Genomic DNA, 54,451 nt, shown 5'->3' with positions numbered 1-54,451 from the left:
TCGTGGCTCGCTTCGGGCTCGCGCTTTCGGAGCATCCGGCGGACGCAGTGATCCGTCTCACGGCGGACTGTCCGCTGCTCGATCCAGCCCTGATCGGCCGGCTGGTCGCGGTGTGGCGGGCCGAACCGTCGCTGGACTACGTCTCGACCACACTCGTCCGCACGCTGCCACGAGGCTTTGACGCGGAGCTGGTGCGCGCGCCGGTGCTGGCCGAGCAGGTGGCGACCGCGACCGGAGCGGATCGCGAGCACGTGACGTCGGCGATTTACCGGCAGCCCGACCGGTACTCGTGCACCGGCGTCGTGGTCAGCCCGCCGGCCGACGACCTGCGGGTCACTTTGGACACAGCAGAGGACTGGGAGCTGATCTCGGCTCTCGTGGCCGAACTGGGCGACGCACCGGGCTCGTGGCGTTCGGTGGTGTCGCTGCTGCGGTCGCGGCCGGATCTGGTGGCGTTGAACGCGCACGTCGAGCAGAAGAAGGTCGGCCGGTGAAGCTGCTGCTCCGGGCGGACTCTTCGCCGACCATCGGGGCCGGGCACATCTCCCGCGTGGTCGCCTACGCCGAGCGCGCGGTCGCCCGAGGCTGGGACGTGCACTTCGCCGGCTCCACGACCAACGCGGAGTGGCTGGCCGCCCGATTCGACGAGCTGTCGGTGCCGCGTTTGCCGGTTTCTCCCTTGCCTGACTTGGTTCCCGGCTTCGACGCGGTACTTGTGGACCACTACGGCATCGGCGACATCCGGGCCGAGGTGAACTCCGCCGGCGCTCGTCTGGTGTCCATTGAGGACGATGTGTTCGGCCGTCGTCCGGCGGACGTGGTGGTGGACTCGGGCTTCGCGCCGGGCCCGCGTCCCGACGACGGATCGGGCTTGCTGCTGCGAGGTGTGGAGTACACGCCGCTTCGGGACGTCGTGCTGCGCGCGCGTGCTCGCCGGAGCACGTCGTCGCCGTTGCAGGTGACGGTGGTTCTGGGCGGCGGTGCCGAGTGGGCTTCGACGGTTTCGCTATTGCTCCAAGCGCTTGCCGACACGGGTTTGCCGTTCGCGGCAGACGCTTTGGTCCGTGGCACGCCGACGTTGCCGTCCACGGTGGATGGCCAGGTGATCCGGGTAGCCGCGCCGCATGCCGGATTGCTCGACCTGCTCGCCGGGACTGACGTCGCGATCAGCGCTTCCGGGGTGACGTTCCTGGAGCTGTGCTGCCTCGGCGTGCCGACCGCCGCGGTGCAGCTGGTGGATAACCAGGCGACCGGATACCGGGCGGCGTTGGAGCGGGGACTGGCGTGCGGCTTGGGACTAGCGGAGACGTTGGCCGAGCGGTTGCCGGAGGCGACGGAGACGTTGCGGCAGCTGCTGTCGGACGCGTCGCTGCGGTCGCGGCTTTCGGAGCGCGGACGGTCCGCTGTGGACGGTCGGGGAGTGGACCGGGTGCTGGACGTCCTAGCCGGGGTTTGATCGAGGACTGGGACAGTCCGCAATCCTGCCTAGCCTCCTTGGCATGACCGAGACCCCGTTCCGGATCCGCATCCCGCAGTCCGACCTCGACGACCTCAACCGCCGCCTCGCCGACACCCGCTGGCCGGACCCGTTCGAAGACCCGGTATGGGAGCTGGGCATTCCGGTGACCGAAGTCCAGGACCTCGTCGACTACTGGCGGCTCGCGTTCGACTGGCGGGCGCAGGAAGAACGCATCAACGGCTTCCCGCAGTTCACCACCACCATCGACGGCGCCAACGTCCACTTCCTGCACCTCAAGTCTCCCGAACCGGACGCCATCCCGCTGCTGCTCACGCACGGCTGGCCGGGCTCGATCGTCGAATTTCTCGACCTGATCGGCCCGCTCGCCGACCCCAGGGCATACGGCGGCGACCCGGCCGTCGCGTTCCACGTGGTCGTTCCGTCCGTGCCCGGGTTCGCCTTTTCCGGGCCGACACCCGACCGCGGCTGGGGCCCGGCGCGGACGGCGCGGGCTTGGGCGGAGTTGATGACCCGGCTCGGGTACGAGAGGTTCGGCACGCACGGCGGCGACTGGGGCGCGCTGATCTCGCGCGAACTCGGCGTCCAGTTCCCCGACCGGATCATCGGAGCGCACGTGACGATGCTGCCGTCCGCGGTGGTGCGCGACGAGGCCGACCTCGCCGGGCTCACCGGGCCTGAGCTGGCGAAGGGACAGCGGTCGCTGGCGAAGTCACGGGCCTTCCAGCGCACTGGCGTCGGCTACGCGATGATCCAGTCCACCAAACCGCAAACGCTTGCGTACGGCCTTACCGACTCCCCGGCCGGTCAGCTGGCCTGGATCGCCGAGAAGTTCCGTGCCTTTTCGAACACTGATCACGACCTCATCGACCGCGACGATCTGCTCGCCAACGTCTCCATCTACTGGTTCACCCGCACCGCCGCGTCGTCCGCGCGGATCTACGCCGACCAGGACGTCCAGTGGGGCGCGCCGTTGCCGTCGTCGACGGTGCCGACGGCGGTCGCGGTGTTCCCGGACGACATCGGCCTTCCGCTCAGGAAACTGGCCGAGCGTACCGACCGGATCGTGCGGTGGACGGAATTCCCGCGCGGCGGGCACTTTCCGGCGCTTGAGGAGCCCGATCTGCTGATCGGGGACCTGCGGGAGTTCTTCTGCGCGAAGAGCTAGTGGCGGTTCTGTTGCGCGAAGGAAGCCGTCCAGTGCTGTTGAGAGGAGAGGATGCGGCAATGGATGGCAAGGGCTTTTCGCGCCAGATGACTATCTCGAACCGGCTGGGAAGGAGTGGTCGGCGTGCAAGCTGCCAGCAGGCTGGCTGAATTCCTGAACTGGCCGGGAAACGTGGCCGGTGAGCTGTCCTGGGCCGAGGCAGAGGCGGCGATGGGGTTTTCTTTTCCGGAAGACTTCAAAGCCGTGGCCGCTACCTTTCCGACCGGCGCCTTCGGCGAGTGCATCTACTTCGTCTCGCCGATCCAGAGCGCCGACTCCCTGGGGATGTTCAAGGACCGGCTGGAGATTACGAATACTGGCTTCCTGGACGGCAGACAGGTGCTTCCGGACTACTATCCGCACAGGTTCCACCCGGAGTTTCCTGGGCTCATTCCGTGGGCGGTGGATGACGATCACTCGTATTTCTGGAATGCGGTCAGTTCGACTGAGTCAGACGGAAAGGTCTTCTTCTTAGAGAACACAGGGCCAGACTGGGGTGTCTATGAAGGAAGTATCGAAGACTTCCTCGTGGACATCCTCTCCGCGGCTTTTACACATCCGGGTCTTTACTCAGACCTCGGCGAAGCCGCACGAAGGTACGAACAGTACTGACTAGAGGAGTGCCTGGGAGCAGGCGCTGATGGCCCGCCACCGAAGACGCTCCGGTGGCGGGCCACAGCAGGCGCTAGAGGTACTGCCCAGTCCCGGTAATCCCGTGCCCGTGCCCCTCACCAGGCTGCCCGCCGGAACCAGACGACCCCGCGGGCAGCCCGCGGCGCATCTGCTCCAACTGCACCCGCGCGGCCATCTGCTGCGCGAACAGCGCGGTCTGGATGCCGTGGAACAGCCCCTCCAGCCAGCCGACCAGCTGGGCCTGCGCGATCCGCAGTTCGGCGTCCGACGGCGTCTGGTCGTCGGTGAACGGCCGCACGAGCCGCTCCAGCTCCTCCTGCAGTTCCGGTGCGAGGGCCTGCTCCAGCTCCCGCACCGACGTCTGGTGGATCTCCCGGACGCGGTTGCGGCTGGCGTCGTCCAGCGGCGCGGCGCGGACCTCCTCCAGCAGCTGCTTGATCATCGTTCCGATGCGCATCACCTTGGCCGGTTCCTCGACCAGGTCCCCGACGGACTCGTTCTCCTCGCCGTCGGGGGCGACCTGTGCGGTGCCGACCGGGACTCCGTCCGGTCCGACGACGACCACGTGCGGCGCGTCCGTTCCGTCCCCGGTCGCGCCCGTTCCCCCGAAGTTCGGCTCGCTCATGTGCTCCATCCCCGTCGCTGACTGGCGGTCCTGACCCGAGCCTAGCGGCCGTTCGGGCAGTTCTGCCCAACCCCGCGGCAACCGCGAAACCGCACGTCCGTACGGTGTCACCATGGCGTTCGACGTCGCTCGTATCCGTGGGCTGTTCCCCGCGCTTGGCGACGGCTGGATTCACTTCGACGGCGCCGCCGGAATGCTCGTGCCCGAACAGGTCGCTTCGGCCGTTTCGACGGCGATGCGGGCCCCGGTGTCCGGGCCGGGCGGAGCCTTTCCGGCCTCCCAGCGGGCGGAAAGCATCGTCACCGCGGCCCGCCGGGCCGTGGCTGATCTGGTCGGGGCGGACCCGGCCTCCGTCGTGCTCGGTCCGAGCGCGCCGGTGCTGCTGCGCAGGCTCGTCGACGCACTCGCCGAACGCTGGACGATCGGCGACGAGGTCGTCGTCTCCCGGCTCGACGAAGAGGCCAACATCGCGCCGTGGCGGCGTGCCGCGAAGCGCGTCGGCGCGGTCGTGCGCTGGAGCGAGATCGACATCGAGACCTGCGAACTGCCCGCGTGGCAGTACGAGAACCTCGTGTCCGCGCGGACGAAAGCGGTGTCGGTGACGCTGGCGTCCGGGTCCGTCGGGACCCGGCCGGACGTGCCGACGGTGATCGAGTTCGCCAAGCGCGTCGGGGCGCTCGTCGTGGTCGACGCGACCTACGCGGCCCCGTTCGTGCCGCTTGACCTGCAAGAACTCGGTGCCGACGTCATGGTCGTCTCTGCGCCCTCGTGGGGTGGACCGGCGGTCGGCGCGCTGGTGTTCCGCGACCCGGAGCTGCTGGAGCGCATCTCGTCGGTGTCGCTCGACCCGACCGCGACCGGTCCCGCGCGGCTTGAACTCGGCCCGCACGCCTACCCGCTTCTGGCCGGCGTCGTCGCTTCGATCGACTACCTCGCCGGCCTGGACGACGCCGCGACCGGCTCCCGCCGCGAACGCCTGGTGACGTCGCTCGGCTCGGCCAAGTCGTACCACGCGGGCCTGCTCGCGCAGCTGTCCACGGAACTGCGCTCGCTGCGGCACATCATGGTGATCGGCGACGCGATGCGCCGGATCCCCGCGCTCGCCTTCGCGGTGGCCGGCGCGAAAGCGTCCCAGGTCGCCGAGTACCTGGCGTCGCAAGGCTTGTGCGCGTTCGCCGACGACGGCACCAGCGGCGTGTTCGCGTCGCTGGGCGTCGGCGAGGTCGGCGGAGCGGTGCGGATCGGGCTGGCGCACTACTCCAACGTTTTCGAGATCAACCAGCTGGTGCGGGTGCTGGAAGAACTGCGCTGACCGTCAGGACTTCGCGGCGAGCAGGACCTTCCCGAAGATGCTGCCCTCTTCGAGCATCCGGTGCGCGGACGCGGCCTCGGCCATCGGCACCACATCGCCGACGATCGGCTGCACCGAACCCTGTTCCACCAGCGGCCACAGCCGGTTCCGGACATCCGCGACGATCGCCGCTTTCTGCTCGAGCGGACGGGACCGCAGCCCGGCCGCGTACACGCTCGCGCGTTTGCCGAGCAGCTTGCCGATGTTCAGCTCGCCCTTGATCCCGCCCTGCATGCCGATGATGACCAGGCGGCCGTCGGCGGCGAGTGCGTCGACGTTGCGGTCGAGGTACTTCGCGCCCATGTTGTCGAGGATGACGTCGGCGCCCTTCGTCTCGGCACGCAGCACCTCGACGAAATCCTGTTCCTTGTAGTTGATCGTGAGGTCGGCGCCGAGCTGGCTGCAGCGTTCGAGCCGCTCGGGCGAACCGGCGGTGACCGCGACGGTCGCGCCGAGCGCCTTGCCCACCTGGATCGCGTGCGTGCCGATGCCGCCCGCACCGCCGTGCACCAGCAGCACCTGGCCTTCGTCGAGACCGGCGTGCATCACGACGTTCGCCCACACCGTGCAGGCCACCTCGGGCAGCCCGGCCGCGGACATCGTCTCGATCTCGGCGGGCACCGGCAGCAGCTGCCCGGCCGGGACCGCGACGCGCTCGGCGTACCCGCCGCCGGCGAGCAGCGCGCACACCTCGTCGCCGACCTGCCAGCCCTCGACGCCCTCGCCGAGTTCGGCGATCGTGCCCGAGCATTCCAGCCCGAGGATGTCGCTCGCCCCGGGCGGCGGCGGGTAGTTGCCCTGGCGCTGCAGCAGGTCGGCGCGGTTGACCGCGCTGGCCGTGACGTCCAGCAGCACCTCGCCGGGACCGGGTTCCGGATCGGGGACCTCGGTCCATTCGAGCACGTCAGGGGCACCGGGTTCGCGGATCGTGATCGCGTGCATGCGCCCGACTGTATCCCGGGTCAGCCGAGATCGTTGGTGCTGAAGGTGTTGCAGCTCGCGGGCTGGCCGGTGCGGTAGCCGGTGGTGAACCACTTCTCGCGCTGCGCCGAGGTGCCGTGCGAGAAGCTCGACTGGTCGACGTGGCCGTTGCCGAGGTTCTTCTGGATGTAGTCGTCGCCGATCCGGGCCGCGGTGTCCAGCGCGCGCGAGATGTCGTCCTGTGTGACGTCCTGGACCAGCGGTTTCCCGGAGCTGGTCGGGGTGGTGCTGGCGTGGTTGGCCCAGACCCCGGCGTAGCAGTCGGCCTGCAGTTCCAGCCGGACCGAACCGGACGTCGGGCCGGAGCCGGTGCCGCGCTTGGACGTGCCGGTGAGGTTCTGCACGTGGTGGCCGTACTCGTGGGCCAGCACGTACGCCTCGGTGAACAGCCCGCCCTTCGCGCCGAAGCGGGTCTTCAGCTCGTTGAAGAACGACAGGTCGATGTACACGTGCGAGTCGGCCGGGCAGTAGAACGGCCCGGTGTCCGACGTCGCGTTGCCGCAGCCGGTGCGCACGCCGCCGGTGAAGAAGCGAGTGGTCGCGCTGCGGTAGGTCTGGCCGGAACGGGAGAACTCCTGGGTCCAGTAGTCCTGGACGGAGTTGACGACCGCGACGATCGCGCAGTCGTGGTCGCGGTTCGCGTCGGCTCCGGTGCGGCACTTCTTCGCGAGCGTGCCCGCGTCGAGCTGCTGCCCGGACTGGACGTCGCCGAGCCCGATCCCGCCCGCCGCGGGCGAGGTTCCGGTGCTGGGGACGCCGCCGAACTGGGAAAACAGGAAGTAGATGACCAGGCCGACGATGCCGAGCCCACCGCCGCCGATGGCCACACGGCCGCCGATCCCGCCGCCTCCGCCGCTGCCGCGCAGGTCCTGGACTTCGGAGGTATCCAGATCCGCGTTGTCGTCGAATCGCACGGGAAGAAAGGGTAGCCGCAAAGCCGGAGACGAGGCTGGGTGCGGCCCCTGCGCTGGGGGCCGCACCCAGGTACTACCGAGGTTTCGTTGACAGCGGTTGGCCACCGGCCGGGCTGGCGTCCGGCAGTGCCTTCACGGTGCCGAGGCCGCGAAGTGAAGCAGTGCCAGAACGACGCCGGGTGCGCGTAGCCGATGCCGAGCGCACGGGGTGCTCGTGCTGTTCGCAATCGCGACCGAACCGGAACGGGGCCGTGCCGGTCGCGGGGACACAGCGGGCGGTCAACCGCGGGTACTACCTGCCATGCCACCACCTGGCCCTTCCCGGGGGGAGACCGGACCGGCGTGCCTTCCGGCGCGCTCCGGGATCCTCGTCGTCCCTCCGCTGCCACCGAGGATGCGCTTCTTCGCGCCGAGTCTCAACCTTTTCGTAACCCTCCATTGGGGGAAGTTCGGCCGAAAATTTTCACGGCGGGTCGTACCGGGCCGTGCGAAACCGGCCTTCTACGCTTCCGGCATGAGCGATGACCAGGACGTGCGCTGGCTGGATCCGGCCGAACAGCACGCCTGGCGGGCGTACATCGTCGCGTCGCTCCGGCTGCGCCAGCGCCTGCACCGGGAGCTGACCGAAGCCCACGGCATCTCGCTGGCCGACTACGAGGTGCTGGTGTGCCTGAACCTGGCCCCGGACCGGTGCACCCGGATGACGGAGCTGGCGGCGCAACTCGGCTCGACGAAGAGCAGGCTTTCGCACCAGATCGGCAAGCTGGAGTCCGCCGGGCTGGTCGCGCGCCGCCCGGACCCGGAGGACAAGCGCGGCGTGCTCACCGCGCTGACCGACGCTGGCCAGCGCGTACTGGACGAAGCCGCGCCGACGCACGTGCGCGGCGCCCGCGAGCACCTGATCGACCTGCTGACGCCCGCCGAGCAGGCCGCGGTGGCCACGGCGTTCACCCGCGTCCTCGAACACCTGGACGACGTGGAAGGACGGCGCGATACCCTGACCCAGAAGGAAGCGTGGCAGAGCGGCCGAATGCAGACGCCTTGAAAGCGTCCGTAGGGAAACCTACCGGGGGTTCAAATCCCTCCGCTTCCGCTTGCCCGTCGTTGGGTGCCTGGCCCCGGATTCCGTGTTCGCGCGGGAGACCGGGGCCGTTTTCTTCGGCTCGCTTCGGCTACCGCGGTCCGGCGGTCGCGCGGGTACCCTTGGCCGTGCTGTGCGCCGGGTTCCCGTGGAGTCTTCCGTCATTCGCGACGTCGGCTACGACGCCGCGAAGTCCGTGCTGGAAATCGGGTTCCGCAACGGCAGCGTCTACCGCTACCACCTCGTGCCCGCGCGGGTGCACCGCGAGCTGATGGCCGCCGACAGCCTGGGGCGGTACCTCAACGGCGAGATCAAACCGCGGTTTCCCGGGGAAGCCGTGGAATGATTGTGGCGTCAGGCTTTCTTGGCCTCGCGCTGGGCGATCCGCGCCTGGACCTCCGGACGGCGCAGCGGCGGCACGGTCGCCGGCGGCTGGCGGCGCTGCGGGAGTTCCTCCAGCAGCCGCGCGGTGATTCCGGCGATTTCGGCGACCGCCGCCTCGAACGGTTCGCGCGTCGCGTCCGAAAGGGACTGCACCCCGGTCACTTTGCGCACGTACTGGCGTGCCGCGGCCTCGATCTCGTCCGTGGTGGCGGCGGGCTGCAGGCCGCGCAGCGTCGTGATGTTTCGGCACATGTCGTTCAGGGTACGTCTCTTCGGCTGACCGCATCACACTCTAGGGCCAACCTCGTTGACGGGGTCCGAGATCGCCCGGCAACCTTGATGAAGTGCCCCTCAGACCGCGTGCCCTTCGCTCCAGCCGTCCCATTACGGAAGTTCCCGCCGACACCCCGATTCCCGAGCAGGCCTGGCACCGCGTTCCCGCCGACGAACTGGTCACGCTCGTTTCCGTTGTCCTGATGGCACAAGGCTTTCCCGAAGACCGCGCGCGTCCGGCCGCGGAAGCGCTGTGCCACGGCGATCTCACCGGCGCGCCCGAAACCGGGGTCGCGGAATTGACGCGGGTGCATCTGCCCGCGATAGAAAACGGCTTCGTCAGCCCCGGTGCGCAACCGTTGCTGATCGCGGACCGCGGTGCCGCGGCGCTGGTCGATTACCGGCATGCGTCCGGGTTGTGGGCGGTCGGTGATGCGATGGACCGGGCGGTGCAGCGGGCCGGGAGGTTCGGCGTCGGGCTGCTGTCGGTGCGCGGGGTGGGGCCGTTCGGCCGCGTCGGACACCATGCGGCGCGGGCGTTGCCGCACGGGATGATCGGGGTGGTGATGGCCGCTGGCGGGTACGCCGATCAGCCGGTGCATCCACTGGGGATGGCGGCGCCGGCGGGGGCGTATCCGGAGTTCGTGCTCGACGTCGATCTCGCTGATACGGCGCGGAATCCGCAGTTCGCCGGGTTCGCGTTGATGGTGGATGTGCTGGCCGGGGTGTTGTCCGGGGTTGCTGATCATGAGCATGACACCGGGTTGCTGGTGCTGGCGATCGCGCCTACGACGTTGCGTAGTGCGGATGGGTTTTATCGGGCGGCTAGTGCGGTGTTCGGGAGCATGCTCGGGTGGGAGGGGGGTGCGCCGATCCGGTATCCCGGGTGGCGGGAGGCGCAGTATCTCGAGCAGTGCCGGGCGTTGGGGGTGCCGTTGCAGGCTGCGGTGCGGCGGCAGTTGGATTCGCTGGCGTTGAAGTTGGGGAGGAAGCCGTTGACGACGGTGGGGTGAGGGGGCTGGGGGCTCGTCGCCTGGCGGCGACATTGCGCCGGGGTGTTGGCGTGGGGCACCCCGAAGCCCGATTGTGCTGACGCTCGGTGGGTGCTTGTCAAGGCGGGAAAGATGCCTTGACAAGCACCCACCGAGCGCAGGGAGGCTTCGTATCGGGGTGCGGGGGTGGGGCTGGGTGCCTCGCTGGTTGGGTGCGTCGGTGGCGGTTTTGCTGGGGGTGGGGCTTGCGCCCCAATGTGGCATTGGGTGCGTCAGATGCAACCAATGCCACATTGGGTGCATCGGTGGGCGGGGTCGGTCCGTGAAGGGCCCCTTGAGGGAATGCCGGGTCGTGGCGAGAGGCGCGGGGGGCGTTGAAGTCCGTGAGGGGAACCCTGGGGGAATCAGCGTCTGTGAAGGTGGCCCTCACGGGCATTGCCCTGGCGAGGCGAGCCCTGCGGGGAGGGTCAGTTTTCCAGGGAGACGCGGGCTTCCTCGGCGCCGACCGCTACTACGTCGCCGTTGGCGAGCTGGCGGCCTCGGCGGGTTTCGATCTCGCCGTTGACCGTGACTTCTTCCGCGTCGATCAGGTCTTTCGCGTGTGAGCCGTTGTCCGCGAGGTCGGCCAGTTTCAAGAACTGGCCCAGCCGGATTGGTTCGCCGGTGATCGGGACGTCTCGCGTGCTCATGAGGCGCATCATGTCACGGGGTCGTGGTCGCTCGGTTGTACAGCTCGGTGATCTGGTCGTCGAAATAGCTCGAGTACGACACGTCGTCGGTGTAGCCGCCTGCCTCGTAGCCGCCGATCACGCCGACTACCGTGCCGGTCTTCGTGTCGGGGGCGGGGTCGGCTACCAGTGGGCTGCCGCTCGTGCCGGTCGCGAAGCCGGGGCAGTCGAGTCGTAGCTGGTGTTCGTCTTGCTGCTGGGTGCGGGTTTCGCAGGTGGCGACCTCGTCCACGCCGTCTGGGTAGCCGGCGACCGTCACCGGGCGTGCGAAGGGGCCGTTCGTGCCTAGTTGGTTGGCGCCGGTTACGGCTTCTAGGGGTTCGGGGGAACCCTCTTGGCGCGCGGTCGCGAAGCCGACATCTAGGTTGGGATCGGACGAATCTATCCAGGCCTGTGCGACCACCTCGTCTCCGACCTGCCAGTACCCGTAGGGGGCCACGCCGTCGTGGAAGCCGGGTGCGAACGTGACGTTGGAGATATAGCCGCCGCCTTCGCCGTCGTGGATGCAGTGTGCGGCGGTGAGCAGTTCGTCCCCTCGTGGGCTGTGTACGACGCTCGCGGTGCAGTAGTGCGAGCCGTCGACGAACAACGCGCCGATGGACGCTTGGATCGGCTTCGCCGGGGTCGACGACGCGACCTCCGACTCCGCTGCGTGCTCAGCGCACGCCACGATGGTCCCGCTCGCACTCATTAGTGCGAACAGCCCGATCACCGTGCGCCGCATGCCACCTCCTGGTCTGGTCCTCGTCACTAGTATCAGAGAAAGCGGTGAGACCAGGGTGGGGAGACGATGAAGGACTTCTCGAACAAAGTCGCAGTGGTCACCGGAGCGGGCTCGGGCATCGGCCGGGCGCTGGCGCTCGAACTCGCGTTGCACGGCGCGCTCCTTGAACTGTCCGATGTCGACGCCGAAGGTCTCGACGGGACTGTGCGCGAAGCCCGCGAACGCGGGGCCGAGGTGCGGGGGCATTCACTGGACGTGGCCGATCGGGCCGCGGTGCTCGCGCATGCGGAGGACGTCGTGCGGGAGCACGGCCGGGTCAATCTCGTCGTGAACAACGCTGGGGTGGCGCTGGGCGCGACCGTCGAGGACATGACGTTCGAGGACTTCGACTGGCTGCTCGCCATCAACCTCGGCGGCGTCGTGAACGGCACGAAGGCATTCTTGCCGCATCTCATCGACTCCGGCGACGGCTACGTCGTGAATATCTCCAGCGTGTTCGGATTCGTCGGAGTGCCTACGCAGAGTGCATACAACGCGGCGAAGTTCGCCGTTCGCGGATTCACAGAGTCACTGCGCGAAGAAATGCTCGCGGCCCGGCGTCCGGTCGGCGTCAGCTGTGTGCACCCGGGCGGGATCAAGACCAACATCGCTCGCAACGCCCGCGGCGGAGCAGGCGGCGACCAAGACAAGGCGGCGGCCGGATTCGACAAAATCGCCCGCACCACACCGAAGAAAGCGGCCGAGACGATCTTGCGCGGCGTGCGCAGGCGGTCCGCTCGGATCCTCATTGGACCGGACGCCTACGTGATCGACGCGATCCCGCGCCTGCTCGGTTCGGCGTACCAGCGTCCGCTCGCGATTTTGGCGCGCCAGGGGCTCAAACGCGTCGACCGGAACGGATAGCGCGCGGCGACTGTCCGCATTCTTGATCACTCGATGGAGTTGCATTTTCGCCGAACCGGTCGGAAATGCCGCAGAATGCTGCCAGTCCACTCGTGTGTCCGCACCCCGGAGGTAGCCCTCGATGCTGCGCCTTGCCGAGCGCCGATTGCCCGCGCCCGCTGACCGCGCCTCCGGGGAACTGGTCGATCGCACCGGCATCATCGCCGCGAGCCTGCCGCGCGGGCCGCGTCCGCAGGACGACGCGGTGGTGCCGGAGACGAGCTGCGAATCGACCCAGCAGATCCCGGTGATCGCCGGATGCGCGCCCGCCGAGGAACGCCCGCGCGCGGTCGCGTCGCGGCGGCGAGCCCGGGTGTGGGTCGGCACCGGGGTGGCGGTGGTCCTGGTCGGACTCGGCTGGCTCGCCGGCGGCTACTTCACGGGTGCTCTGGGCCCGTCCTCGGACGACGCCGTCGCGCAGGCCGAACAGCGCACCCCGATCGCGGAACAGCAGATCCCGGTCCCGTCGACGATCACGCCGCCGTCGACGCAGACCGCGCCGCCGGTCACGGTGTATGTCCCGGTGCCTTCGCGGGAAACGCCGGTGCGGCGGCACGCGCCGGTTCACCCGACGACGCCGCGCGCGACGGCTGCGCCCAAGACGTCGGAACAGGCCGATCCGCGGGCGGACCTCGAGACGCCTACGCCGAGCAAGACTCCGCCGCGGGCGGGGATTGACGAGTTCCTGAACTGGAAGCCGTGGTTCGACGTGGCGCAGCGGATGGCTGGCGGGCACTAAGCGGGCTCGTGAGTGGCTATGCCGGTTCTAACCGGCCTAAACACGCACGAGGGTGTCAGCCGATCCAGCCGTATTCGTGTTCTGGCCGTCCGGTCGCGCCGTAGCGGAGCCGCATTTCCACCGCGCCCGACTCGGCCAGTGCGGTCAGGTAACGCTGCGCCGTCGCGCGAGCCATGCCGAGTTCGCGGGCCACTTCGGCGGCTGACAGTGGCGTCGGCGAACCGCGCAGCCGCTCGGACACCAGCCGTGCCGTCGCGCTTGATTGGCCTTTGGGCGTCGCCGCGCGGTCCTGGTCGTGCAGGGCGCGGAAGGCTCGGTCCACGTCGTCCTGGGACAGTGGGCGTTCGGTCGTGACCAGGCTGCGGTACCGGGCGTACGAGGTGAGCCGTTCCGATAATTGCCTGGTCGTGAACGGTTTGATCAGGTAGTTCAGCGCGCCCGCGCGGATCGCGGCGGAGATGGACGCGGCGTCGGTGGCGGCGGACAGCACGATGGTGTCCGTCTTCAGGTCCGGCAGGACATTGAGGCCGGGCTCGTCGGGCAGGTAGACGTCCAGCAGCACCAGGTCGGGGGCCAGTTCCCGCACGCGGGCGCGAGCCTCGGCGGCGGTGTGCGCGACTCCGGCGACGGTGAATCCCGGTACCTCCGACACGAATCCCGCATGTACGCCGGCGACGCGGAAGTCGTCGTCCACGATCAGGGTGCGGATCATGTGTCGGTCTCCTCGGGTCGGTCCAGCAGGCCGGGCAGTTTGGCGACGAACAACGCGCCGGTCGTCGTGCCGCCGGGGTCGGCGAGCCAGACGTCGCCGTCGCGGGCTCGGGCCGCCTGGCGGGCCAAGGCTAGTCCGAGGCCGTGGCCTGGACTGAGCTTTGTGGACACTCCTTCGTCGAAAAGCCGGTCCTGCAAACCAGGGTCGACGCCTGGGCCGCTGTCTACAACGGACACATGCAAGGTCGAGCGGTCGGCGAGCAGGCCGATCTCTACCCACGCTGGACGGCGCGGGCCCATGCGGGCGGCGTGCAGTGCGTTGTCGACGAGGTTGCCGATTACCGTGCCCGCGGCGATCGGGTCGGTCACCGCGGCGGGGACCCAGGAGTCGTCGGCCAGGCGTAGGTCCATGCCTTTTTCTTGGGCCTGCTCGGTTTTCGCGACCAGCAGGGCTTGCAGGTACGGGTCGGTGATCCGGTCGTCGAGCGGTTCCGCGCGCGAGGCGGTGGATTCGGTGAGGGTTTGCAGGTATTCCTCGGCTTCGGTGTGGTGGCCCAGCTGCAGCAGGCCGGACAGGGTGTGCAGGCGGTTCGCGAACTCGTGCCGTTGCGCGCGCAGGCCGTCGGACAGCGAGCGGATGCCGTCGAGTTCGCGGGTGAGGGTGTCGAGGTCGGTGCGGTCGCGGAAGGTCAGCACGGTGCCGAGTGCGCGTTCATCCCGTTGCACGGCGCGGGAATTGATCACCAGGACCCGGTTTCCGGCTACCGCCAGGAGGTTGTCGACGGGCCGTCCTTCCGCGACGGCCTTGTGCACGCGCGGGGACAGGTCCAAGTCTTGCAGCGGTGCGCCGACCGGGAGCGGGGTGCCGAGGAGGCGTTCGGCTTCGTCGTTGCGGACGGTTACCCGGCGTTCGGCGTCGACGGCCAGCACGCCTTCGCCGATGCCGTGCAGGACGGCTTCGCGCTCGTAGAGGAGTTCGGTCAGTTCGTGGGGTTCGAGGCCGTGGGTTACGCGGCGCAATCGGCGGTTGAGCAGGGCGGACGCACCCGCGCCGATCAGGAGTGCACCGCCGCTGAAGACCATCGTCAGGATGAACAGCCGGTTGAAGTCGCCGGTCAGCTCGCCGATGCGGTAGCCGACGCTCACTTCTCCGACGACCCGGGAGCCTTGTCTGATCGGCGTCTTGCTGCGAACGGACGGTCCCAAGGTGCCCGCATTGAACTCGCTGACTACGTCGTTGCCCGCGATGACCTCCTCCCACGGCGTGCTCACCTTCCTGCCAACCTCGGAGAGGGTGGGGTGGGCGAGGCGGATGCCGTGGTCATCCGTGATGACCACGAACAACAGCGCTTCGTCGGTGCGCGTCTCCGCCTCGACTCGCTGCTGGAGTTCCGGCGTTGGCGTCCGGGCTGCCGCACCGGCGATCACCACTGGCTCCGTGGCCACCGATTTCGCGATCGCCAGCGCTCGCTCGCCGTACTGTTCGGTCAGGGTCGTGCGCAGGAGCCAGCTGATCAAGGCGACGCCGAGGCCCACGACGAGGACCACCACGCCGATCTGCAGCAGCAGCACCTGACGGGTGAACCGCATCCGCGGAAAGAGCGCCCACTTCGGCATGCCAGGGAACATACCCCCAGCTCAGCGCTGTGCGCTAAACGAGCAAAACGTGGAGAACGCGCAGAGCGCACGCAGAACGTCGACAAGCTTCTCCGCCGCGAAACCCGCTCTTAACCTGCGTCGAGCGAGTCCCCACCGTGACGAAGGAGTCACCTCGATGGCCCCACTCATCGAACTGATCGGCGCCACCAAAAGGTTCCCGAGCGGATCAGGTTCCGTCCACACCGCTGTCCGCGAGCTGACCATGACCGTCGAACCGGGGGAGTTCGTCGCCGTGGTCGGGCCGACTGGCTGCGGGAAATCCACCACGCTGTCCCTGGTTTCCGGGCTGCAGCCGCCGTCGGCCGGGCGGGTGGTCGTGCACGGTGCCGACGTGAAGTCGATTCCGGACGGCGTCGGCTACATGTTCCAGACCGACGCGGTGATGCCGTGGCGTTCGGTGCTCGACAACGTCGCGTCCGGGCCGCGGTTCCGTGGCGAGTCCAAAGAGGACGCTCGGAAGAAGGCGGCGGACTGGATTGGTCGGGTCGGTCTGGCCGGGTTCGAAAAGTATTACCCGCACCAGCTTTCCGGCGGGATGCGCAAGCGAGTCGCATTGGCGCAGACGCTGGTCACTGAGCCGAAAATCCTGCTGATGGACGAGCCGTTCTCCGCGCTCGACGTCCAGACTCGCGCGCTGATGCAGGACGAGTTGCTGCGGCTGTGGTCGGGTACCGGTGCCGCGGTGATCTTCGTGACGCACGATCTCGACGAGGCGATCGCGTTGGCGGACAAGGTGATTGTGCTGACCACGAGTCCGGCGACGGTCAAGGACGTCTTCGAGATCCCGCTGGAGCGGCCGCGCAAGGTGGAAGACCTGCGGCTCACCGAGGAATTCCGCAAGCTCTACTCCGACATCTGGGAATCGCTGCGCGGCGAGGTCGACAAGGCCCGCCAGAAGGGAGCGACCGGTGTCGCTTGAGACTCAGACCGCGCCGACGCCGGTCTTCGAAACCGAACAAGACATTCTCTCCCGCGCGAAGCGCTCCGCCGGACGGCACAAGCGCAACGTCTGGCTCCTGCGGCTGGCGATTCTCGTGGCATGGCTTGGTCTTTGGGAGCTGGCGGGCCGGTTCTGGATCGACCCGTTCTTCTACTCGATGCCGTCGAAGATCTGGGAACGGCTCGTCGAATGGTTCTCGACCGGAACTGATTTCGGGACCATTTGGTACCAGATCCTGGTGACCGTCGAGGAAGCCGTGATCGGCTTCGTGCTCGGCGCGGTCGCCGGCGTGATCTGCGGCGTCATTCTTGGTCGCAGTGCGTACCTCGCCGAGGTGCTGGCTCCGTTCATCAAGGCGGCCAACGCGATGCCGCGGATCGTGCTCGCCGCGCTGTTCGTGATCTGGTTCGGCCTTGGGCTGTCCTCGAAGGTCGCGACGGTGTTCGTGCTGGTGTTTTTCGCAGTGTTCTTCAATGCGTTCACCGGTGCCCGGGAAGTGGATCGCAATCTGATCGACAACGCTCGTATCCTTGGGGCGACGAGGTGGCAGGTGCTGCAGTCGATCGTGTTGCCCAGCGCGACGTCATGGATTCTTTCATCGCTGCACGTGGCTTTCGGGTTCGCGTTGATTGGCGCGGTCGTCGGCGAGTACACCGGGGCCAAGGCGGGTATGGGCTTCTTGATCGCCAATGCGCAGGGCACGTTCGACACCGCCGGGGTTTACGCCGGGATGCTGGTGATCATGATCGTGGCGTTGTTCGCGGAATGGCTGATCGGTTCGGCGGAGCGCAAACTGCTGCGCTGGCGTCCGCAGATGTCGGCCGACGACGGACGGCGGGATATCTGACATGCGGCTGAAGAGGACACTCGCGGTCGCGGCGGCCGCGCTGGTGACCGTGGCCGGGGTGAGCGCCTGCCGGGATTCGCGGGAGATCGACCTCGGCAACGGCGGGCGGCCGCACGTCAAGATCATGGTCGGCGGACTGTCCAAAGTGATCTATCTGCCGGGTCAGCTCGCGAAGCAGCTGGGCGAGTACCAGAAGCAGGGGCTGGACGTCGAGCTGTTCGACCAGCCGTCCGGGGCCAACGCGGAAACCTCGCTGCTGGCCGGGGAAGTGCAGGGTGTGATCGGGTTCTACGACCACACGATCGACTTGCAGGCCAAGGACCAATGCATTACCAGCGTGGTGCAGTTCGCGAATGTTCCGGGCGAGGCGGAAATGGTCGCCACCCCGAAAGCCGGGCACATTAAATCCGGTGCGGACTTCCGCGGCAAGAACCTCGGCGTCACGTCGCTGGGGTCGTCGACCGACTTCCTCACCAAGGCGCTCGCGAGCCGTGGCGGGGTCGGCAGCAAGGACTACACGCCGGTGAAGGTCGGGGCCGGGCAGACGTTTATCTCTGCCATGCAACAGGGTTCGATCGACGCGGGCATGACGACCGACCCGACCATCGCGCAGTTGACCAACACCGGACAGGCCAAGGTGCTGTACGACATGCGCACGCCGGAAGGCACCCGCGCCGCGCTGGGCGGGCTGTATCCGGCGAGTTCGCTGTACATGAGCTGCGAAATCGTGAAGCGCTATCCGGACGTCGTGCAGAAGCTCGCCAATGCGTACGTGAATTCGCTGCAGTGGCTTTCCGCGCACACCGCGGAACAGGTGGCTGACCTGATGCCGCCGTCGTTCGCGGGCGGGGACAAGGCGTTGTACGTCAAGTCGCTCAAGGACAGTCTGCCGATGTTCACCAAGGACGGCCGGATGGACCCGTCCGGAGCGCAGAACGTGCTGAAGGTGCTGGGTGCGTCTTCCAGCAACGTAAAGCCCAAAAAGGACAAAATAGATTTGTCCAAGACCTACACCACCCAGTTCGTGGACGCCGCGCACGCCCGTACGGCGCGGTAGTCCACTTCGGAAGGAGTCCGGGCCGGTCCGTTACCTTCCCGGCGGACCGTCCCGGACTTCCGCGTATACAAAGGAGAATCGGGACATTTGGTGAAGAGTTCCCGAGATGTGAATACCCTTCGAAAGTAGCTACCTATTCTGGGCGGGCGAATTCAACACTGGTACGCGCAGGCACTCCCGTGACCAGATTGGATGCCCATGAGTTCACGATCCTTCCCGCGTCCCCTCGGACTGCTGGCGGTCGGCGCGTTCGCGGCCGCGACCCTCGTCGCCGGCGCGGGAGCCGGGCCCGTCACGTTCGGCTCGCACTTCCACGGGAACCACTACTCCGGCGGAAACTGGGGCGGCTACGTCAGTTTCGGCAGCTTCACCACCGCGACCGCGGGCTGGACCGAACCGTCGGCGACCTGCAATTCCAGCAACGACCTCTTCGCGCCGTGGGTGGGCATCGACGGCGACGGATCGTCCTCTGTGGAGCAAACCGGCGTTGCGACCGATTGTTCCAGCGGCAGCCCGCAATATCAGGCTTGGTACGAAATGTACCCGGCCGCCCCGGTTTACTACTCGGCGAGCGAGGCGCCGGTGAAGGCGGGCGACCACATCACCGCGACCGTCACGCGCAGCAACAACAGCTACAAACTCGACCTGAAGAACGACACTCAGGGCTGGACCAAAACGACCACGCAGTCGCTGAACGCGAAGCACTCGTCGGCCGAGGCGATCATCGAATCGCCGACCGATTCGTACCCGGCGATCAGCGGCGGCGTGAAGTTCGACGGGGTGAAATTCGACGGCAAGAACCTCGCCGACACGAGCCCGCAGGGCCTCAACGCGGACGACGGCGGCAGTGCCACGTGGGTCCCCGGCGCGATCGGCTCGGACGGGCAAAGCTTCGCGATGAACCGGCAGTAGGTCGTGAAGGACTCCTTGAGGGAATCAGATTCCCGCAAGGAGTCCTTCACGGACGTTCGAAGCGGTAGGCGCGCTCGACCCGGGAGACCTGGACGTCGAAGGAGCGGTACCACTCGGCGCGGCCCTGGTTGCGGGTTTCGGTGTGCTCCAGGTTGGCGCGCCAGGCGGCGATGGAGTCCTCGTCCCGCCAGTAGGACACGGTGATGCCGAGCCCGGACTCGTCTCGGACGGAGTTCATGGCGAGGTAGCCGGGCTGCTTCGCGGCGAGTTCGGCCATGTAGGCGGCGCGCTGGGCATAGCCGCGGTCGCCTTCGGTGCGCCGGGACGTGAAGATCACCGCGTAGTAGGGCGGTTCGGGAAGCTCCATGGCCGGAGATATACCTGCCGGACCCGGGCGAGGCCAGCGTTTTTCAGCCCTGGAGGCCGTTGACCGCCCAGGCGAACACCATCAGCGCGAGCAGCAGCGAGATGCCAGCCTGGACCATCATGGTCATCTTCGCCCAGATCCGCAGCGGCATGACGTCGGTCGGGCTGAACGCGGTGGCGTTGGTGAACGAGGTGTACAGGTAGTCCAGGTACCGCGGCTCCCATTCGTCCTTGGCCATCGACGGGTCGCTCATCTGCGGAAACTGCAGGTCCGGGAAGTCCGCCCGGCCCGCCGCGCGCCGGGCCGGGCCGCCGCGGTCGAACTCCCAGTACCAGAGCGAGAAGACCACGATGTTGGTCCAGTAGATGACCACGCCGCTGATGAGCACCTGCACGGCGTGCCCGCGTTGCGCGCCCTGTGCGATCCCGATCACCAGCTGCACCGCGGACGCGCCGTTCAGCACGCTGACGACGGCGAGCGCGGTCAGCGCGACCATCCGCTCGACGATGTTGAACTCGCTCAGCCGGCCGGGGTTCAGCAGGAGCAGCGCGACGATCAGCACGGCGGTCAGCGAGGGCAGCAGCCACCACGGGTGCAGCACCATCTCGTCGGGCAGCGCGAGCTGCAGGGCGAGGGTCCCGATGACGACGGCCGCCGCGGGCCACCGCGTCTCGCCTTTGGTCGTCCGCCGCCAGGCAGGCACACGTTCGTCAGCCACCTGGATACGGTAAGACGCGGTGCCCGTTACTGCGCGGTTTCCGGGGACGGCAGCTTCCTCGCGACGTCAGTGCGGCTTCGCGCGCCTAGCTTGCGAAGCACCTTCGCCACGTGTTGCTCCACTGTGCGCGGCGACAGGAACAGACCGTCGGCGATCTGACGGTTCGTGCGGCCCTCAGCGAGCATCTCGGCGACTTCGCGTTCTCGCGGCGACAGTTCGCGACCGTAGCCGCGACGGCCGCGTTGAGACGGTGCCCAGGCGCCGTGTTCGCGTAGCAGGTGATGGCAGCGGCCAGCGTCGCGCGCGGCACCCAGCTGTACGTACGCAGCTGCGACTTCTCTGAGGGCCGCTGTCGCACTGCCTTGACCTGCTTCGAGGCGACAGCGCGCTGCGCGTTCACGCATGCCTGCGGCGACGTACGGCATCGGCAGCTCCGCGTACGCGTCGGCAGCGGTGTCGAAGAGCGCCGCGGCCGCTAGGTGTTTCGCGCGGGCGTTTGTCAGGACGGCTCGGCCAGCGTGCAGGGCTGCGGCGGCGAGAGGTGCGTCGCGGTCTTCGATGCCGCGCGCGAACTCTTCGACAAACGCGTCCGCGTCGTGCCAACGGTCTGCGCGCGTGTACGCCTCTGCAGCGGCCGGGACGAGCGACGCTGCCCAGACCCACACGCCTTTGCGGCGAGCGGCGTCGACAGCGATATCGGCGGCTTCGCAGGCTGCGGCGACGTCGTCGGTCGACAGATGTACGCCGATCAACACCGAGGCCGCGCACAATACGACGGGGATAGGGCCTTCGCCCGGGCGGAGCGCCGAGGCGTCGGCCAAGTGTCTTCGGGCCGCGGCGAACTCGCCGCGGATTGCCGCCAGCCCACCCAGCACCAGCGACGTCTCCATGACGATCGCGCCCAGCGCCGGGTGCCGCGTGCGGACGTCCTCGGTCGCCTCGGCCAGGCCTTCCCACCGGCCGCGGAACCACGCTAGCCGCACTTCGGTGCCTTCGATCAGGCCCTTCGGGTACAGCGCGCCGGCGTCCGAAGCCCGGCGCAGCCCCTCGACGACCAGCTGTTCGGTCCGGTCGAGGTGCCCGGACCACGACTGCGCGTCGGCGAGGTTGCACCACAGCCGGGCCAGCTGCACGCGTTCGGCGACGCTCGATGCGGTGTCCGGCAGGGCCTGGAACTCCGCCCACGCCGAACCGTCGCCGATGTGCGCGGCGGTCGCGATCCTGTCCCCGGTGAGCGTGAGCCGCAGCTCGGGGTCGGTCAGTCCGGTGTGGACTTCCCGGGCCCGGCGCATCCACTGCTGGTGCCACGACAGCGGGGTCAGCCCGTCGAACGGCAGCGCGAGCAGGTTGATCCCGCGCGCGGCCAGCTCCGGACGGTCCGACAGCTCGGCGACGGCAAGTTCCACCGCCGCGCGACCCTGCTCCAGCCGACCGGCGACGCGCACCAGCAGCATGCCCAGAGCGAGCCGGATCGTCCCGTGCACGGCCGGCGGCAACGGCCGGTCCTCGAGCACCTTTTCCAGCGTCAGATGGACATCCGGGCGGAAGACGCGCAACGCGACGTCGCTGAGCTTCTTCGCCAGCCGCCCGACCGCGGCCTCGTCCGCCTTCGCGACAATCGCCTGCAGCAGATCGATCGCCTGCGCGGTATCGCCGCGGGCGACCGCCTCGTCCGCCGCTTTTTCCGCGTACTGCCGCCATTGCTCGACGCAGCCAACGGCGTGCGCGTGCGCGGCGAGCAGCGACAGCGGTTGGTTCGGCAGATGCATTGCCTTGGTGTGCAAGAGTTTTCGTTCAAGCGCGCTGAGACTATCGTACACCGCTTTGCGGGCGAACGGTTGCCGGAAGCCGTAGCGATTGTCCTCGATTTCGTCCAGCAGGCCACCGGACAGCGCTGACTCGTCCACGGCCACGCCGGCCAGCTCGTTCAACAGCGACAGCTCGGCGGGCACGTTGAGCACAGCCGCGGCTTTGGCAAGCTGCGCCGCGGCTTTCGGCAGCGCGGACAGCTGGCGGGACACCGATTCCTGAAGCGCGGCAGGCACTTCCAGCCGATCGAGCGCTGACTCGGTCAGCTCGGCCCCGCGCAGCGCGCGCAGGGTTTCCTCGGCGACAAAAGGAATCCCGGCCGTGTACTCGTGCAGCTTCGCGGCGAACCCGGCATTGATCCGCGGCACCGCCAGGAGGTCGCAAGCCATCGCGGTGATCGCCGCGGAGTCCAGCGGCCCGAGCGTGACCTGTGCGCTCTGTACCCCGGGAACGGCGCGGACGACGGAGTTTCCGGTCCGGCAGGTGGCGACCACGCCGAGGTCCGGCGGCCAGTCGACGGCGAGAAACCGCAGCAGGTCACCGGTTCCCGGGTCGGCGCGATGCAGATCGTCGATGAGCAGCACGGTCGGTCCGCAGGCGATCAGCAGCTCCCGGAAAGCGCGGAACACGCGATGCCGTTGCGCGCCGGGGTCCGGCAACGGCTCTGGCGCGGGCGGCAGCACGTCGGCCAGTTCGGGCAGAAGTGGTTGCAGCGCACCGGCAACCGGGCTCAACGGCCCGAGCCGGTCCCCGGCGGCGCGCAAGGCTTCCAGCACCGGACCGTACGGAAAGGGCTCCCGCAACTGCGGGCACGCCCCGCGGAGCACGCGGACCTGGGAAAACTCCGGCCGGACGGCGAGTTCGGCGAGCAGCCGGGTTTTGCCCATCCCCGGCGCGCCCTCGACCAGCACCGCCGCTGGCCGATGTCCGAGCACTTCAGCGACGGCAGCGAGTTCGAGGTCGCGTCCGGCAAAAGCCGCCGGACGCGGACGCACGGAAACCACCGTCGGAACGGCCGGCCACATCACGACCTCCCCAGTGCGCGTCTTGTCCGTTTCGCCCGGAGCTTAAGCAGTGCGCGGGGCGCGGTAAACCGACTCTCGGCGGGGTAGTGCGTACCGTGCTCACACGTCTGCCTCCGCAGCGTCACCGGTTGGCAGAAGAAAACCCGGTGCACGGTCACCGACGAGTGCGAAACCACGCGGTGTTCCCCGGTTCAGCGGAACAACCCGCGGGCCGTCGCTTCGGCGGCGAACGCTCGGTAGTCGCGCAAGTCCCTACTTAAGGATTGCTCCGCTACCTATTCTCGGGCCCCCTTATTGCAGTGGATTGGACCATCGCCGCACGCTTCGTGGCCGGGGGGAACCGAACGCGAGGGAGAAGTATGAAAGCCATCAGATTCCTCGGTGCCGCAACCGCTGCCGCCGCGGTGACCGCGCTGTTCGCCGGAGTCCCGGCCGCGAGCGCCGCCCCGCTCAACCCCGACATGGTCCCGGCGATGCAGCGCGACCTCGGCCTCACCCACGGCCAAGCACTCGCCCGGCTCGCGAACGAGCAGGCCGCGAACAAGATCGGCGCGACACTGGAGAAGACCCTCGGCGAACGCTTCAGCGGCACGAGCTTCAACGCGGCGACCGGCAAGGCCGTGGTCGCGGTGACCGACGCGTCGCTCGTCGACCAGGTGCGCGCGGCCGGTGCCGAGGCGCAGGTGGTCCGGTTCAGCGCCCGCCAGCTGGACTCGACCGTGCAGAAGCTCAACGCTCAGGAGAAGGCCGCGCCGCAGTCGGTCACCGGCTGGGGCATCGACACCGCGAGCAACCGGATCTCCCTGACTGTCCTCAAGGGACAGCGCGGCGCGGCGGAGAAGTTCGTCCGGCAGTCCGGTGTGGACACTGCGGCGGTGACCGTGACGGAAACCTCGGCGGTGCCCAAGGCGCACTACAACGTGCGCGGCGGGGACGCGTACTACATCGGCAGCTCGTCCCGCTGCTCCGTCGGATTCTCGGTGAACGGCGGCTTCCTGACCGCTGGCCACTGCGCGGCGCTCACCGGCGGCGGCGCGCTGTCCGGCTACAACCGGGTCGCGATGGGCCAGTTCTCCACCTACCGCTTCCCGGGCGCGGACTACGCGGCCGCGCGGGTCAACAGCAACTGGACCCCGGTCGGCCAGATCAACAACGGCACCCGGGTCGCCGGTTCCACCGAGGCGGCGGTCGGCGCTTCGGTGTGCAAGGCAGGCTCCACCACCGGCTGGACCTGCGGCACGATCCGCGCCAAGAACCAGACCGTGCGCTACCAGGAGGGCACCGTGACCGGCATGGTGCTCACCAACGCCCGGTCCGACCACGGCGACTCCGGCGGCGCGTTCATCAGCGGAAACCAGGCACAGGGCATGGTTTCCGGCGGCGACACCGTCAACAGCTACTACTACCCGGTGAACGTCGCGCTTTCGGCGACCGGCACCACGCTCGTCCGCGGCTGATTCGGGTTCCAGGGAGCGCCCGCGCGCGGGCGCTCCCTTCAGCGGCTACAGACGACAAAGGCGGCTCGAGTGCCTCCAGCGCACTCGAACCGCCCTTGTCCGCATTGCCGCGGGATCGGCAGGTCTTCTCACACGTTGCTGATCTCCTCGATCAGCCCCTCGATGTCGAAGTGCTCGCTCTCGGCTCCGAGCGGCACCAGCTCGTAGGAAGATTCCAGGAACGCCTCCAGGTCGGCGCGCTCCAGCTCGAACGACGCGTAGCCGTCGGGCGATTCGATTTCCAGCGTCAGCAAGGCCTCGTCCTCGGACAGGTCCGGCCGGATCCGCACGTCGCCGATCCCGGTCGGCTCGTCCAGCCCGGCCACGAGCAGGTCACGGGCGAACGTCCACTCGATCCACCGGCCGCGTTCGGTCCGGAACGCCACGGTGACCGCGTACGGCTCCGCCACGTGGAAGGAGAGACGGGACAGCACCGGCGTAGTGCTCTCGTTCAGCAGTACGAACTGGGTCTGGTGTACGGCGTCGGTGGTGTGCACGGCTGCTCCTGGAGTCCTCCGGTCGTTCGCGCCTCGCGAACTGGTCGGCAGGGAGATGATCGACTCGGGAGCACATGACGGCGTTCCGCCGACGTTCACGCGATCGGTTGCATCAGGACGCAAACACGTAACGCCGGACACAGAACCCTTGTATTTCCGGCGGGTTCAGGAAAGCGGCAGCGTGAGGCCCACTTTGACCCGGTCCATCGCGACGCTGGTGGTGAAGTGCCGGACGTTGGGGTTGTCGAAGAAGGTGCGCCGGGCGAACGTCTCGAACGCGGCCATGTCCGGGCAGGTGACGACGAGCACGAAGTCCGCGGTGCCGGTGACGTAATAGCACTGCTGCACGCAGTCGTCGGCCAGCACCTGAGCGCGGAAGCCGTCGAGCACCGCCATGCTCTCGCGCTCCATCTCGACCATGACGACGAACGTCATGTCCAGCCCGAGCGCGGCCGGGGACAGCACCGCGACCTCCTTCTCGATCACTCCGGCTTCGCGCAGCCGCTTGATCCGGCGCTGCACGGCCGCGGCGGACAGGCCGACTTTGGACCCGATGACCTCGGCGATCGTGCGGGCGTCGGTCTGCAGGCAGGAGAGGATGGCGAGGTCGAGCTGGTCGAGGTCGGGAGTGCGCACACTTCAGGCTAACCGGGCGGACCGACAAAAAGCCTCGGGTTTACCACGTGATCGAAACGCCGATCGCAATACCTCCTATCGAGCGAATGTGGAAGAGGTCTCTTAGTGACGTGGAACACAACTGACCGGTCTACCCAGGGGTAGGCCATACAAGGGAGGCAACCGGCGACGTCCGCCAACAAGCCGGTCTGGGAGGTTCCGCCATGAGTGCTGTCCGGTCGCGCCACCGAGCCGCCGTAGTCGCCGGTCTCGGCGGCGCACTGCCCGACCACGTGGTGACGAACCACGAGATCGCGGCCCGCCTGGACACCACCGACGAGTGGATCCGCACCCGGACCGGAATCCGCGAGCGGCGAAAGGTCGCGCCCGGCCAGTCCACAGTGGATCTCGCCGAGGAGGCGGGCCGGGCGGCGCTCGGCCCGGACGGGCACGCGGACGCCGTCGTGCTCGCCACCTCCACCGCCGACCAGCTGTGCCCGGCCACCGCGCCGCAGGTCGCGGCCCGGCTCGGCCTCGGCACGGCGCTGGCGTTCGACGTCAACGCGGTGTGCAGCGGCTTCATCTACGCGCTCGCGACCGCCGCCGGGTTCATCGCGGGCGGGATGGCCGAGCGGGTGCTGGTGATCGGCGCGGACGTCTTCACCTCGCTGATCGACCCGGACGACCGCACCACGGTGCCGATCTTCGGCGACGGCGGCGGCGCGGTGCTGCTTCGCGCGGGCGAGCCGGGCGAAGCAGGCGCGCTCGGCCCGTTCGACCTGCACAGCGAGGGCGAACAGGCCAAGCTGCTGTGGGTCGAAGCGGGCGGTGCGGCGCAGCGGGTGCCGGAAGACCCGAAGGACCGGTTCATGGTCATGCAGGGCACCGCGGTGTTCCGGCAGGCGTGCGCGCGGATGGCGGAATCCTCGCGCGCGGTGCTGGACCAGGCGGGCTGGATGGTCGGCGACGTCGACCGGTTCGTCGGGCACCAGGCGAACATCCGGATCCTGCAGGCGACCGCGAAGCAGCTCGGCATGCCGGCGGACGCGGTGGTGTCGAACATCGACCGGGTCGGCAACACCAGCGCGGCGTCGATCCCGCTGGCGCTGGCCGACGCGGTGGCCGACGGGACGCTGACGCCGGGGCACCGGGTGCTGCTGACGGCGTTCGGGGCTGGGCTGACCTGGGGGTCGACGCTGCTGACCTGGCCTGAGCTGTCGTGAGTGGCAATCCCGGTTAGAACCGGGATTGCCACTCACGAGGCGCTAGGTCGTCCAAGTCCGGGTCTCGCGGTGGCGGCCGCGGAGGTGGAGTTCGCCGTGCAGCCGCCAGTGTTCCCGTTCGCCGCCCAGCGCGGCTTTCACTGTCGTTTCGCTGGCGAGCACCCGCGACGGAGCGGCTTTCGCGTGCTCAGTGAGCCGCGCGGCCTCGTTCACCGCGTCGCCGATCACGGTGTACTCCAGGCGGCTCGACGCGCCTAGCTGCCCGGCGAACACCTGCCCGGTCGCGACGCCGATGCCCAGGTCAAGCTCGCCTTCCGACAGCACCGCGTCGCGAATGGCGCGGGCTGCGGCGAGCGCCATCGTCGGGCCGTCGGACAGGCGGGTCGGCGCGCCGAAGACGCACAGCGCGGCGTCGCCCTGGAACTTGTTGACCAGCCCGCCCCGAGCGTCCACTGCGGACACGACGCTCGCGAAGAACCGGTTCAGCTTCTCGACCAGCTCTTGCGGCGGGGTGCGTGAGGCGAGGGCCGTCGAGTCCACGACGTCCACGAACAACGCGGTGACCTCGCGGACGTCGCCGGAGAGCGAAGCGCCGTACTCGAGGGCGTGCCTTGCGACGTCGGTGCCGACGTGCCGGCCGAAGAGGTCGCGCATCCGGTCCTGTTCGCGCAGGCCGGCGGCGAGGTCGTTGACCGACGTCTGCAGCATCCCGATCTCGCTGGAATCGTCCACGTCGACGTGCACGTCCTTGCGCCCGCGTGCGATCCCGTCCAGCGCGATCCGCAGCCGATGCAGCGGCGCGGCGACCGCGCGGGACAGCAGAGCGGTGCCGATCGCGCCGGTCGTCAGGCCGGTCACGGACAGCACGATCAGGCTCGCCGTCGGGTTTCCGTTGCGGCCGAGATCGGGCGGCGTGGTCACCAGCAGCACGCCGATCAGCGGCACTCCGCTCGCCAGCACCCACGTGACGACCAGCCGCGTCAGCACGGTGACCGGCAGCGATCCGCGTGGCGGCAGGACGTCGAGCGCCATCGTCATCACCGGCCGCGCGACCCATTCCGCGGCCAGATAGGTGAGCCCGACCGTGGTCAGCCCGCCGAGTCCGATGGTGAGCGCGATGCCCGCCGCGTCGCCGATCGAGCCGAGGACGCCGGCCAGGATGCCGAGCGCGAGCGCCCCGATCAGCCAGAGCGTGCCGCTCACGACCGCCATGTCGAACGGCAGGCGCAGGGCGCGTTTGGCCTCGTCCGCGGTCGGCGGGCGGCCGATCGTGAACCACACCACGGTGCGGCGCTGGAGGTAGGCGGTCCAGAGCGTGCCGACGATCAGCGCGAGCGCGACCACCCCGGCCGCGGTCACGCCGAGCACCCAGCCGCGATCGTCGACGTCCTCCGGCAGACCCTGCAGGAGCAGCAGCAACGCGACGACCCCGGCACCGGCGACACTCGATCCGACGCCGAGCGCGGCGAAGCCCAGACTGGTGCGCAGAACCAGCCGGAACCTCCCCGCGATCATCGTGCGCACCCGCAGATCGTATGGGGTGGCGGGGCCAGGAGCGAAAAACCCGTCGCCGTCGCGGTGCGGCGATGGTTAGCGTGGCGGTATGCAACCGCTCGACCCCGCCGAGATCCGCGCCTCGTTCGTCAACTGTTCCCGCGGGGAAGCCAAGTCCGTCACGCTCCCCTCGGACATCTCGTGGGAGAAGCGCGACTTCCTTGGCTGGCGCGACGTGAAGGCGCCGGGGCGGGCGTACCTCGTGGTGCCGCACGGCGACGAGGTGATCGGCCTGTCGCTGCGTGCCGCGCCGCCGCCGAAATCGCGGCTGCGCAGCAACATGTGCGCGTTCTGCTCCACGACGCATCCGCTCGCCGACATCACGCTCTTCACCGCGCGGCTGGCGGGAAAACCCGGTCGCGACGGCAACACGGTGGGCACGTATCTGTGCTCCGACCTGGAGTGCAGCGCGTACTTGCGCGGCGACCTGCGGCCGGCGGTGCCGCAGCCGAAGGAGACGCTGTCGGAAGAGGACCGCGTCGAGCGGATGAACGAGAAGGTCGGGCGGTTCGTGGCGCGGGTGCTGGAAACCCGGTAGCCCGTCGTGCGGGTGCTGGTGACGGGAATGTCCGGCGTGGGCAAGAGCAGTCTGCTCGCTGAACTCGCCGGGCGCGGCTACCGCACGGTCGACACCGATTACGGCGGCTACACCCGCGACGGGCTCTGGTGCGAGGACCGGATCGCCGCGTTGCTGTCCGAGCCGGGGCCGTTGTTCGTGTCCGGCACGGTCTCGAACCAGGTGCGGTTCTACCCGCGGTTCACGCAGATCGTGTTGCTGAGCGCGCCACGCGAGGTGCTGATCGAACGGCTGACGACGCGGACGGGCAATCCGTACGGGAAGCATCCGGACGAACTGGCCGAGACGTTGCGGTATCTGGACGAAGTGGAGCCGTTGCTGCGTTCGTCGGCGACGCTCGAGGTGGTGACCACCGTGCCGGTGCCCGAGGTCGCCGACGCGGTGCTGCGCCGGATTCGTTAGCGGGTCAGAAATCCCACTCGGCGATCCGGCCCATCTTCCGGATCATCGGCAGCAGCGCCGACGCGCGCAACGCCAGCCGGGACGCCGTCGGGATCTTCGCCACCGCGTCGCCGGTCGCCCAGTCGGTCGCGTCCAAACAGGACACCAGGCGGAGGCCGTAGCGCTCCAGTTCGTGCGGATCGTCGATGCCCCAATGCAAAGTCGCGCCCGAGCGGCGGACCACCGGGTTGATCATCTGCGCCTTGACGCCGAGCGGACTGAAGAAATCGGCCACGATCCGGCCGGACGGGAACTTGCCGACGAGCCTGCGGATCAGCTCGGTGCCGGACTCCGCGGTGAGGTACATGGTGAGCCCCTCGGCCACGACTAGCGCCTCGCGATCGCCGGGAACCTGGTCGAGCCAGCCGAAATCGGTGACCGACGAGCCGATCGTCGTGTACCCCGGCCGCTCCGGGTAAATCCGGCCGCGGACGTCGACGACCTCGGGATAGTCCACATCGAACCACGCGACCGACGACGGCGGGTCGAGCCGGTAGACGCGCGTGTCCATGCCGCAACCGAGGTGCACGACGACCGCTTCGGGGTGTTCGGCGAGCCATTTGCCCGCCATCTCGTCGATCGCGCGCGCCCGGATCGCGACGGAGACCGCGGAGTTCTCGTTCACGCCGAGCTTGCGGAAGTCGTAGTCGATCTTCTTGACCGCCTCGTCCGCGGCGGTGTCGCCGAGAATCGGATCGTCCCGGCGCGCGTCGAGAGCGCGGGCGTACAGCGTGCCGAGGTTGGTCGCTTTCTCCTCGGTGAAGTGCACTTTCTCCACGGTCAGCCCCCTTGGCGTCACAGTTTTCACAAACTTGTGAAGACTGTAGCGCTGATTGCCGGGGGTGGCATCCTCTTGGTGCTCTTGCTCAGTGAGCCGCGTAATCGTGGGCGTAGGTTTTCGCGTCCATCAAGTGTTTGAGGGTGATCTCGCGGGCCGCCGCCGCGTCCGAACGGCTGATGGCGTCGAGGATCGCGCGGTGCTCGGCCACGGCCTTGCGGATCTGGCCAGGCAACCGCAGCGCGGCCCGGCGTTCCTCGCCGACCAGGGCGAGCACCGAACGAAGCAGGTCAGCGACGTCGTCATTGCCCGCGTTGCCCGCGATCACCCGGTGAAACTCGGCGTCGGTCGCGATGACCCGCAACATGTCCCCGTCCGCCGCGGCCGCCTCCATCTCCGCGACGTTGTCCGCGAGCCGCTGCACGACCCGCGGCGTGTGCTGCCGGGCCAGCCGCTCGGCGAGGGTCGGCTCGACGGTCGCGCGCAGGTCGAACAGCTTCTCCACCAGCTGCTCGTGCTCGGAAAACCAGCTGCTCAGGGGGCTTTCGGCAGTGCCTTGCTCGCGGACGTAGGTGCCCGACCCCGCGCGGATCTGGACGTAACCGATCGAGTCCAGCACCCGCAACGCCTGCCGCAACGACCCGCGGCTGATGCCGAGCTGCTCGCACAGCGCGCGTTCCGCGGGCAGGCGCGAGCCCGGCGGAAGCTCGCCCGAGTCGATCATCGCGCGCAGATGGTCGACCGTGGCGCTCCAGACCTGGTCGGATTCGTGGGCCACGCCGCCCATCCTGGCAGGTGGCCGCGCGGGACGCGGGAAATTGTCGGTGGCGGGTGTCACCATCGGCGGCAGGGAAAGGGAGGGATCGTGCCCGCGAAGTTCAAAGACCTGGCACTGGACGCGCTCGACCATCAGATGCTGGCCGATTGGTGGTGCTCGGCGATCGGCTACGTCCGTAGAGGCTCGCCTGGCTCGCCGGAGTGGCCGGTCGCGATCGTCGACCCCACTGGCGAGGGGCCGCTGATCTGGCTGAACCCGGTGCCGGAGCCGAAGACCGTGAAGAACCGGATGCACCTGGACGTGTGGGGAGATCCGGCCGAGCTGACCGCGGCCGGGGCCCGGATGGTGGCGGAGCGGGGAGGGGGCCGGGAGTGGCACGTGATGGCGGATCCGGAGGGGAATGAGTTTTGCGTTTTTGAGCAGCGGTGAGGCGGGTTCTGGTGGGCCGGGTGAGTGCCGTGCATCGAGAGAGGAGGCGAGCGAGGAAGCGGACGCGGGCTGATGGCTGGAGCGGAGCCGGGGCACGGGCTGATTGATGGTCAGGTGAAGCGCGGGCTGGCGGTCGATTCGACTGACCAGCGATCCTGCTGACGCGCGCATGAGGCGGGCCGGTGAACCGCACCGCGACCATCGCTAGGTCTTGCCTGCCGCGGCACTTCCTTCGAGTGTCTGACCGGACACATCGCGTCGCCGGACCTCCAGGCTGGTGCTTAGGGTCAGCGGGTGAGTGCTTTATGACCTGGTGGCACGCCGTCATCATTTTCGTTGCCGGGATGTGGGCCGGGACCATCAACACCGTGGTCGGCTCCGGGACGCTGGTGACCTTCCCGGTGCTCGTCGCGCTCGGCTATCCGCCGGTGACCGCTACGACGTCGAACGCCGTCGGGCTCGCGCCGGGCACGATCAGCGGCGCGTACGGCTACCGGCACGAGCTGGTGGGGTACTGGCCGCAGGTGGTGCGGTTCGCGGTCGCCTCGTTCTTCGGGGCGATCGGCGGCACCATTCTTCTCCTGACGCTGCCCAAGGACGCCTTCGAGAAGATCGTGCCGGTGCTCGTCGGGCTGGCGGTCGTGCTCGTGATCGTTCAGCCCAAGGTGTCGAAGTGGGTCCAGAAACGCCGCGAGGCCAACGGGCGTGAGCACCACGCCGGGCCGCTGTTGTTCGGGCTGCTTTTCGTCATCGGCATCTACGGCGGCTACTTCACCGCCGCGCAGGGCGTGATGATGATGGCCGTCATGGGCATGCTGCTGTCCGAACCACTGCAACGGCTCAACGGCGTCAAGAACGTGCTGTCGGCGGTCGTGAACATCGTCGCCGGCGCGATTTACGCGTTCGTCGCTCCGGTGAGCTGGCCGGTGATCGGGCTGCTCGCGCTCGGGTCCACGATCGGCGGGCAGCTCGGGGCCAGGATCGGCCGCAAGCTGCCGCCCACCGTGCTTCGCGGCGTGATCGTCGTGATCGGGCTCGCAGCGGTCGTGCAGCTGATCCTCAAATAGCCCGGAATTCCTTCGCCGCGGCCAGGAACAGGTCGTTCTCCTCCGGCGTTCCGATCGTCACCCTGGCGCCCTCGCCGGGGAACGGGCGCACGATCAGCTTCCGGTCCAGCATGTGCTCGGCGAAGGCCGCCGTGGCGTCGCCGAGCGGGAACCACACGAAGTTCGCCTGGGTCGGCGGGATTTCGTAGCCCATCTCCAGCAACGCGTCCCGTACGCGGGTGCGCTCGGCGATGATCTCCCGGCACCGGGCGAGCAGTTCGTCCTCCGCGTCGAGCGAGGCGATCGCGGCCACCTGCGCGATGCTGTTCACCGAGAACGCCACGTACACCTGCTGCAGCGCCTGCGCGATCGGCTCCGGAGCCACCGCGTAGCCGACCCGCAGCCCGGCGAGCCCGTATGCCTTCGAGAACGTGCGCAGCACCGCCACATTGCTGTGCGTCCGCGTGAAGTCGATGCCGTCGGGCACCTCGGGGTCGGTGACGAATTCCTTGTACGCCTCGTCCAGCACCACGAGCACGTGCGGCGGCACCGCTTCCAGGAACCGCTCGATCTCGTCCCGGTGCAGCACCGTGCCGGTCGGGTTGTTGGGGTTGCAGACGAACACCAGCTTGGTGCGGTCGGTGATTCGCACCAGCATCGCGTCGAGGTCGAGCCCGTGCTCCGGGGTCAGCGGAACCTTCACGCCCGTCGCGAGCGCCACCTGGACCACGATCGGGTAGGCCTCGAACGACCGCCAGCCGAACAGCACCTCGTCGCCGGGGCCGCACAGCGCCTGGATCATCTGCTGGCACAGCGAAACCGAACCGCAGCCGATCGCGAGCCGCTGCGCGGGCACGTCCAGCCGTCGCGAAAGCCGCTCGCGCAAGGCCTGGGAACCGTTGTCCGGGTACCGGTTCACGCCGGTTACCGCATCCGTGATCGCCGCCTGGACGCTCGGCAGCGGACCGCCGGGCACCTCATTGCTCGCGAGCTTGATGGCCCCTTCGATCGTCCGGCCAGGGACGTACTTCGGCAACGAATCGAGGTCAGGGCGGGGGGCGAGGGACGGCATCGTCGGAACTCCTCGGTTTTCACGGGACGACGGGGTCACCGTATCTCGCCCCGCGCGATCCGGAAAGGTTCCCAATGTTCACCCAGAGGTGATTGCATGAGGCGATGACGTCGACGACCACCGTGGATCACCAGCGTACCGACGGCAGCGCACTCCGCCTCACCTTCGCCGAACCCGACGGCGCGCTTCGTGGCGGCCTGGTGGTCCTGCACGAGGGCGAAGGGGTGACCGACGGCGTCCTGCTGCTGGTCAAAAGCCTCGCCGGCGAAGGCTGGCTCACCGTCACGCCGCACATCGAGTCCGGCGAACAGCTCACTCAGCGCGACCTGCTCGACGCCACCGACCGCACGCTGGAGTGGCTCACCGACCGCGGCGTCGAGGCCGACCTGCGCGGCGTCGTCGGCTTCGATCTCGGCGGCACGGCGGCGCTGGTAGTCGCTTCGCATCGCAAGTTCGGCGCGGCGGTGAGCGTCGGCGGCCAGGCGGTCGCGGAACTGCCGAAGCTGCTGGAGATCGCCGGCCGCGTGACCAGCCCCTGGCTCGGCATGTACGGCGACGCCGGCGACGAGGCGGGCGAAGCCGAGGTGGAGCAGCTGCGCGAGGCCGCGGCGTCGGCGAAAGTCGCGACGAACGTCGTGCGCTATCCGGGCGCGAACCACCGCTTCGACGCCGATCCCGGCGCGGCGGAAGAGGCTTGGCAGCGCACCCTCGACTGGTTCGACGCGCACCTCCGCTGATCTCGGGCAGCGCCCTTGACGGGGTGCCGCGTGCTCGAATAACGTTCCGATCCGGAACGGAACGTTATGGCGAGAGGAACCACCCGTGAAAGCGGTGCTTGTCGAACCACAGCAGCGGCTCGTCCTTGGCGAGACCCCGGACCCGGCTCCTGGTCCGGGGCAAGTGGTGGTCAAGGCGGAGACGGCCGGCGTGGGCTACTTCGACCTCATGAATCTGCGGAACGGCGTCGAGTCGGTGCCGGGCGTCGAGGTCGTCGGCCGGGTGCCGGACGGGCGGAGAGTGCTGGCGCTCATCCTGTCCGGCGGCTACGCCGAGCAGGTCGCGGCCGACTCGGACCAGCTGTACCCCGTGCCCGAAAACCTCGATCCGGCCGACGTGGTCGCCCTTGGGGTGAACGCGATGGTCGCGGAGCGCGCGGTGCATCGGGCTGCGGTGGCTCCCGGCGAACGAGTGCTGGTCCGCGGCGCGAGCGGCGGGATTGGCGTGCTCGCGGTTCAGATCGCCCACGCGCGCGGGGCGGAAGTCACGGCGGTGACCTCGTCGGCGGAGTACGGCGAACGGCTGCGAACCCTTGGTGCGGCGAAAATCGTCGACCGCACCCGGGAGCGTCCCGCGGAAACCTACGACGTAGTCATCGATACCGCGGCTGGCCCGCAGGTCCGCGAGCACCTGGAACTGTTGCGCCCCAACGGTCGCTATGTCCTTTGTGGAGGAACAGCAGGAGTCCCGGAACCGGCGGCCTTCGAGCCGCTGATGCGCGATTTCCACAACTCTCCGACGTTCTTCGCGTTCAGCCTCACCTCGGTGCCGCCGGAAGAACGCCGGGAGTCGTGGGACCGCGTCCTCGACCTGGTCGCCGCCGGACGCCTCTCCGCCGTGCGCGACCAAACCTTCCCGCTGAGCGAGGCCGCGGCCGCCCTCCAGCACGTGGAGCACGGGAAATCGTTCGGTAAGGTCGTGCTGCTCAACGAATAGCGGGAGAATCCATGGCGCGCCGAAGGGACGAACGGATCGACCACGCCGTGCTGGACGCGGTGTGCGACCTGGTCCGGGAGTCCGGCTATCCGGCGCTGACCATGGAGGCCATCGCCCAGCGCGCGGGCACCACGAAGCCGGCCATCCGCCGCCGGTGGAAAAGCCAGAAGCACGTGGTGGTCGCGGCGCTGGCGGAAGCGCGCGTCGGGGTCGTGGAGATCGACACCGGGTGCACCTGCTGCGACCTCATCGGCCACCTCGACGCGCTCCGGACCGGACTGGCCGACCCGGTGTTCGGGCGCGTCCTCCCGGCGCTGACCGCCGATCTGGCGGACGACCCGGAACTGCGGGAAGACTTCCTGACCACGTTCTGGGCCCCGCGCCGGGAGGCCTGCCTCGTGTCCCTGCGCAAGGCCGAGGAGCGCGGGGACCTCCGGCCCGGCCACGACGCCGAGCTGCTGATCGACCTGTTCGCCGCGCCCGTCGTGTTCCGCACGCTATTCGGCCATCAGGAGCTGACCTCCGCCTTCATCGAGGACGTCGTCCGCGCGGTGCTGGCCGGAGTGGGCACGGCCGAAAACGGACTTTGCGCGCATCGCGGGGTTACTAATCCGACCAAAAGTAGGCCGACCCCCGCGCGGCACGTAACCGGTGCTACGAAGCCATGAGGCCGTGGCTGTGGTCGGGTTAGTAACGATCGGCACAGTAGCATCGGCGGGTGACCGAGAACGCCGCTGTTCCCGAGGTGCTTTGGCGACCCGACCCGAACCGGGTCGCTGACACGAAGATCGAGGCTTTCCGCCAATGGCTGCGCGAGCGGCGCGGCGTCGACCTGGCCGACTACGACGACCTGTGGCACTACTCGGTCGAGCAGGTTCCGGAGTTCTGGGCCGCGGTGGCGGAGTTTTTCGGCGTGCGCTGGCACGAGCCGCCGCGCGAAATTCTGTCTGGCTCGATGCCGGACGCGAAATGGTTCGACGGCGGCACGCTCAACTACGCCGAACACTCGCTCAGCCCCGGCGTTGGCGGTGCGACGAAGGCCGACGACGAACTCGCGGTGATCTTCCACCGCGAGGACGGGCTCGCCGAGCAACTCACCTACGGCGACCTCCGCGCGCACGTCGCCGCCGCGCGGGCAGCGTTGCGTGCTTTCGGTGTCGGCAAGGGAGATCGCGTCGTCGCGCTCGCGCCGAACTGCCCGCAGACCCTCATCGCCTTCCTCGCGACCGCGAGCCTCGGCGCGATCTGGTCGTCGTGTTCCCCGGACTTCGGAATCCGCGCCATCGCCGACCGCTTCACCCAGATCGAGCCGAAGGTGCTCGTCGCGGTGAACGGATACGCTTACCAGGGACGGAAATTCGACATCCGCGACAACGTTCAGCGGCTGCGCGAACAGATTCCGTCGCTGGAAGCCACCGTTTTGGTGCGATACCTCGGCGACGCGACCCTCGACGGCACGATCGACTGGAACGCGATGCTCGCCGAACACGCGGGCGGCGAGCTGGCGTACGAGCCGGTGGACTTCGCGCATCCGTTGTGGGTGCTGTATTCCTCGGGCACGACCGGGCTGCCGAAGGGCATCGTGCAGGGCCACGGCGGCATCGTCGTCGAACACCTCAAGGCGCTCGGGCTGCAAACCGGGCTCGGGCCGGGCGACCGGTTCTTCTGGTTCACCACCACCGGCTGGATGATGTGGAACTTCGTCGCCTCCGGGCTCGTCGTCGGAGCCACGACCGTGCTGTACGACGGCAGTCCCGGCCATCCGGACCTGGAGGTGCTGTGGCATCTGGCCGAACAGCACCGCGTCACCTACTTCGGCACGTCCGCGCCGTTCATCCAGAGCTGCCTCAAGGCGGGCCTCACCCCGTCCGCGCGCTACGACCTCAGCGCGCTCCGAGTCGTAGGCTCGACCGGTTCGCCGTTGCCCGCGGAGGGCTTCCGCTGGATCGCCGACGCAATCGGCCGTGACGTGCAGATCTGCGCGGTTTCCGGGGGCACCGACCTGTGCGCGGCGATCGTCACCGCCGCCCCGGACGTGCCGGTGTGGCTCGGCGAGCTGTCCTGCCGCGCGCTGGGCGTGGCCGCGGCGGCGTTCGACGAGCACGGCGAACCGGTCGTCGAGGAGGTCGGCGAGCTGGTGATCACCGAGCCGATGCCGTCGATGCCGGTGTCGTTCTGGAACGACCCGGACGGATCGCGGCTGCGGGAGGCGTACTTCGACACGTATCCGGGGGTCTGGCGGCACGGCGACTGGGCCAAGATCACCCGCCGCGGCTCCGCGGTGGTCTACGGCCGCAGTGACGCGACGCTCAACCGCGGCGGCGTCCGGATGGGCACCGCCGAGTTCTACCGGGTCGCCGAAGCATTCGCCAAGATCGCCGACTCGCTGGTCATCGACACGTCGGCGGCGGGCAACGAGGACGGTCAGCTGCTGTGTTTTGTAGTACTCACGGACGGCGCGACGCTCGAAGAAGTAGAGCCTGACCTGCGGAAAGAGCTTCGCAACGCACTGTCGCCGCGACACGTACCCGATCGGTTCATCGTCGTTTCCGAGATTCCCCGTACGTTGAACGGTAAGAAGTGCGAAGTACCAGTGAAGCGAATTCTCTCCGGAGTCGCGCCGGAGAGGGCGGTGAGCCGGGACGCGCTGGCCAATCCGGCCGCGCTGGCCCCTTTTGTGGCGCTCGCCGCGGACTGAACGCGCCAGCGGGGGGAAGGATGGCAGGGCCGTTCGTGTTGCACGCGTGGTGACGGGGACACGCGCGCAGCACACTTGGCAAGCGGCCGGCGTCACGTCGGTGGTCGCGATCACGTGGGTGACGAGGCTGGCCGGCCTGCTGGCAGTGGTGTCCACGGTCGTGCCGGTAGGCCGTGACGTGCGCGGGCACGTGGCGCAATGGCTGGAACTGCCGAGCGAAGCGACCACCGCGGCGGCCGCTGTGGCGCTGGTCACCGGTGTGCTGCTGATCATGCTGGCGGCCGGTCTACGGCGCCGCAAGCGCCGCGCCTGGCAGCTGGCGGTCGGCTTCGCCGCGCTGTTGGCGTTGTCACACCTCGGACTTCGGCATGTGTTCGGCGCCGGCGTGGTGTCCATGGTGCTGCTCGCCGGTCTGCTCAGCACCCGGCGGTACTTCATCGCCCGCCCGGACCCGACGGTCGGCCGCTGGCGCGCTCTGCGGGTGCTGCTGCAGCTGGTGCTGGCCGGGTTCGTGCTCAACGTCGCGCTGCTGTCGGTCGCGCCCGCCCGGATGCTCGACCCGCTGAGCTTCGCCGACCGGCTGTCCCAGTCCGCGCTCGCGCTCACCGGCGTCAGCGGGCCCGCGGTGTTCCACGAGATGTGGTTCGAGGATCTGTCCGCGTCGATCGGGCTGCTCTTCAGCATCACCGGCGTGCTGGTGTCGGCGTACTTCCTGCTGCGCTCGGCCGAACCCGCGCCGGAGCTGACCGACGACGAACTGGCGCGCCTGCACGAGTTGCTCAAACAGCACGGCGAGCGGGATTCGCTTGGCTACTTCGCGCTGCGCCGGGACAAGTTCGCCGTGTTCTCCAAGACTGGCAAAGCGGCCGTCACGTTCCGCGTGATCGCCGGAGTCGCGCTGACCTCGGCCGACCCGCTCGGCGACCACGAGGCCTGGCCCGGCGCGATCGAGGAGTACCTGGACATCTGCCAGCGCAATGCCTGGGTCCCGGCCGCGATGGGCGCGTCCGAGCTGGGCGCGACGGTGTGGGCGCGGTTCGGCCTGGAGGTACTGGAAATCGGCGACGAGGCGGTCGTCGACACCAAGACGTTCACGCTGGAAGGCCGCGTGATGCGCGGCGTGCGACAGGCCGCGTCGCGGACGAAGCGGGCTGGTTACAAGGTCCTGGTGCGGCGGGCCGAGGACTTGCGCCCCGGCGAGCTGTCCGAGCTGGTGCACCTGGCCGCCACGTGGCGCGGCACCGAGACCGAACGCGGATTCTCGATGGCGCTGGGCCGCATGGGCGACCACGGTTCGGTGATCGTCACCGCGGAACAGGGCGGCCGTGTACGAGGCGTGCTGCAGTTCGTGCCGTGGGGCGAACGGGGCCTTTCGCTGGACGTGATGCGCCGCGACCGGACCGTCGACAACGGCGTGAACGAGCTGATGATCTCGGAGCTGCTGCTGTACGCCCGCGAGAACGGCATCGACCACGTGTCGCTGAACTTCGCCGCCTTCCGCGCCCTGATGGAACAGGGCCAGCGCATCGGAGCCGGCCCGGTCGCGCGGCTCTCGGCGAAGGTCCTGCACTTCTTCTCGCGCTGGATCCAGATCGAGAGCCTCTACCGGTTCAACGCCAAGTTCCAGCCCCGATGGGTCCCGCGGTACCTCGTGTACCCGGGCGTCGGGTCGCTGCCCCGGGTCGGCATCGCCACCTTCGAAGCCGAGGGCCTCGGCGGCCGTTCGCCCTGGTTACGGAGGGTGCTGCAGCGTTGAGGGGGGTGCCTTCCGGAGGTGGTGGAGGGGTGTGTAACCTATCTGAGCAGTGGTCGTTAGGACCCAGGAGGCTTCGCCTAGTCTGGTCTATGGCGCCGCACTGCTAATGCGGTTGGGGGTAACCCCCCCTCCCGGGTTCAAATCCCGGAGCCTCCGCTGGTGCCTGTTTCGGCAGGTGCTAGGTTAACAACTGAACACGCGCCCGTAGCTCAGCTGGATAGAGCATCTGACTACGGATCAGAAGGTCAGGGGTTCGAATCCCTTCGGGCGCACTGTCTGGTCGAGACAGTAAAGCAAGAAACCCCCTGGTGACAGGGGGTTTCTTGCTATTCGGGATTGTCTCGAATCGTCGGCGTGGTCAGCCGTTTGCCAGTTTTGTCGAGAGGCAGCGAGTTGAGCGCATTCGCGGCGGCACGCGATTTCTGCCCATGTAGACGTCTTGCGTCATCGACGGGTGCGCGTGCCCGAGGATGTCGGCGATCTGGCGGGCGGTGAGCCCCGCCTCGTCGAGCAGCGTGGCGACGGTCTTGCGGAGCGTCTTGAACGTGACGTCCATGGCTGGCCTTTGACCGATCCTCGGCTCATGGTTCGAGCAGGACGAGTCCTTCGTACTCCACGAAGTCCGCGAAGTCCTTCACATTCAAAGTTGCGAGCGGGATCTCGAACGCTAGGCAGCACGCCGCGATCCACGTGTCGTTCTGCGGTCGGGGACGGCCGCGCCGCTGGGCGTAAGCGGAGATCTCGCCCCACATGCGTGCGACCTTCGGCGTACCCGGGAGGACCGGCAGCGGTTGCATCCACTGTTCCAGCCGCTCACGGCGAGGAAGCGCCCATGCGCGCAGGTGCATCCACTTGTTCAGCTCTGCCAGCGTCACGAACGTGATCGCCGGGCGACAGCCGACGAGTTTGCCCGCGAGCCAGGGCGGGAGATCCCGCTTGAACAAGCCCGACGCGACATCTGTGTCGAGCACGACTTCCAAAGCCACTAGGCCAGGTTAGCCTTCCGCTCCGTAGTCACCCAGTCCCGGAACTCATGCACCTCATCGAGGGACTCGAAGATGTCCTCGCGTGCCCAGTCGTCCACCGACCTGATCGGCTGCACGTTCTTGTCCGCGAATAGGGCATCGCGCAGGGCGGGACCATCCAGCCCCTCGTGCGCCGGCTGCTCCGCGCCACTGGTCGTCATGGTCCACCACCCTAAGAACTGTGCCGTACAGGGGAAGACTACCGCGGAAGTTGGCCAAATTTGGCCAACCTTGGCGGACCTGACATGCGGGCTTGCCCAAATTTGGCGGATCTGACGGAGTGTGACCAGCGTGAAGCTCTCGTGTTCAGAGTTTCCTTACTCGTTTCAAGGCGGTCCCTCCGGGGCCGCTGGGCACGGTGTTTGACCCGCGGGCAAGATCGACGGGGCGTGCGGGCTGGCGCCCGGTCCCCGCCGATCGCCCGCGAAAAAAGCAGCCCAGCGGGCCACCCGCCGGAGGAGTCGCGAGCAGCCGCGCTGAAAGAGATGTCCTCGCCGGACGGGCAGGCCACCAGGATGGTCGAGTCGGGCGCATCGGTTGCGTCCGTGTGTGCCTCACTCTCATCCCGACGACCTCCCAGGGGCCATCAAGCCTGTCAAGGGGGCAGTCTCGCGGTACGCTCGCCGACGGTTGGAAGGTGCCCCGTTGACAGGCTTGATCGGGCTAAAGCCAGGTCGCCGGGATGGCCGAAGAGGCCCCCACTTGTAGGTAGAGATCAAAAGATCACTGCTAAGTACTCGATGGCAGCTTCCTGGAGCATTTGTCGCAGCGACGGCCGAGGGAGAAATTCTCGAAGACTAGATCTGGGAAGACATGCAGAGGGCTGACAGCGAGACCGCAAACCGTTGCCTCGTTCCCCGGCTTAAGTGCATGTGAAATTCCGTCCGGAACTCGTCTTGTGTTCCGAACCGTCTTGATTGCGCGGGTGCTGTTGCTGCGCGTCTCTCCCGCCTGCTCAGACGCCACAATGTGACTCATGTCACTCATTCTAGGTTGCTGGACAAGGTGCCGAGGTCTCGATCTCATGCCAGTAAATTGCCAGTAATCAGCACCAAATAACGGTGCTTGATGACGAGCGATGCAAGATGGCTCGGGGTCGTTCGGCCTGGTCATGGACGGTTTCGACCGATGATGGTCAAGGGTGACCGAAGCCAGACCAGGAGGTCAGGGGTTCGAATCCCTTCGGGCGCACTGTCTGGTCGAGACAGTAGACAACGGTCCGGAAGCTTTTCGCTTCCGGACCGTTGTTTCATTTACGCCTTCTTCAGCCGATCCAGCACCGCCCGGATCTGCGTTTGCCCGATCGCCGACAGGTCGTCCATCTTCAGCGGCGCCTCGCCCTTCGCCCGGTGCACGGCGACCTGGATCTCCGCCGAGACATTGCTGTCCTGCACCCCGACGATGTAACTCGCGCCGGGTCCCGGTTCCGTGACCGCGCCCGCGCGCCAGTAGTTGCGCGTGCCGAGTCCGTTGGTCGTGCCGGTGGTCCAGCCCTGCCGCGGGCCGGTGTTCCATTTGTCGAAGGCTGGTGGCTCGTCCGCGGACGCGAATTCGACCTCGAGGCTGATTCCGGCCTCGTTCGTGGTGGTGCCGTCGGTCGTGGAGGTGCTGGTGTAGCCGAGAGTGCACGTCAGGCCACCGCCGTAGCCGCCGTCTGGCGGGGCTTCCCGGTGGACCGGTGGCTTCGGGGTGGAGGACCACTTCGCCAGCGGTTTGGGGTCGATCAGGTCGCAGGCGTTGGAGATGGCGCGCATCGAGTACTTGCCCGGTGGCGAGGTGGGGGACGCCGTGGTGGACGGGGCTGGGGTCGGGACTGTCGGTGCGGGTTTGGCTTCCGAAGGGGAGGAGCCGCCGCTGACGGACAGTCCGATCGCGACTCCGGCGCCGAGCACCACGACCGCTCCGATCACTCCGGCCACGATCCATCCGGTCTTGGGGCCGGGCGGTTTCGGGGGCGGAGGGTAGCCGTATCCCGGGTACCCTGGGGAGGGGTTCCATCCCGGAACCTGTTGCCCCGGAACCGGATTGGGGTGCTGGCCGCTGCCGGGAGAGTCAGTCATCTGCGCGTACCTCGTTGTGCCGCATGAAAAACCTAGTTCCCTTTCAGCCCGCTCAACGCCTTGCGGGCCTGTGCTTCGGCGATCGGCTGGACTTCTTCGCGGTGCACCTGGGCGACGTCCCGGCTGCGGCTGAAGTTGAGCCGCACGCGGACTGAGACGTTGCCGTCCACTACGCAAAGGACGTAACGCGTGTTCGCGACCAGGTCGCCGAAGACCTCGGAGTGCCAGAAGCCTTGGGTCCCGATTCCGGTGATCGGACCGGACGCCTTGCCTTCGCCGGTCTTGGCGGCGTTGCCGCGTTTCCAGCTCTCGTAGAAGGACGGCGCGGTTCCGTTGGTGAATTCGGCGTCCAGGAGCACTTCGGCGGAGTCCAGCGCATTGCCGCTGGTGTAGCGGATCTGGCAGCTCAGACTGCCGGCGCTGGTCTTGCTCGGGCGGACTTCCTTGTGCTCGGGCGGGCCGCTGGGCGTGGGCGACCACTTCCGCAGCAGGGCGGGATCGACGAGATCGCAGGCATTGCCGACGTGGTCCATCGAGTAACCGGGCGCGGCGGCTGGTTCCGGCGGGCGCTCGGAGGGTTGTCCGGCCACGACCCCGACGGCGATCCCGACGCCCAGCACGACCACCAGAGCGGCGATCCCGCCGATGATCCAGCCGGTGCGACGGGGTTTGGGCGGTGGCGGGTATCCGTGCGGCGGCAGGTTGAAGGGGTTCGTCGGGGGCTCGACGCGCCCGTTGTCGGTCATCCCGCAGCCTTCCGCCCGGCGAACCGGGCACCGTAACCTGGCTCGGCCCGACTATATCGCCGAGACGAATATATTTCAGCTATGCAGGGAGAACGGCTCGACGGATCCGCGCAAGGCGCAGCCGCGGCGAGAGGCGAGGTCTTCGATCTCGAATGGCCGCAGCAGCACCGTCGATGGATCGCGATGGTCGACGACACTCCGACCGGCGGGGTCTACTGGCTGGGACATCGGACGGACGCGGGCGATCGGGCAGCGCTCGTCGGGACGACCCTGCGGCCGGACGCTCTCGACGGTCCGCTGGGGAAGTTGATGAACCTCGTCGAGCCCGTCGGCACGATGCCGGATCGCAGCCGGGTCGGCGCGGCGGTGCGGCAGTACCTCAGCGAGCAGAACCCGGCGGACTGGCCGCGAGTGCGGTGGACTGTGCGGGATGCCACGGTCGACGCGGCCGTCCTGCACTTCGCCGGAGCGTGGCTTGCCGTGAGCGATCAGGTGGCTGGCGGGCATCTCGTTACGATCGGGACCGGGTTTTCCCCGGAGGGGCTGCGGTTTGCCGCAAGCAGCGGTGAAGAGTACGGAGTGGACTTCACCGCGCCGCTGACGGTCACGCAGTTGCATCGGCTGCCGGTTTGGCAGTTGCCGCAGCCGGAGAAGGCGCACGCGGACCTCCAGCGGTTCCTGGCCTGAGACACCTCTCGTTCACCTGCGCTGCTTAAGGTCGGCCGCATGTTGCGGGACGTGCGGGAGTACATCGATCGGCTGGAGATCGACGGGCATTCGGTCGGCGAGGATCACGATGACGATCCCGTGCTGATCGACGCGTTCGGCAAGGCGGTCGACACCTGGCGGGAGAACTACCCGTACGACGAGCGCATGCCGCGTGAGGAGTACGACGAGACCAAATACCTGCTGCAGGTCGAACTGCTGAAGCTGCAGAACTCGATCAGCGAGACCGGCAGCCGGCACGTCATTCTCTTCGAGGGGCGCGACGCCGCGGGCAAGGGCGGCACCATCAAGCGGTTCATGGAGCACCTCAACCCGCGCCACGCTCGGACGGTCGCGTTGGCCAAGCCCAGCGACCGGGAAGCGCACCAATGGTATTTCCAGCGGTACGTCCAGCATTTGCCGACCGCGGGCGAGATGGTGCTGTTCGACCGGTCCTGGTACAACCGCGCCGGGGTCGAGCAGGTGATGGGGTTTTGCTCGCCGGACCAGTACGAGCAGTTCATGCATCAGGTGCCGCTGTTCGAGGAAATGCTGGTGGAGAGCGGGATCACGGTCACGAAGTTCTGGTTTTCGGTGACTCAGGCCGAACAGCGCACCCGGTTCATCATCCGGCAGGTCGACCCGGTGCGGCAATGGAAACTGTCTCCGATGGACCTGCAGTCGCTCGGCAAATGGGACGACTACACCGCGGCCAAGGAGGCGATGTTCCTCCGCACGGACAACGATCTCGCGCCGTGGATCACGATCAAGAGCAACGACAAGAAACGCGCCCGGATCAACGCGATGCGCTACTTCCTGTCCCGCTTCGACTATGAGGGCAAGGACGCGAAGGTGGTCGGCGAGCCGGATCCGCTGATTGTGAAGCGGGGGCGGGACGCGGTCGGCGACTGAGTCAGTCCAGTACGTCTGGTTCCTGTTCGACGATCAGGTCCTCCAGCAGCCGGAAGTTGTTGCGTGCCATGTTCGCGCTGCCGAATTGCCGGGCGGCGAGCGTGGCTTCTTCGGCGGTCATTACCCGAGGCGTGCCGGCGGCTTCGGCGAGGAGTTGCATGTGGCAGGCGCGTTCCATCGTGATGAACCACCACGCTGCCTCGCCGACGCTTCGTCCGACGGTCAGCAATCCGTGGTGGCGAAGGATTGCCGCGCGTTTCGGCCCGAGCCGGGCGGCGATGCGGACACCCTCGTCGCGTTCCAGGACCAGGCCTTTGTACTCGTCGAAAAGCACGTGATTTTCGTAGAACGCACAGGATTCCTGGATGATCGGGTCCAGTAGCCGGTTCAACGCTGACCAGGCGCGGCCGTGGATGGTGTGTGCGTGCGCGACGGCGACGACATCCTCGCGCGCCTCGTGAATGGTCGAGTGGATGGCGAAGGCGGCTTTGTTCGTGCGCCGCGTTCCTTCCACCACTTTTCCGTTTTCGTCAAGGAGAAGCAGGTCGCTGACCTTGATCCGGGAGAAGTGCACCGCGTACGGGTTGACCCAGAACCGGTTCGGGAACTCCGGGTCCCGCGCGGTGAGGTGCCCGGCGATGCCCTCGTCGAAGCCGTACCGGGCGAACAGGCGGAAGGCCACGGCGAGCTGGCGTTTGCGGTGCGCGCGTTCGGCCGCGACGGAATCCAGCTGCTCGGGCAGGGTGTCGAGGTCGAGTTCGGCCACGGGGGCGTCGGTCATCAGCATCTCCCAACTTTGCCTGTCTGGCAAACAGAGTGCCTCTGAGGCACGTCGAGAGTCAAGCGATCACGACGAGGACTTCCGCGTCCGGGGCACCGCGCAGGGTGTGTTCGGTGGTGCCGGGGAACTGCGCGGAGTCACCAGCCGCCAGCAGATGGGTTTCCCCGGCCAGGGTCAGTTCGAGCTGGCCGCTGACGACGTGCAGCCACTCCTCGCCACGGTGCCGGGTCGGCCGCGGCGGGACGGATTTGCCGCGCAGCGTCACCAAGGTCGCCTCAACAGAGGACGACGGCGGCGACAGATGGGTCAAGGACGCGCCGCGAGTGCCGTACGTGACGGCGTCCTCGCGCTTGACGATCGGCGAGCTGCGTTCCCCGGAACCGGCGAGGTCAGCGACGCTGACGTCCAGCACCCGGGCAAGAACCACGAGCGTGCCGAGGCTGGGCACCCGCTGGCCGCTCTCGACGCGGGACAGGTAGCCAGGCGTGATGTCCGCGGCGGCGGCGACCTTGTCCAAGGTCAGCCCGCGTTCCTGGCGAAGCTCGCGCAGACGTCGCGCGATCCGCTGCTCGGCTTCTTCTGCCTCCCGGCTCATCCCCACACTGTAAGCGGGCTCAGCCGGCGAGGAACTCCAGCCGGTTGCCGACCGGGTCGAAGGTGTGAAACCGTCGCCGTCCGGGGATTTCCGCTGGATCTGCCCAGGTCACGGACCCACCGGCGGCCTCGATCGCGGCGGCGACGGTGTCCACGTCGACCACGAAAGCCGGGTGCGCCTTGCGCGCCGGTCGGAAGTCCGCCTCGACGCCCACGTGCAGTTCGCCGTCCGGGCCGCCGAGGCCGGGGACGCGGAACCAGCATCCGCCGCGTGCCGCCAGCAACGGCGGTTTCGGCAGCTCCGGCCACCCGAGCACGCCGGTGTAGAACGCACGTTCGTCGTCCTCCGCGCCCGCTGGGCAGGCGACCTGCACATGATGGATCATGCCTCGAAACCTACGCCAGCTCAGCGGGTTTCGGCTCCGGGAAGGCGTAGAACCGCACCGCCAGCTGACGTCCGTCGCCCGGCCCGGGCTCGCGGGCGGCGTAGCGGTGCACCAGTTCCAGGTACTCCGCTTCGAACTCCTTCAAGTCCTTGTAGCTCAACCGCATGCCCGCGCGGCTCCCGGCGGTCCAGCCGTCGAAGGTGTCGCGTCGCTCGGCGGCCCAGGCCATCAACCGGACCTCGCGGTCGTACTTCGCGTTCAGGTAAGCCGCCAGCGCGGGCCGGTCGGCCTCGGGGAAGTCCTCCGGCTTCGCTTCGTTCGTGCTCTGCGGGACGGCATGCCAGCGGCCGTCGCGGTGGCGGCGCGTGTAGCCGGCGTGGGTGAGGGTCAGCAGCGCGGCCGGGACGTCGATCGACGGAAGCTGCGCGCGCAGTTCGGCCGAAGTGGCGGGCATGAGGTGGAGCAGCCGCTGGTAGTTCGGGTTCGTGTGCACGGCGATGTCGCGCATGGTCAACGGCCGCGGCCGCGCTTTGCCGGCGAGCAGGGCGCGGGCGCGCAGCAGGAGGAACACGGCGATCGGCAGCTCCGCGAGCAGCGCGGTGCCGAGGCTGGCCCACTGGTCGGGACCGCCCCAGTCGAGGACGACGTCGAACCACGCGTCGCAGCACAGCAGCGCGGCGGTCGCGGCCAGCATCGGCACGGAGGCGCGGCTGCGGCGCATCCCGAGCAGCACGGACGCGGCGAAACACAGCACCAGGACGACGTCGAAACCGACCCAGGCGACCCGCCATTGGCTCGTGTCGAAATGCTCGGGCAGGGTCAGCCCGAGGTAGACGGTCCACGGCACCAGGAACACCGCGATACCGGCGAGAATGGCGAGAAGCACGCGTCGGAACACTCGATCGACGCTAGCCGCGCCGGTACCGGGGAACATCCGGGAAGATCCCGGAGATCGACCCCGAGCCTGGTGTCTACTGTGGACGGTCGGCGGCGAGGGACTGCCAGTGGTCGGCCTCGGCGGTCGCGCCGCGAGCGCGCAGCATCCGGGTCAGGCTCAGCATTCCCTGCACGTCGCCGGTCTCGGCGGCGACCCGGAAGCAGCGTTCGGCCTGTGCCAGGTCGGCGCGGGCTTCGGCGAGATGTCCCAGGTTGGTGAGCGCGGGGATGCTGCCGTGCTCGGCGGCCTTGCGATACCAAGCCGCGGCCTCGCCGTCGTCCCGGCGATTGCGGGCGAGGACGCCGAGGTTGGTCATCGCCGCCGCGTCGCCAGCCTCGGCGGCTTCGAGGTACCAGTTCTCCGCCTCTTCGAGGTCGCCCCGGCGATGCAGCAACAGCCCCAGCCGCACCTTCGCCTCGACATTCCCGCCCTTCGCGCCGCGACGGAACCACCGCTCGGCGTCGCCCTCCCGGTTGGCCCGTTCCGCTTGGCGGCCCAGCAGGCAGGTCGCGGAGAGTTCGCCCGCGTCCACCGCGGCTCGCCACCAATGCTCCATCTCGCCTTGCGCGCCGAGTTCTCGCAGGACCACGCCGAGGTCCAGCATCGCCGCCGGGTTGCCGTCCTCCGCCGCGTGGCGGCACCAGCCCTCCGCGTCGGCGTACCGGCCGTCCTCGACGAGCAGATGGCCGAGCAGACCGGCCGCTTCCGTCGCGCCGGCTTCGAACGCGGCGGCATACCAGTGCTCCGCGTCGTTGAGATGACCCTGGTTTTCGCAGGTGCGGGCATATCCGAGCATCCCGTGCGGCTCGCCGGCCTGCGCGGCTTCGTGGTACCAGCGAGCGGCCTCTTCGTCGGCGCCGCGCTCGGCGAGCAGATGGGCGAGCGCGGTCATCGCGACCCGGTCCCCGCCGGCCGCAGCCCGGCGGTACCACTCCTCCGCCTCCGCCGAATCGCCGCGTTCGCGCAGGTCAGCCGCGACGCGCGCCATCGCGACGACGTTGCCGCCCTCCGCCGCTTTCCGGCGCAGGTAGTCGTCGACGCGCGTGTTCCACTTCCGCAGCCGCCCGGGCATTTCGGACCCGCTCCCTTCCGGCTCCCCACTCAGGTAGTCGTTCGAGCCGCCGCGGACGTGACACCTTCTCCAGAGTTATCCACCCCCGCTGATCTGCGCTTTTTCGTTGCCGGGCAACAACTGGCCCGACGTGGTCCTTGCCACGCCCGCCGTGCTGCCGAGAGTGTCTGCGCGATTACCGGCCTGGCGACAGGCATACTCCGGCTCCCCGAAGTCCCCGCCCGAGAGGATCCAGCGCACCATGGCCCGGCCGTTCCCCACCAAGCGCACCGTGCTGCTCGCGGTCGTGCTGCTCATCGCTGTCGTCGGGTTCTGGTACGGCCAGCGCGAAGTCGGCGACACCCAGTCCGAAGCGGCACCGGCGTCCGCCGCGGACGCGACGAAGCAGCTGTCCGAGCTGAAGATCGGCGCGCGCGGCACGATGACCGGCTATTCACGCGACAAGTTCAAGCACTGGGACAGCCAGGGCGAAAGCTGCGACACCCGCGAGACCGTCCTCAAGCGCGCGGGCAAGGACGTCAAAGCTGGCAGCGACTGCAAGCCGACGGCGGGCACCTGGGTCAGCGTCTACGACGGCGAGACCTGGACCAAGCCGGGCCAGCTCGACATCGACCACATGGTTCCGCTCGGCCAGGCCTGGGTGAGCGGCGCGCGCGACTGGACGCAGGAGAAGCGCGAGCAGTTCGCGAACGACCTCACGCGGCCGCAGCTGTTCGCCGTGACGGCCAGCGTGAACCGGCAGAAGAGCGACAAGGCTCCGGACGAGTGGAAGCCGCCGCTGGTGTCGTTCTGGTGCACGTACGCGACCGACTGGGTCACCGTGAAGCACTACTACGGGCTCACGATCACGGACATGGAGAAGAACGCGCTGCAGGACATGCTGAAGCGCTGCCCAGCGTGACAAGCTGGGCGACATGGCGACCTTCGCACTGATCCACGGGGGCGGCGGCAGCGGCTGGGACTGGCATCTGGTCGCCGCGCGGCTCAAGGAGTCCGGTCACGACGTCGTGGCCCCGGACCTGCCCATCGAGGACCCGCAAGCGGCCTGGGCTGACTTCACCGACACCGTCGTCTCCGCGATCGGCGATGCCGACGAGGTCGTCGTGGTCGGCCATTCCTACGGCGGGTTCACCGTGCCCCTCGTGGCGGAACGGGTCAACGCGCGGCTGCTCGTGTTCGTCGCCGGGATGGTGCCCGCGCCGGGCGAGGCGCCAGGGGAGTGGTGGGGCAACGTCGGCTTCGAGTCGGCCGAGGGGCTGAGCACCACCGAGCAGTTCATGGCGGACGTTCCGGCCGAGCTGGCGGAGGAGAACGAGCGCCGCGGCCGGGATCAGAACAGCGCCGAGTACAGCGTGCCCTGGCCGGGCGAGCGGCTGCCGGACGTGCCGACGAAGGTGCTGCTCTTCCGCGACGACCGGTTCTTCGCCGCCGATCTGTTGCGCCGGGTCGCGCGCGAGCGGCTCGGGGTGGCCTCGGACGAGATGGCCGGATCGCACCTCGCGCTGTTGAGCCGTCCGGACGAACTGGCTGACCGCCTGATGGCCTATTACGCGACAGTGGCTGGCTAACCAGGCGTTGTCCTAGTTGCGACATGTCACAACCGCGACACCGCGAGCTAGTGACGTGAACCCCGCCTCGCCCCGAATCTGGTGCGATGACGTGGAGATCACGAGCCATCACTCTCGGCTGCACGGGCGCACTGGTCGCGACACTCGGCCAGGCGGTGCCCGCGACGGCCGAGCCCGCGAGCGGTTCACCGGCATCCGGTCCCGGTGAGCGGCACACGGTCACCCTGCTCACCGGTGACGTCGTGCAAGTCGAAAGCGTCCAAGGCGGACGGCAGATCGCGACCGTCCGGCCTGGCAAGGGGCGGGAGAAAATCCGCTTCACACAGTCCGAAGTGGACGGCAAGCTGACGGTCACCCCGGCCGACGCCTTGTCGCTGGTCGCGGACAAGCGCCTCGACAAAGCCCTGTTCAACATCACCGACCTGATCGCACAGGGGTACACCGACGAGGCGACTCCCACGGTGCCGCTGATCGCGCACTACGCCAAGGGTGTCTCGGTCGCGTCCGTCCCGACGCTGGCCGCCACCACGCAGGGCGCCGCACTGCCCAGCGTCAACGGTCGTGCGGTGCGCGAAGACAAGAAGCGCGCCGGCGAGTTCTGGCAGTCCTTCACCGGTCCGCACGCGGCTTCCGGTGCGGTGGAACGGATTACGCTGGACCGCAAGGTGCACGCGTCGCTCGACCGCAGTGTCCCGCAGATCGGGGCGCCGGAGGCGTGGGCGGCCGGGTTCGACGGGGCAGGCGTCGCCGTGGCCGTGCTCGACACCGGCTACGACCCCAACCATCCGGACCTCGCGGGCAAGGTCGCGAAGTCGGCGAACTTCTCGACCAGCCCGGACGTCGTCGACCGGTTCGGCCACGGCACGCACGTCGCGGCGACCATCGCGGGCAGCGGCGCGGCCGCGGGCGGCACGCGCAAGGGCGCGGCTCCCGGTGCGAAGCTGTACGTCGGCAAGGTGCTCGGCGACGACGGCACCGCCTCGTCTTCCGAAGTCCTGCAAGGGATGGAGTGGGCCGCGAACTCCGGTGCCAAGGTCATCAACATGAGCCTCGGCGGCGGCGCGACTGACGGCACCGACGATCTCAGCGTCGGCCTCAACGAACTCACCGCCCGCACTGGCGCGCTGTTCGTGGTCGCCGCGGGCAACGACGGCCAGAACGGCGCGTCGACCATCGGCACGCCGGGCACCGCGGATTCCGCGCTGACCGTCGGCGCGGTGGACCGCAAGGACGAGCTGGCCCCGTTCTCCAGCATGGGCCCGCGGCTCGGCGACCAGGCCGTGAAGCCGGACATCACCGCGCCTGGCGTGGGAATCGTCGCGGCGCGTGCGGCCGGTACTTCGCTGGGTGAAGTGGTGGACCAGTACTACACCGCGGCGTCCGGCACGTCGATGGCGACGCCGCATGTCGCTGGTGCGGCAGCAATCCTGGCGCAGCGCTATCCACAGTGGACTGCGCAGCAGCTCAAGGATGGCTTGGCCAGCACGTCGAAGCCGTCTGCGGGGCTCAACGCTTTCCAGCAGGGCGGCGGCCGGGTGGATCTCGCGGCCGCGGCAGTGCGTCCCGGAGTCTTCGCGACCGGCACGATGAACCTCGGCCCGATCACCAACGACAGCGGCCCGGTGCGCAAGGAAATCACCTACACCAACACGACTTCCGCGCCGGTCACCATCACGCCGAAGCTCGACCTGCGGCGCGGCGACGGTGCTACGCCGGGCAATGCGGTGAAGCTGGACAAGTCCACTGTGGAGGTTCCGGCGAACGGAACCGCGACGGTGGCGATCACCGTCGACTCGGCCGCACTGGTGCCGGGCAACTACACCGGCAGCGTTCTCGTCGGCGCGGTGCACACGACGATCGGGCTGGTGAAGGAGCCGCCGAAGCACAAGGTGACCGTCACCGGCGTCGGGCGCGACGGCAAGGCGCATCCGATGGATATCCAGATCTTCGGCGACGACATGCGGTACGACATCGTCCGGGACATGGTCAGCGACCACCCGTTCGTCACCGAACTTCCGGAGGGCACCTACTACGCCCGCGCGATGTTCCACACCGGACTGGCTCCGGACGAGGAGCTCGCGATCGTGCTCAAGCCCGAGTTCTCCATTACCGGGGACTTGAACCTGGTGATGGACGCGCGGAACGCGGTGCCGGTGGAGGTCAAGACACCGCGGCCGTCGACGCTGGAAAACATCATCAGCAGCTACGCGCACCGCGAATTCGGCTCGCGCAAGATCTCCAACTACGTGATGGAATTCCCCGGCGTCCGGCACATCTACGTGACGCCGACGGAAAAGGTGAAGAACGGGACGTTCGAATTCGGCAGCCGGTGGCAGCTCACCGCGCCGATGCTGACCGCGACCACCGTGCCGTGGCTTGATCTCAAGACCGAACTGTTCTACTACGCGTCGTCTCCGACGATTTCCGGGTTCAAGTGGCTGGACGTCGTTCCGGTCGACGGCAACAAACCGGAGCAATTTGCCAGGGCGCGCGGGAGGATCGCGTTGGTGACGCCGGCCAAGGACGGCACCGACCTCGATGCCGCGGCAAAGCGGGCCGCCGCCGCGGGCGCCGCGATGGTGATGGTCATCAGCCTGCCCGACGAGCACACGTACGCACACTGGCAGCCGCGCGGCAACCGGCTGCCGATTCCCGCCGTGCGGATCACGAACGACCAGGGCATGAAGCTGGCCAAGCGGGCCGCGCTCGGTTTCACCAGCATGGTTTTGCAGGGCACGCCGGTGAGCCCGTACCTGTACGACGTGATGCAGGTGACGCACGACCAGATTCCGCAGAAGATCGTCTATCAGGTCAGCGCGCGCAACAGCGCGACGGTCACCGCGAATTACCGGGCGACCGGCAAGGACGAATGGCTTTCCGAACAGCGCTTCGGATGGCGGCCGTGGGAAAAGACCGCGATCAACCAGTATCAGCGGTACGCGCACACCGGAACGGCCCGCGAGGAAATTGTCTCGACGGACGAGACGATCTGGCAGCACCGGGTGAACAACAAGCTCAGCTGGGACACCTTCCAGCCGCTGGCGGTCGGCATGCTCGAAAAGCCGCACACGTTCACCGCTGGACAGAAGGCGACGGAAAACTGGTACGCGCCGGTGGTCCGGCCGGCGATCCCGCGCGGAGCCGGACTGGAAACCTCGCGCACCGGCGACACCTTCGCCTTCCGCATCCCGGAGTTCACCGACCCGGAAGCCTCGCACTACGCGTTTTCCGAATCGGGTATCGGCGAGGAGCCGGACCAGGTGAGCGCGAAGCTTTACCAGGACGGAAACCTCGTCAAGGAAGGCCCGGCGGCGTGGGGCAAGTTCCCGGCTTCGGCGGACCCGGCGAAGTACCGGCTCGACCTGTCGCTGACCAAGTCCACTTCGGACTGGGCGTACGGCACGCACACCGAAACGTCGTGGACCTTCGGGTCGAAGCGGCCCGCCGAAGGCAAGACGGACCTGCTTCCGTTGCTGCAGGTGGATTACGGCGTGCAAACCGATCTGACGCAGAAGACGCGGGCAGGCCGTTCGCTGCCGGTCGAGTTCACCGTTCGCAACCAGGACGGGTTGGCCGCGCCGAAGAACCCGCAATTGACCGTCGAAGTGTCCTATGACGACGGTCGCACGTGGACGAACATCAAGCGGATGGACAACATCGGCGACGGCCGCTTCCGCGCCGTGGTCGACCATCCGCGGCTGGACCGGACCAACGGCTTCGTCGCACTGCGCGTGCACGGATCCGACGGTGACGGGAACGCGGTGCAGCAGACGGTGATCCGCGCCTACGGGCTCTCCTGAGAAAGAGGCAGCCGGATAACCCGCGCGGTTATCCGGCTGCCGCGGGCTCGTCGAGCCAGCCCTGCCTGCTGACCTCCCACGCCAGCTGCATCCGGG

General features: G+C 68.4%; 58 protein-coding genes and 3 tRNA genes (2 of these 61 running past the window's edge). 33 read left to right on the top strand and 28 right to left on the bottom strand.

Annotated elements, in window-relative coordinates; translation table 11 throughout:
• The 4 genes from ACFSVL_RS07755 to ACFSVL_RS07740 form a co-directional block, all read left to right on the top strand.
• A protein-coding gene (locus ACFSVL_RS07755; RefSeq protein ID WP_378301781.1) for a cytidylyltransferase domain-containing protein crosses the window boundary here: on the top strand, positions 1-494 show its 3' portion. 244 nt of this gene lie to the left of the window's left edge; 494 of the gene's 738 nt are visible here — the last part of the coding sequence; its start codon lies beyond the left edge, outside the window; its stop codon occupies positions 492-494.
• Complete coding sequence (locus ACFSVL_RS07750) at positions 491-1,456, top strand: spore coat protein (RefSeq protein WP_378301779.1); 966 nt, start codon at positions 491-493, stop codon at positions 1,454-1,456. Before ACFSVL_RS07755 ends, ACFSVL_RS07750 begins: the two co-directional genes overlap by 4 nt.
• Before the next feature lie 43 nt (positions 1,457-1,499).
• A complete protein-coding gene (locus ACFSVL_RS07745; protein WP_378301778.1) occupies positions 1,500-2,645 on the top strand; it encodes an epoxide hydrolase family protein in 1,146 nt (381 codons plus the stop codon).
• 123 nt (positions 2,646-2,768) lie between these two features.
• Positions 2,769-3,296, top strand: a complete 528-nt coding sequence (locus ACFSVL_RS07740) for an SMI1/KNR4 family protein (protein WP_378301776.1) — start codon at positions 2,769-2,771, stop codon at positions 3,294-3,296.
• A gap of 73 nt (positions 3,297-3,369) precedes the next feature.
• Here ACFSVL_RS07740 and ACFSVL_RS07735 read toward each other — a convergent pair whose 3' ends face one another.
• Positions 3,370-3,951, bottom strand: coding sequence for a bacterial proteasome activator family protein (locus ACFSVL_RS07735; protein WP_378301774.1), 582 nt, complete (start codon positions 3,949-3,951; stop codon positions 3,370-3,372).
• 103 nt (positions 3,952-4,054) lie between these two features.
• Here ACFSVL_RS07735 and ACFSVL_RS07730 point away from each other — a divergent pair, with 103 nt between their 5' ends.
• Positions 4,055-5,254: a cysteine desulfurase-like protein gene (locus tag ACFSVL_RS07730; RefSeq protein ID WP_378301772.1), complete on the top strand. Its 1,200-nt coding sequence runs from the start codon at positions 4,055-4,057 to the stop codon at positions 5,252-5,254.
• Positions 5,255-5,257: 3 nt separating this feature from the next.
• On the opposite strand, the gene ACFSVL_RS07725 is transcribed toward ACFSVL_RS07730, so the two are convergent.
• Entirely contained in the window at positions 5,258-6,235 is a 978-nt protein-coding gene (locus ACFSVL_RS07725) for an NAD(P)H-quinone oxidoreductase (RefSeq protein ID WP_378301770.1), read from the bottom strand.
• A gap of 20 nt (positions 6,236-6,255) precedes the next feature.
• Positions 6,256-7,188: a KPN_02809 family neutral zinc metallopeptidase gene (ypfJ, locus tag ACFSVL_RS07720; RefSeq protein WP_378301768.1), complete on the bottom strand. Its 933-nt coding sequence runs from the start codon at positions 7,186-7,188 to the stop codon at positions 6,256-6,258.
• Between the two features lie 514 nt (positions 7,189-7,702).
• On the opposite strand from ypfJ, the gene ACFSVL_RS07715 reads away from it, so the two are divergent.
• From ACFSVL_RS07715 to ACFSVL_RS07705, 3 genes are all read left to right on the top strand, one after another.
• Complete coding sequence (locus ACFSVL_RS07715; RefSeq protein ID WP_378301766.1) at positions 7,703-8,233, top strand: MarR family winged helix-turn-helix transcriptional regulator; 531 nt, start codon at positions 7,703-7,705, stop codon at positions 8,231-8,233.
• Positions 8,197-8,281 (top strand) — tRNA-Ser (locus ACFSVL_RS07710). The genes ACFSVL_RS07715 and ACFSVL_RS07710 overlap by 37 nt, the downstream gene beginning before the upstream one ends.
• Positions 8,282-8,402: 121 nt before the next feature.
• The gene (locus tag ACFSVL_RS07705; protein ID WP_378301764.1) at positions 8,403-8,615 is read left to right on the top strand and encodes a KTSC domain-containing protein; all 213 of its coding nucleotides are present in this window, start codon (positions 8,403-8,405) and stop codon (positions 8,613-8,615) included.
• Positions 8,616-8,623: 8 nt separating this feature from the next.
• On the opposite strand, the gene ACFSVL_RS07700 is transcribed toward ACFSVL_RS07705, so the two are convergent.
• Entirely contained in the window at positions 8,624-8,905 is a 282-nt protein-coding gene (locus tag ACFSVL_RS07700) for a DUF2277 domain-containing protein (RefSeq protein ID WP_378301762.1), read from the bottom strand.
• A 92-nt stretch (positions 8,906-8,997) separates the two neighbouring features.
• Here ACFSVL_RS07700 and ACFSVL_RS07695 point away from each other — a divergent pair, with 92 nt between their 5' ends.
• On the top strand, positions 8,998-9,939 hold the full coding sequence (locus ACFSVL_RS07695) for an Ldh family oxidoreductase (protein ID WP_378301760.1): 942 nt from the start codon (positions 8,998-9,000) through the stop codon (positions 9,937-9,939).
• Positions 9,940-10,385: 446 nt separating this feature from the next.
• Here the strand turns inward: ACFSVL_RS07695 and ACFSVL_RS07690 are convergent, their stop codons facing one another.
• The gene (locus ACFSVL_RS07690; RefSeq protein ID WP_378301758.1) at positions 10,386-10,607 is read right to left on the bottom strand and encodes an RNA-binding S4 domain-containing protein; all 222 of its coding nucleotides are present in this window, start codon (positions 10,605-10,607) and stop codon (positions 10,386-10,388) included.
• 13 nt (positions 10,608-10,620) lie between these two features.
• On the bottom strand, positions 10,621-11,370 hold the full coding sequence (locus ACFSVL_RS07685) for a trypsin-like serine peptidase (protein ID WP_378301756.1): 750 nt from the start codon (positions 11,368-11,370) through the stop codon (positions 10,621-10,623).
• A 66-nt stretch (positions 11,371-11,436) separates the two neighbouring features.
• Here ACFSVL_RS07685 and ACFSVL_RS07680 point away from each other — a divergent pair, with 66 nt between their 5' ends.
• Positions 11,437-12,273 carry an SDR family NAD(P)-dependent oxidoreductase gene (locus ACFSVL_RS07680; RefSeq protein WP_378301754.1) on the top strand — a complete coding sequence of 279 codons (837 nt, stop codon included), beginning with the start codon at positions 11,437-11,439 and terminating at the stop codon, positions 12,271-12,273.
• Between the two features lie 121 nt (positions 12,274-12,394).
• Positions 12,395-13,051 carry a hypothetical protein gene (locus ACFSVL_RS07675; RefSeq protein WP_378301753.1) on the top strand — a complete coding sequence of 219 codons (657 nt, stop codon included), beginning with the start codon at positions 12,395-12,397 and terminating at the stop codon, positions 13,049-13,051.
• A gap of 55 nt (positions 13,052-13,106) precedes the next feature.
• On the opposite strand, the gene ACFSVL_RS07670 is transcribed toward ACFSVL_RS07675, so the two are convergent.
• Complete coding sequence (locus ACFSVL_RS07670) at positions 13,107-13,763, bottom strand: response regulator (protein ID WP_378301751.1); 657 nt, start codon at positions 13,761-13,763, stop codon at positions 13,107-13,109.
• Positions 13,760-15,352 (bottom strand): sensor histidine kinase, encoded by a 1,593-nt coding sequence (locus ACFSVL_RS07665; protein ID WP_378302021.1) that lies wholly within the window; start codon positions 15,350-15,352, stop codon positions 13,760-13,762. The genes ACFSVL_RS07670 and ACFSVL_RS07665 overlap by 4 nt, the downstream gene beginning before the upstream one ends.
• 184 nt (positions 15,353-15,536) lie before the next feature.
• On the opposite strand from ACFSVL_RS07665, the gene ACFSVL_RS07660 reads away from it, so the two are divergent.
• The 4 genes from ACFSVL_RS07660 (at position 15,537) to ACFSVL_RS07645 (ending at position 19,177) form a co-directional block, all read left to right on the top strand.
• A complete protein-coding gene (locus tag ACFSVL_RS07660; RefSeq protein ID WP_378301749.1) occupies positions 15,537-16,340 on the top strand; it encodes an ABC transporter ATP-binding protein in 804 nt (267 codons plus the stop codon).
• Entirely contained in the window at positions 16,330-17,208 is an 879-nt protein-coding gene (locus ACFSVL_RS07655) for an ABC transporter permease (RefSeq protein ID WP_378301747.1), read from the top strand. The genes ACFSVL_RS07660 and ACFSVL_RS07655 overlap by 11 nt, the downstream gene beginning before the upstream one ends.
• 1 nt (position 17,209) lies before the next feature.
• Complete coding sequence (locus ACFSVL_RS07650) at positions 17,210-18,265, top strand: ABC transporter substrate-binding protein (RefSeq protein WP_378301745.1); 1,056 nt, start codon at positions 17,210-17,212, stop codon at positions 18,263-18,265.
• Positions 18,266-18,463: 198 nt separating this feature from the next.
• Complete coding sequence (locus tag ACFSVL_RS07645) at positions 18,464-19,177, top strand: G1 family glutamic endopeptidase (protein WP_378301743.1); 714 nt, start codon at positions 18,464-18,466, stop codon at positions 19,175-19,177.
• Positions 19,178-19,223: 46 nt separating this feature from the next.
• Here ACFSVL_RS07645 and ACFSVL_RS07640 read toward each other — a convergent pair whose 3' ends face one another.
• Genes ACFSVL_RS07640 through ACFSVL_RS07630 form a run of 3 tightly spaced genes read right to left on the bottom strand, consistent with a single transcriptional unit; the run spans position 19,224 to position 23,096 of the window.
• Positions 19,224-19,544, bottom strand: coding sequence for an antibiotic biosynthesis monooxygenase family protein (locus tag ACFSVL_RS07640; RefSeq protein ID WP_378301742.1), 321 nt, complete (start codon positions 19,542-19,544; stop codon positions 19,224-19,226).
• 43 nt (positions 19,545-19,587) lie between these two features.
• Positions 19,588-20,262, bottom strand: coding sequence for a hypothetical protein (locus ACFSVL_RS07635; protein ID WP_378301740.1), 675 nt, complete (start codon positions 20,260-20,262; stop codon positions 19,588-19,590).
• Positions 20,263-20,288: 26 nt separating this feature from the next.
• Complete coding sequence (locus ACFSVL_RS07630) at positions 20,289-23,096, bottom strand: ATP-binding protein (protein WP_378301738.1); 2,808 nt, start codon at positions 23,094-23,096, stop codon at positions 20,289-20,291.
• A gap of 359 nt (positions 23,097-23,455) precedes the next feature.
• Between ACFSVL_RS07630 and ACFSVL_RS07625 the strand changes: the two genes are divergently transcribed.
• Complete coding sequence (locus ACFSVL_RS07625) at positions 23,456-24,553, top strand: S1 family peptidase (protein WP_378301736.1); 1,098 nt, start codon at positions 23,456-23,458, stop codon at positions 24,551-24,553.
• Positions 24,554-24,681: 128 nt separating this feature from the next.
• On the opposite strand, the gene ACFSVL_RS07620 is transcribed toward ACFSVL_RS07625, so the two are convergent.
• A complete protein-coding gene (locus ACFSVL_RS07620) occupies positions 24,682-25,089 on the bottom strand; it encodes an SsgA family sporulation/cell division regulator (protein WP_378301735.1) in 408 nt (135 codons plus the stop codon).
• 165 nt (positions 25,090-25,254) lie between these two features.
• On the bottom strand, positions 25,255-25,725 hold the full coding sequence (locus ACFSVL_RS07615; protein WP_378301733.1) for an Lrp/AsnC family transcriptional regulator: 471 nt from the start codon (positions 25,723-25,725) through the stop codon (positions 25,255-25,257).
• A 203-nt stretch (positions 25,726-25,928) separates the two neighbouring features.
• Here ACFSVL_RS07615 and ACFSVL_RS07610 point away from each other — a divergent pair, with 203 nt between their 5' ends.
• Positions 25,929-26,927 carry a beta-ketoacyl-ACP synthase III gene (locus ACFSVL_RS07610; protein ID WP_378301731.1) on the top strand — a complete coding sequence of 333 codons (999 nt, stop codon included), beginning with the start codon at positions 25,929-25,931 and terminating at the stop codon, positions 26,925-26,927.
• Positions 26,928-26,969: 42 nt separating this feature from the next.
• On the opposite strand, the gene ACFSVL_RS07605 is transcribed toward ACFSVL_RS07610, so the two are convergent.
• Complete coding sequence (locus ACFSVL_RS07605; RefSeq protein WP_378302020.1) at positions 26,970-28,442, bottom strand: adenylate/guanylate cyclase domain-containing protein; 1,473 nt, start codon at positions 28,440-28,442, stop codon at positions 26,970-26,972.
• 88 nt (positions 28,443-28,530) lie between these two features.
• Here ACFSVL_RS07605 and ACFSVL_RS07600 point away from each other — a divergent pair, with 88 nt between their 5' ends.
• Together ACFSVL_RS07600 and ACFSVL_RS07595 are read left to right on the top strand one after the other, a co-directional pair.
• On the top strand, positions 28,531-29,019 hold the full coding sequence (locus tag ACFSVL_RS07600) for an FBP domain-containing protein (protein ID WP_378301729.1): 489 nt from the start codon (positions 28,531-28,533) through the stop codon (positions 29,017-29,019).
• Between the two features lie 6 nt (positions 29,020-29,025).
• On the top strand, positions 29,026-29,460 hold the full coding sequence (locus ACFSVL_RS07595; RefSeq protein WP_378301727.1) for an AAA family ATPase: 435 nt from the start codon (positions 29,026-29,028) through the stop codon (positions 29,458-29,460).
• A 4-nt stretch (positions 29,461-29,464) separates the two neighbouring features.
• Here ACFSVL_RS07595 and ACFSVL_RS07590 read toward each other — a convergent pair whose 3' ends face one another.
• Positions 29,465-30,277 carry a class I SAM-dependent methyltransferase gene (locus tag ACFSVL_RS07590; protein WP_378301726.1) on the bottom strand — a complete coding sequence of 271 codons (813 nt, stop codon included), beginning with the start codon at positions 30,275-30,277 and terminating at the stop codon, positions 29,465-29,467.
• An 88-nt stretch (positions 30,278-30,365) separates the two neighbouring features.
• Entirely contained in the window at positions 30,366-31,064 is a 699-nt protein-coding gene (locus ACFSVL_RS07585; protein ID WP_378302018.1) for a FadR/GntR family transcriptional regulator, read from the bottom strand.
• A gap of 78 nt (positions 31,065-31,142) precedes the next feature.
• Here ACFSVL_RS07585 and ACFSVL_RS07580 point away from each other — a divergent pair, with 78 nt between their 5' ends.
• Positions 31,143-31,484: a VOC family protein gene (locus ACFSVL_RS07580; protein WP_378301724.1), complete on the top strand. Its 342-nt coding sequence runs from the start codon at positions 31,143-31,145 to the stop codon at positions 31,482-31,484.
• 305 nt (positions 31,485-31,789) lie between these two features.
• Positions 31,790-32,551 (top strand): sulfite exporter TauE/SafE family protein, encoded by a 762-nt coding sequence (locus ACFSVL_RS07575; RefSeq protein WP_378301722.1) that lies wholly within the window; start codon positions 31,790-31,792, stop codon positions 32,549-32,551.
• Here the strand turns inward: ACFSVL_RS07575 and hisC are convergent.
• On the bottom strand, positions 32,544-33,602 hold the full coding sequence (gene hisC, locus ACFSVL_RS07570) for a histidinol-phosphate transaminase (RefSeq protein ID WP_378301720.1): 1,059 nt from the start codon (positions 33,600-33,602) through the stop codon (positions 32,544-32,546). The two genes, ACFSVL_RS07575 and hisC, sit on opposite strands and share 8 nt — an antisense overlap.
• A 104-nt stretch (positions 33,603-33,706) precedes the next feature.
• Here hisC and ACFSVL_RS07565 point away from each other — a divergent pair, with 104 nt between their 5' ends.
• The 7 genes from ACFSVL_RS07565 to ACFSVL_RS07535 all read left to right on the top strand — a co-directional run bounded on the left by ACFSVL_RS07565 (position 33,707) and on the right by ACFSVL_RS07535 (position 40,041).
• A complete protein-coding gene (locus ACFSVL_RS07565) occupies positions 33,707-34,339 on the top strand; it encodes a dienelactone hydrolase family protein (protein WP_378301718.1) in 633 nt (210 codons plus the stop codon).
• 85 nt (positions 34,340-34,424) lie between these two features.
• Complete coding sequence (locus ACFSVL_RS07560; RefSeq protein WP_378301716.1) at positions 34,425-35,315, top strand: quinone oxidoreductase family protein; 891 nt, start codon at positions 34,425-34,427, stop codon at positions 35,313-35,315.
• 11 nt (positions 35,316-35,326) lie between these two features.
• Complete coding sequence (locus ACFSVL_RS07555; protein WP_378301714.1) at positions 35,327-35,983, top strand: TetR/AcrR family transcriptional regulator; 657 nt, start codon at positions 35,327-35,329, stop codon at positions 35,981-35,983.
• Between the two features lie 50 nt (positions 35,984-36,033).
• A complete protein-coding gene (locus ACFSVL_RS07550) occupies positions 36,034-38,013 on the top strand; it encodes an acetoacetate--CoA ligase (protein WP_378301712.1) in 1,980 nt (659 codons plus the stop codon).
• 46 nt (positions 38,014-38,059) lie between these two features.
• Positions 38,060-39,769 carry a phosphatidylglycerol lysyltransferase domain-containing protein gene (locus ACFSVL_RS07545; RefSeq protein ID WP_378301710.1) on the top strand — a complete coding sequence of 570 codons (1,710 nt, stop codon included), beginning with the start codon at positions 38,060-38,062 and terminating at the stop codon, positions 39,767-39,769.
• Positions 39,770-39,835: 66 nt separating this feature from the next.
• A tRNA-Ser gene (locus ACFSVL_RS07540) sits at positions 39,836-39,925 on the top strand.
• A gap of 42 nt (positions 39,926-39,967) precedes the next feature.
• Positions 39,968-40,041: transfer RNA gene (locus ACFSVL_RS07535), tRNA-Arg, on the top strand.
• A gap of 86 nt (positions 40,042-40,127) precedes the next feature.
• On the opposite strand, the gene ACFSVL_RS07530 is transcribed toward ACFSVL_RS07535, so the two are convergent.
• From ACFSVL_RS07530 to ACFSVL_RS07510, 5 genes are all read right to left on the bottom strand, one after another.
• Complete coding sequence (locus ACFSVL_RS07530; RefSeq protein WP_378301708.1) at positions 40,128-40,325, bottom strand: tyrosine-type recombinase/integrase; 198 nt, start codon at positions 40,323-40,325, stop codon at positions 40,128-40,130.
• Between the two features lie 25 nt (positions 40,326-40,350).
• Positions 40,351-40,755: a type II toxin-antitoxin system VapC family toxin gene (locus tag ACFSVL_RS07525; protein ID WP_378301706.1), complete on the bottom strand. Its 405-nt coding sequence runs from the start codon at positions 40,753-40,755 to the stop codon at positions 40,351-40,353.
• A complete protein-coding gene (locus ACFSVL_RS07520) occupies positions 40,755-40,955 on the bottom strand; it encodes a hypothetical protein (RefSeq protein WP_378301704.1) in 201 nt (66 codons plus the stop codon). Before ACFSVL_RS07520 ends, ACFSVL_RS07525 begins: the two co-directional genes overlap by 1 nt.
• A 1,092-nt stretch (positions 40,956-42,047) precedes the next feature.
• Positions 42,048-42,713: a hypothetical protein gene (locus ACFSVL_RS07515; protein WP_378301702.1), complete on the bottom strand. Its 666-nt coding sequence runs from the start codon at positions 42,711-42,713 to the stop codon at positions 42,048-42,050.
• 173 nt (positions 42,714-42,886) lie between these two features.
• Positions 42,887-43,600 (bottom strand): hypothetical protein, encoded by a 714-nt coding sequence (locus ACFSVL_RS07510; protein ID WP_378301700.1) that lies wholly within the window; start codon positions 43,598-43,600, stop codon positions 42,887-42,889.
• Positions 43,601-43,681: 81 nt separating this feature from the next.
• Between ACFSVL_RS07510 and ACFSVL_RS07505 the strand changes: the two genes are divergently transcribed.
• Together ACFSVL_RS07505 and ppk2 are read left to right on the top strand one after the other, a co-directional pair.
• A complete protein-coding gene (locus tag ACFSVL_RS07505) occupies positions 43,682-44,287 on the top strand; it encodes a hypothetical protein (protein ID WP_378301698.1) in 606 nt (201 codons plus the stop codon).
• Positions 44,288-44,326: 39 nt separating this feature from the next.
• Entirely contained in the window at positions 44,327-45,217 is an 891-nt protein-coding gene (ppk2, locus tag ACFSVL_RS07500; RefSeq protein ID WP_378301696.1) for a polyphosphate kinase 2, read from the top strand.
• Between the two features lies 1 nt (position 45,218).
• On the opposite strand, the gene ACFSVL_RS07495 is transcribed toward ppk2, so the two are convergent.
• The 5 genes from ACFSVL_RS07495 to ACFSVL_RS07475 all read right to left on the bottom strand — a co-directional run bounded on the left by ACFSVL_RS07495 (position 45,219) and on the right by ACFSVL_RS07475 (position 48,987).
• The gene (locus ACFSVL_RS07495; protein WP_378301695.1) at positions 45,219-45,998 is read right to left on the bottom strand and encodes a class II aldolase/adducin family protein; all 780 of its coding nucleotides are present in this window, start codon (positions 45,996-45,998) and stop codon (positions 45,219-45,221) included.
• A gap of 58 nt (positions 45,999-46,056) precedes the next feature.
• Complete coding sequence (locus ACFSVL_RS07490; protein ID WP_378301693.1) at positions 46,057-46,593, bottom strand: helix-turn-helix domain-containing protein; 537 nt, start codon at positions 46,591-46,593, stop codon at positions 46,057-46,059.
• 19 nt (positions 46,594-46,612) lie between these two features.
• On the bottom strand, positions 46,613-46,978 hold the full coding sequence (locus ACFSVL_RS07485) for a VOC family protein (protein ID WP_378301691.1): 366 nt from the start codon (positions 46,976-46,978) through the stop codon (positions 46,613-46,615).
• Positions 46,979-46,988: 10 nt separating this feature from the next.
• Positions 46,989-47,876, bottom strand: coding sequence for a hypothetical protein (locus ACFSVL_RS07480; RefSeq protein WP_378301689.1), 888 nt, complete (start codon positions 47,874-47,876; stop codon positions 46,989-46,991).
• A 73-nt stretch (positions 47,877-47,949) separates the two neighbouring features.
• Entirely contained in the window at positions 47,950-48,987 is a 1,038-nt protein-coding gene (locus tag ACFSVL_RS07475; protein ID WP_378301687.1) for a tetratricopeptide repeat protein, read from the bottom strand.
• Positions 48,988-49,228: 241 nt separating this feature from the next.
• On the opposite strand from ACFSVL_RS07475, the gene ACFSVL_RS07470 reads away from it, so the two are divergent.
• The 3 genes from ACFSVL_RS07470 to ACFSVL_RS07460 all read left to right on the top strand — a co-directional run bounded on the left by ACFSVL_RS07470 (position 49,229) and on the right by ACFSVL_RS07460 (position 54,355).
• On the top strand, positions 49,229-49,888 hold the full coding sequence (locus ACFSVL_RS07470) for an HNH endonuclease family protein (protein WP_378301685.1): 660 nt from the start codon (positions 49,229-49,231) through the stop codon (positions 49,886-49,888).
• 13 nt (positions 49,889-49,901) lie between these two features.
• A complete protein-coding gene (locus ACFSVL_RS07465) occupies positions 49,902-50,555 on the top strand; it encodes an alpha/beta fold hydrolase (protein ID WP_378301683.1) in 654 nt (217 codons plus the stop codon).
• An 86-nt stretch (positions 50,556-50,641) separates the two neighbouring features.
• Entirely contained in the window at positions 50,642-54,355 is a 3,714-nt protein-coding gene (locus ACFSVL_RS07460) for a S8 family peptidase (protein ID WP_378301681.1), read from the top strand.
• A gap of 28 nt (positions 54,356-54,383) precedes the next feature.
• On the opposite strand, the gene ACFSVL_RS07455 is transcribed toward ACFSVL_RS07460, so the two are convergent.
• Positions 54,384-54,451 carry the 3' end of a LuxR C-terminal-related transcriptional regulator gene (locus ACFSVL_RS07455; RefSeq protein WP_378301679.1) on the bottom strand. The gene runs 943 nt beyond the window's last position, so only the last 68 of its 1,011 coding nucleotides appear in the window; the start codon falls outside the window, past its right edge — the gene reads right to left on this strand; it ends in the stop codon at positions 54,384-54,386.

The sequence above is a fragment of the Amycolatopsis silviterrae genome (assembly GCF_042684085.1).
GTDB classification, from domain to species: Bacteria; Actinomycetota; Actinomycetes; order Mycobacteriales; family Pseudonocardiaceae; genus Amycolatopsis; species Amycolatopsis silviterrae.
The sequence above is the reverse complement of the archived record's forward strand: the minus strand, read 5'-3'. Positions and strand labels throughout refer to the sequence as shown.

What these genes read in the sequence shown, in the direction of transcription:
- ACFSVL_RS07745 (WP_378301778.1), top strand. Translation starts at nt 1,500, where the DNA reads ATGACCGAGACCCCGTTCCGGATCCGCATCCCGCAGTCCGACCTCGAC.
- ACFSVL_RS07735 (WP_378301774.1), bottom strand. Translation starts at nt 3,951, where the DNA reads ATGGAGCACATGAGCGAGCCGAACTTCGGGGGAACGGGCGCGACCGGG.
- ACFSVL_RS07730 (WP_378301772.1), top strand. Translation starts at nt 4,055, where the DNA reads ATGGCGTTCGACGTCGCTCGTATCCGTGGGCTGTTCCCCGCGCTTGGC.
- ACFSVL_RS07725 (WP_378301770.1), bottom strand. Translation starts at nt 6,235, where the DNA reads ATGCACGCGATCACGATCCGCGAACCCGGTGCCCCTGACGTGCTCGAA.
- ACFSVL_RS07715 (WP_378301766.1), top strand. Translation starts at nt 7,703, where the DNA reads ATGAGCGATGACCAGGACGTGCGCTGGCTGGATCCGGCCGAACAGCAC.
- ACFSVL_RS07700 (WP_378301762.1), bottom strand. Translation starts at nt 8,905, where the DNA reads ATGTGCCGAAACATCACGACGCTGCGCGGCCTGCAGCCCGCCGCCACC.
- ACFSVL_RS07690 (WP_378301758.1), bottom strand. Translation starts at nt 10,607, where the DNA reads ATGAGCACGCGAGACGTCCCGATCACCGGCGAACCAATCCGGCTGGGC.
- ACFSVL_RS07685 (WP_378301756.1), bottom strand. Translation starts at nt 11,370, where the DNA reads ATGCGGCGCACGGTGATCGGGCTGTTCGCACTAATGAGTGCGAGCGGG.
- ACFSVL_RS07680 (WP_378301754.1), top strand. Translation starts at nt 11,437, where the DNA reads ATGAAGGACTTCTCGAACAAAGTCGCAGTGGTCACCGGAGCGGGCTCG.
- ACFSVL_RS07675 (WP_378301753.1), top strand. Translation starts at nt 12,395, where the DNA reads ATGCTGCGCCTTGCCGAGCGCCGATTGCCCGCGCCCGCTGACCGCGCC.
- ACFSVL_RS07670 (WP_378301751.1), bottom strand. Translation starts at nt 13,763, where the DNA reads ATGATCCGCACCCTGATCGTGGACGACGACTTCCGCGTCGCCGGCGTA.
- ACFSVL_RS07665 (WP_378302021.1), bottom strand. Translation starts at nt 15,352, where the DNA reads ATGCGGTTCACCCGTCAGGTGCTGCTGCTGCAGATCGGCGTGGTGGTC.
- ACFSVL_RS07660 (WP_378301749.1), top strand. Translation starts at nt 15,537, where the DNA reads ATGGCCCCACTCATCGAACTGATCGGCGCCACCAAAAGGTTCCCGAGC.
- ACFSVL_RS07650 (WP_378301745.1), top strand. Translation starts at nt 17,210, where the DNA reads ATGCGGCTGAAGAGGACACTCGCGGTCGCGGCGGCCGCGCTGGTGACC.
- ACFSVL_RS07645 (WP_378301743.1), top strand. Translation starts at nt 18,464, where the DNA reads ATGAGTTCACGATCCTTCCCGCGTCCCCTCGGACTGCTGGCGGTCGGC.
- ACFSVL_RS07640 (WP_378301742.1), bottom strand. Translation starts at nt 19,544, where the DNA reads ATGGAGCTTCCCGAACCGCCCTACTACGCGGTGATCTTCACGTCCCGG.
- ACFSVL_RS07630 (WP_378301738.1), bottom strand. Translation starts at nt 23,096, where the DNA reads ATGTGGCCGGCCGTTCCGACGGTGGTTTCCGTGCGTCCGCGTCCGGCG.
- ACFSVL_RS07625 (WP_378301736.1), top strand. Translation starts at nt 23,456, where the DNA reads ATGAAAGCCATCAGATTCCTCGGTGCCGCAACCGCTGCCGCCGCGGTG.
- ACFSVL_RS07610 (WP_378301731.1), top strand. Translation starts at nt 25,929, where the DNA reads ATGAGTGCTGTCCGGTCGCGCCACCGAGCCGCCGTAGTCGCCGGTCTC.
- ACFSVL_RS07605 (WP_378302020.1), bottom strand. Translation starts at nt 28,442, where the DNA reads ATGATCGCGGGGAGGTTCCGGCTGGTTCTGCGCACCAGTCTGGGCTTC.
- ACFSVL_RS07600 (WP_378301729.1), top strand. Translation starts at nt 28,531, where the DNA reads ATGCAACCGCTCGACCCCGCCGAGATCCGCGCCTCGTTCGTCAACTGT.
- ACFSVL_RS07585 (WP_378302018.1), bottom strand. Translation starts at nt 31,064, where the DNA reads ATGGGCGGCGTGGCCCACGAATCCGACCAGGTCTGGAGCGCCACGGTC.
- ACFSVL_RS07575 (WP_378301722.1), top strand. Translation starts at nt 31,790, where the DNA reads ATGACCTGGTGGCACGCCGTCATCATTTTCGTTGCCGGGATGTGGGCC.
- hisC (WP_378301720.1), bottom strand. Translation starts at nt 33,602, where the DNA reads ATGCCGTCCCTCGCCCCCCGCCCTGACCTCGATTCGTTGCCGAAGTAC.
- ACFSVL_RS07565 (WP_378301718.1), top strand. Translation starts at nt 33,707, where the DNA reads ATGACGTCGACGACCACCGTGGATCACCAGCGTACCGACGGCAGCGCA.
- ACFSVL_RS07555 (WP_378301714.1), top strand. Translation starts at nt 35,327, where the DNA reads ATGGCGCGCCGAAGGGACGAACGGATCGACCACGCCGTGCTGGACGCG.
- ACFSVL_RS07530 (WP_378301708.1), bottom strand. Translation starts at nt 40,325, where the DNA reads ATGGACGTCACGTTCAAGACGCTCCGCAAGACCGTCGCCACGCTGCTC.
- ACFSVL_RS07520 (WP_378301704.1), bottom strand. Translation starts at nt 40,955, where the DNA reads ATGACGACCAGTGGCGCGGAGCAGCCGGCGCACGAGGGGCTGGATGGT.
- ACFSVL_RS07510 (WP_378301700.1), bottom strand. Translation starts at nt 43,600, where the DNA reads ATGACCGACAACGGGCGCGTCGAGCCCCCGACGAACCCCTTCAACCTG.
- ACFSVL_RS07505 (WP_378301698.1), top strand. Translation starts at nt 43,682, where the DNA reads ATGCAGGGAGAACGGCTCGACGGATCCGCGCAAGGCGCAGCCGCGGCG.
- ppk2 (WP_378301696.1), top strand. Translation starts at nt 44,327, where the DNA reads ATGTTGCGGGACGTGCGGGAGTACATCGATCGGCTGGAGATCGACGGG.
- ACFSVL_RS07495 (WP_378301695.1), bottom strand. Translation starts at nt 45,998, where the DNA reads ATGACCGACGCCCCCGTGGCCGAACTCGACCTCGACACCCTGCCCGAG.
- ACFSVL_RS07490 (WP_378301693.1), bottom strand. Translation starts at nt 46,593, where the DNA reads ATGAGCCGGGAGGCAGAAGAAGCCGAGCAGCGGATCGCGCGACGTCTG.
- ACFSVL_RS07485 (WP_378301691.1), bottom strand. Translation starts at nt 46,978, where the DNA reads ATGATCCATCATGTGCAGGTCGCCTGCCCAGCGGGCGCGGAGGACGAC.
- ACFSVL_RS07475 (WP_378301687.1), bottom strand. Translation starts at nt 48,987, where the DNA reads ATGCCCGGGCGGCTGCGGAAGTGGAACACGCGCGTCGACGACTACCTG.
- ACFSVL_RS07470 (WP_378301685.1), top strand. Translation starts at nt 49,229, where the DNA reads ATGGCCCGGCCGTTCCCCACCAAGCGCACCGTGCTGCTCGCGGTCGTG.
- ACFSVL_RS07465 (WP_378301683.1), top strand. Translation starts at nt 49,902, where the DNA reads ATGGCGACCTTCGCACTGATCCACGGGGGCGGCGGCAGCGGCTGGGAC.
- ACFSVL_RS07460 (WP_378301681.1), top strand. Translation starts at nt 50,642, where the DNA reads ATGACGTGGAGATCACGAGCCATCACTCTCGGCTGCACGGGCGCACTG.